The sequence below is a fragment of the Bacteroidota bacterium genome (genome assembly GCA_035506275.1).
Lineage (GTDB): Bacteria > Bacteroidota > Ignavibacteria > UBA10030 > UBA8401 > JAGVPT01.
The window spans coordinates 1-57,671 of record DATJPT010000020.1 but is presented as its reverse complement, the minus strand read 5'-3'; the positions used below and the strand labels follow the sequence as shown (position 1 = coordinate 57,671).

At 52.0% G+C, this 57,671-nt stretch carries 55 protein-coding genes and 1 pseudogene (1 of these 56 running past the window's edge); 29 read left to right on the top strand and 27 right to left on the bottom strand.

Annotated elements, in window-relative coordinates:
- Positions 1 to 1,129, top strand: the 3' portion of a protein-coding gene (locus VMF88_15735) for a glycosyltransferase family 39 protein (GenBank protein ID HTY12514.1). The gene continues 404 nt to the left of window position 1, outside the view; only the last 1,129 of its 1,533 coding nucleotides appear in the window; the start codon falls outside the window, past its left edge; the stop codon is at positions 1,127 to 1,129.
- Positions 1,130 to 1,139: 10 nt separating this feature from the next.
- Here the strand turns inward: VMF88_15735 and VMF88_15730 are convergent, their stop codons facing one another.
- Positions 1,140 to 2,258 (bottom strand): redoxin family protein, encoded by a 1,119-nt coding sequence (locus tag VMF88_15730; GenBank protein ID HTY12513.1) that lies wholly within the window; start codon positions 2,256 to 2,258, stop codon positions 1,140 to 1,142.
- Between the two features lie 322 nt (positions 2,259 to 2,580).
- Between VMF88_15730 and VMF88_15725 the strand changes: the two genes are divergently transcribed.
- Complete coding sequence (locus tag VMF88_15725) at positions 2,581 to 3,852, top strand: alpha-L-fucosidase (GenBank protein HTY12512.1); 1,272 nt, start codon at positions 2,581 to 2,583, stop codon at positions 3,850 to 3,852.
- A 128-nt stretch (positions 3,853 to 3,980) separates the two neighbouring features.
- On the opposite strand, the gene VMF88_15720 is transcribed toward VMF88_15725, so the two are convergent.
- From VMF88_15720 to VMF88_15675, 10 genes and pseudogenes are all read right to left on the bottom strand, one after another.
- Positions 3,981 to 4,412, bottom strand: a complete 432-nt coding sequence (locus tag VMF88_15720; protein ID HTY12511.1) for an SRPBCC domain-containing protein — start codon at positions 4,410 to 4,412, stop codon at positions 3,981 to 3,983.
- Between the two features lie 20 nt (positions 4,413 to 4,432).
- A complete protein-coding gene (locus VMF88_15715) occupies positions 4,433 to 4,924 on the bottom strand; it encodes an SRPBCC family protein (protein ID HTY12510.1) in 492 nt (163 codons plus the stop codon).
- A 27-nt stretch (positions 4,925 to 4,951) separates the two neighbouring features.
- Positions 4,952 to 5,236 (bottom strand): annotated as a pseudogene (locus VMF88_15710) (DUF5655 domain-containing protein).
- A 12-nt stretch (positions 5,237 to 5,248) separates the two neighbouring features.
- Complete coding sequence (locus VMF88_15705; protein HTY12509.1) at positions 5,249 to 5,509, bottom strand: DUF4287 domain-containing protein; 261 nt, start codon at positions 5,507 to 5,509, stop codon at positions 5,249 to 5,251.
- A gap of 19 nt (positions 5,510 to 5,528) precedes the next feature.
- On the bottom strand, positions 5,529 to 6,020 hold the full coding sequence (locus VMF88_15700) for an SRPBCC domain-containing protein (GenBank protein ID HTY12508.1): 492 nt from the start codon (positions 6,018 to 6,020) through the stop codon (positions 5,529 to 5,531).
- Positions 6,017 to 6,454 carry a DoxX family protein gene (locus tag VMF88_15695; protein ID HTY12507.1) on the bottom strand — a complete coding sequence of 146 codons (438 nt, stop codon included), beginning with the start codon at positions 6,452 to 6,454 and terminating at the stop codon, positions 6,017 to 6,019. Before VMF88_15695 ends, VMF88_15700 begins: the two co-directional genes overlap by 4 nt.
- A 32-nt stretch (positions 6,455 to 6,486) precedes the next feature.
- A complete protein-coding gene (locus tag VMF88_15690) occupies positions 6,487 to 7,050 on the bottom strand; it encodes a dihydrofolate reductase family protein (GenBank protein HTY12506.1) in 564 nt (187 codons plus the stop codon).
- A 10-nt stretch (positions 7,051 to 7,060) separates the two neighbouring features.
- Positions 7,061 to 7,585 carry an SRPBCC family protein gene (locus tag VMF88_15685; protein ID HTY12505.1) on the bottom strand — a complete coding sequence of 175 codons (525 nt, stop codon included), beginning with the start codon at positions 7,583 to 7,585 and terminating at the stop codon, positions 7,061 to 7,063.
- Between the two features lie 7 nt (positions 7,586 to 7,592).
- Positions 7,593 to 8,108: an SRPBCC domain-containing protein gene (locus VMF88_15680; protein ID HTY12504.1), complete on the bottom strand. Its 516-nt coding sequence runs from the start codon at positions 8,106 to 8,108 to the stop codon at positions 7,593 to 7,595.
- Positions 8,089 to 8,463 (bottom strand): metalloregulator ArsR/SmtB family transcription factor, encoded by a 375-nt coding sequence (locus tag VMF88_15675; GenBank protein HTY12503.1) that lies wholly within the window; start codon positions 8,461 to 8,463, stop codon positions 8,089 to 8,091. Before VMF88_15675 ends, VMF88_15680 begins: the two co-directional genes overlap by 20 nt.
- Positions 8,464 to 8,936: 473 nt before the next feature.
- On the opposite strand from VMF88_15675, the gene VMF88_15670 reads away from it, so the two are divergent.
- The 6 genes from VMF88_15670 to VMF88_15645 are packed head-to-tail and all read left to right on the top strand — an operon-like array spanning position 8,937 to position 14,653.
- Positions 8,937 to 9,476, top strand: coding sequence for a TetR/AcrR family transcriptional regulator (locus VMF88_15670; protein ID HTY12502.1), 540 nt, complete (start codon positions 8,937 to 8,939; stop codon positions 9,474 to 9,476).
- A 56-nt stretch (positions 9,477 to 9,532) separates the two neighbouring features.
- Complete coding sequence (locus VMF88_15665; protein HTY12501.1) at positions 9,533 to 10,681, top strand: hypothetical protein; 1,149 nt, start codon at positions 9,533 to 9,535, stop codon at positions 10,679 to 10,681.
- Positions 10,682 to 10,739: 58 nt separating this feature from the next.
- Positions 10,740 to 11,450, top strand: coding sequence for an ABC transporter ATP-binding protein (locus VMF88_15660; protein ID HTY12500.1), 711 nt, complete (start codon positions 10,740 to 10,742; stop codon positions 11,448 to 11,450).
- Positions 11,451 to 11,457: 7 nt separating this feature from the next.
- Positions 11,458 to 12,630 carry an FtsX-like permease family protein gene (locus tag VMF88_15655; GenBank protein HTY12499.1) on the top strand — a complete coding sequence of 391 codons (1,173 nt, stop codon included), beginning with the start codon at positions 11,458 to 11,460 and terminating at the stop codon, positions 12,628 to 12,630.
- Positions 12,627 to 13,922: an FtsX-like permease family protein gene (locus VMF88_15650; protein HTY12498.1), complete on the top strand. Its 1,296-nt coding sequence runs from the start codon at positions 12,627 to 12,629 to the stop codon at positions 13,920 to 13,922. The genes VMF88_15655 and VMF88_15650 overlap by 4 nt, the downstream gene beginning before the upstream one ends.
- Complete coding sequence (locus VMF88_15645) at positions 13,919 to 14,653, top strand: outer membrane lipoprotein-sorting protein (protein HTY12497.1); 735 nt, start codon at positions 13,919 to 13,921, stop codon at positions 14,651 to 14,653. Before VMF88_15650 ends, VMF88_15645 begins: the two co-directional genes overlap by 4 nt.
- 123 nt (positions 14,654 to 14,776) lie before the next feature.
- On the opposite strand, the gene VMF88_15640 is transcribed toward VMF88_15645, so the two are convergent.
- The 3 genes from VMF88_15640 to VMF88_15630 form a co-directional block, all read right to left on the bottom strand.
- Complete coding sequence (locus tag VMF88_15640) at positions 14,777 to 17,428, bottom strand: glycoside hydrolase family 2 TIM barrel-domain containing protein (protein HTY12496.1); 2,652 nt, start codon at positions 17,426 to 17,428, stop codon at positions 14,777 to 14,779.
- A gap of 253 nt (positions 17,429 to 17,681) precedes the next feature.
- Positions 17,682 to 18,809, bottom strand: a complete 1,128-nt coding sequence (gene asnA, locus VMF88_15635) for an aspartate--ammonia ligase (GenBank protein ID HTY12495.1) — start codon at positions 18,807 to 18,809, stop codon at positions 17,682 to 17,684.
- Between the two features lie 133 nt (positions 18,810 to 18,942).
- Complete coding sequence (locus VMF88_15630; protein HTY12494.1) at positions 18,943 to 19,194, bottom strand: hypothetical protein; 252 nt, start codon at positions 19,192 to 19,194, stop codon at positions 18,943 to 18,945.
- Between the two features lie 394 nt (positions 19,195 to 19,588).
- Between VMF88_15630 and VMF88_15625 the strand changes: the two genes are divergently transcribed.
- From VMF88_15625 to VMF88_15600, 6 genes are all read left to right on the top strand, one after another.
- A complete protein-coding gene (locus VMF88_15625) occupies positions 19,589 to 20,614 on the top strand; it encodes a cyclopropane-fatty-acyl-phospholipid synthase family protein (protein ID HTY12493.1) in 1,026 nt (341 codons plus the stop codon).
- A gap of 3 nt (positions 20,615 to 20,617) precedes the next feature.
- Positions 20,618 to 21,931 carry an FAD-dependent oxidoreductase gene (locus VMF88_15620; protein ID HTY12492.1) on the top strand — a complete coding sequence of 438 codons (1,314 nt, stop codon included), beginning with the start codon at positions 20,618 to 20,620 and terminating at the stop codon, positions 21,929 to 21,931.
- Positions 21,928 to 22,701, top strand: a complete 774-nt coding sequence (locus VMF88_15615; protein HTY12491.1) for a DUF1365 domain-containing protein — start codon at positions 21,928 to 21,930, stop codon at positions 22,699 to 22,701. The genes VMF88_15620 and VMF88_15615 overlap by 4 nt, the downstream gene beginning before the upstream one ends.
- Positions 22,689 to 23,942 (top strand): cyclopropane-fatty-acyl-phospholipid synthase family protein, encoded by a 1,254-nt coding sequence (locus VMF88_15610; GenBank protein HTY12490.1) that lies wholly within the window; start codon positions 22,689 to 22,691, stop codon positions 23,940 to 23,942. The genes VMF88_15615 and VMF88_15610 overlap by 13 nt, the downstream gene beginning before the upstream one ends.
- A 143-nt stretch (positions 23,943 to 24,085) precedes the next feature.
- Positions 24,086 to 24,484: a DUF2177 family protein gene (locus VMF88_15605; protein ID HTY12489.1), complete on the top strand. Its 399-nt coding sequence runs from the start codon at positions 24,086 to 24,088 to the stop codon at positions 24,482 to 24,484.
- Positions 24,481 to 25,245 (top strand): DUF1295 domain-containing protein, encoded by a 765-nt coding sequence (locus VMF88_15600; GenBank protein ID HTY12488.1) that lies wholly within the window; start codon positions 24,481 to 24,483, stop codon positions 25,243 to 25,245. The genes VMF88_15605 and VMF88_15600 overlap by 4 nt, the downstream gene beginning before the upstream one ends.
- On the opposite strand, the gene VMF88_15595 is transcribed toward VMF88_15600, so the two are convergent.
- The 6 genes from VMF88_15595 to VMF88_15570 form a co-directional block, all read right to left on the bottom strand.
- The gene (locus VMF88_15595) at positions 25,239 to 25,775 is read right to left on the bottom strand and encodes a GNAT family N-acetyltransferase (protein HTY12487.1); all 537 of its coding nucleotides are present in this window, start codon (positions 25,773 to 25,775) and stop codon (positions 25,239 to 25,241) included. The genes VMF88_15600 and VMF88_15595 overlap by 7 nt on opposite strands.
- A 347-nt stretch (positions 25,776 to 26,122) precedes the next feature.
- Positions 26,123 to 27,730, bottom strand: coding sequence for a glycosyltransferase family 39 protein (locus tag VMF88_15590; GenBank protein HTY12486.1), 1,608 nt, complete (start codon positions 27,728 to 27,730; stop codon positions 26,123 to 26,125).
- Between the two features lie 142 nt (positions 27,731 to 27,872).
- The gene (locus VMF88_15585) at positions 27,873 to 28,223 is read right to left on the bottom strand and encodes a hypothetical protein (GenBank protein HTY12485.1); all 351 of its coding nucleotides are present in this window, start codon (positions 28,221 to 28,223) and stop codon (positions 27,873 to 27,875) included.
- A gap of 4 nt (positions 28,224 to 28,227) precedes the next feature.
- Positions 28,228 to 28,407, bottom strand: a complete 180-nt coding sequence (locus VMF88_15580; protein HTY12484.1) for a hypothetical protein — start codon at positions 28,405 to 28,407, stop codon at positions 28,228 to 28,230.
- Positions 28,408 to 28,431: 24 nt separating this feature from the next.
- A complete protein-coding gene (locus tag VMF88_15575) occupies positions 28,432 to 28,806 on the bottom strand; it encodes a gamma-glutamylcyclotransferase family protein (GenBank protein ID HTY12483.1) in 375 nt (124 codons plus the stop codon).
- Positions 28,807 to 28,821: 15 nt separating this feature from the next.
- Positions 28,822 to 29,250 carry a hypothetical protein gene (locus VMF88_15570; protein HTY12482.1) on the bottom strand — a complete coding sequence of 143 codons (429 nt, stop codon included), beginning with the start codon at positions 29,248 to 29,250 and terminating at the stop codon, positions 28,822 to 28,824.
- Between the two features lie 820 nt (positions 29,251 to 30,070).
- Between VMF88_15570 and VMF88_15565 the strand changes: the two genes are divergently transcribed.
- From VMF88_15565 to VMF88_15535, 7 genes are all read left to right on the top strand, one after another.
- Positions 30,071 to 31,072 carry a LacI family DNA-binding transcriptional regulator gene (locus tag VMF88_15565; protein HTY12481.1) on the top strand — a complete coding sequence of 334 codons (1,002 nt, stop codon included), beginning with the start codon at positions 30,071 to 30,073 and terminating at the stop codon, positions 31,070 to 31,072.
- A 96-nt stretch (positions 31,073 to 31,168) separates the two neighbouring features.
- Entirely contained in the window at positions 31,169 to 32,347 is a 1,179-nt protein-coding gene (galK, locus tag VMF88_15560; protein ID HTY12480.1) for a galactokinase, read from the top strand.
- A 61-nt stretch (positions 32,348 to 32,408) separates the two neighbouring features.
- A complete protein-coding gene (locus VMF88_15555; protein ID HTY12479.1) occupies positions 32,409 to 35,432 on the top strand; it encodes a TonB-dependent receptor in 3,024 nt (1,007 codons plus the stop codon).
- A 185-nt stretch (positions 35,433 to 35,617) separates the two neighbouring features.
- A complete protein-coding gene (locus VMF88_15550; protein HTY12478.1) occupies positions 35,618 to 37,339 on the top strand; it encodes a T9SS type A sorting domain-containing protein in 1,722 nt (573 codons plus the stop codon).
- 185 nt (positions 37,340 to 37,524) lie between these two features.
- A complete protein-coding gene (locus tag VMF88_15545; protein HTY12477.1) occupies positions 37,525 to 38,853 on the top strand; it encodes a glycosyl hydrolase 53 family protein in 1,329 nt (442 codons plus the stop codon).
- Between the two features lie 160 nt (positions 38,854 to 39,013).
- Entirely contained in the window at positions 39,014 to 41,488 is a 2,475-nt protein-coding gene (locus tag VMF88_15540) for a glycoside hydrolase family 2 TIM barrel-domain containing protein (GenBank protein ID HTY12476.1), read from the top strand.
- Positions 41,489 to 41,704: 216 nt separating this feature from the next.
- Positions 41,705 to 42,559, top strand: coding sequence for a hypothetical protein (locus VMF88_15535; GenBank protein ID HTY12475.1), 855 nt, complete (start codon positions 41,705 to 41,707; stop codon positions 42,557 to 42,559).
- Positions 42,560 to 42,592: 33 nt separating this feature from the next.
- Here the strand turns inward: VMF88_15535 and VMF88_15530 are convergent, their stop codons facing one another.
- Positions 42,593 to 43,255 (bottom strand): DUF4395 domain-containing protein, encoded by a 663-nt coding sequence (locus tag VMF88_15530; protein HTY12474.1) that lies wholly within the window; start codon positions 43,253 to 43,255, stop codon positions 42,593 to 42,595.
- A 230-nt stretch (positions 43,256 to 43,485) separates the two neighbouring features.
- Positions 43,486 to 44,487: a LamG-like jellyroll fold domain-containing protein gene (locus VMF88_15525; protein ID HTY12473.1), complete on the bottom strand. Its 1,002-nt coding sequence runs from the start codon at positions 44,485 to 44,487 to the stop codon at positions 43,486 to 43,488.
- 393 nt (positions 44,488 to 44,880) lie between these two features.
- On the opposite strand from VMF88_15525, the gene VMF88_15520 reads away from it, so the two are divergent.
- Positions 44,881 to 46,593 carry an ATP-binding protein gene (locus tag VMF88_15520; GenBank protein ID HTY12472.1) on the top strand — a complete coding sequence of 571 codons (1,713 nt, stop codon included), beginning with the start codon at positions 44,881 to 44,883 and terminating at the stop codon, positions 46,591 to 46,593.
- A 36-nt stretch (positions 46,594 to 46,629) separates the two neighbouring features.
- On the opposite strand, the gene VMF88_15515 is transcribed toward VMF88_15520, so the two are convergent.
- Positions 46,630 to 46,917, bottom strand: coding sequence for a hypothetical protein (locus tag VMF88_15515; protein HTY12471.1), 288 nt, complete (start codon positions 46,915 to 46,917; stop codon positions 46,630 to 46,632).
- A gap of 339 nt (positions 46,918 to 47,256) precedes the next feature.
- Here VMF88_15515 and VMF88_15510 point away from each other — a divergent pair, with 339 nt between their 5' ends.
- On the top strand, positions 47,257 to 47,445 hold the full coding sequence (locus tag VMF88_15510; GenBank protein ID HTY12470.1) for a hypothetical protein: 189 nt from the start codon (positions 47,257 to 47,259) through the stop codon (positions 47,443 to 47,445).
- Positions 47,446 to 47,463: 18 nt separating this feature from the next.
- Here VMF88_15510 and VMF88_15505 read toward each other — a convergent pair whose 3' ends face one another.
- From VMF88_15505 to VMF88_15490, 4 genes are all read right to left on the bottom strand, one after another.
- Positions 47,464 to 47,913, bottom strand: coding sequence for an isoprenylcysteine carboxylmethyltransferase family protein (locus tag VMF88_15505; GenBank protein HTY12469.1), 450 nt, complete (start codon positions 47,911 to 47,913; stop codon positions 47,464 to 47,466).
- 225 nt (positions 47,914 to 48,138) lie between these two features.
- Positions 48,139 to 49,308 carry a hypothetical protein gene (locus VMF88_15500; GenBank protein ID HTY12468.1) on the bottom strand — a complete coding sequence of 390 codons (1,170 nt, stop codon included), beginning with the start codon at positions 49,306 to 49,308 and terminating at the stop codon, positions 48,139 to 48,141.
- A gap of 67 nt (positions 49,309 to 49,375) precedes the next feature.
- On the bottom strand, positions 49,376 to 49,750 hold the full coding sequence (locus tag VMF88_15495) for a hypothetical protein (GenBank protein HTY12467.1): 375 nt from the start codon (positions 49,748 to 49,750) through the stop codon (positions 49,376 to 49,378).
- A 178-nt stretch (positions 49,751 to 49,928) separates the two neighbouring features.
- Positions 49,929 to 51,185, bottom strand: a complete 1,257-nt coding sequence (locus tag VMF88_15490) for a DUF6051 family protein (protein ID HTY12466.1) — start codon at positions 51,183 to 51,185, stop codon at positions 49,929 to 49,931.
- 769 nt (positions 51,186 to 51,954) lie between these two features.
- Here VMF88_15490 and VMF88_15485 point away from each other — a divergent pair.
- From VMF88_15485 to VMF88_15460, 6 genes are all read left to right on the top strand, one after another.
- Positions 51,955 to 52,320 (top strand): potassium-transporting ATPase subunit KdpA, encoded by a 366-nt coding sequence (locus tag VMF88_15485; GenBank protein HTY12465.1) that lies wholly within the window; start codon positions 51,955 to 51,957, stop codon positions 52,318 to 52,320.
- A 60-nt stretch (positions 52,321 to 52,380) separates the two neighbouring features.
- Complete coding sequence (gene kdpB, locus VMF88_15480) at positions 52,381 to 54,549, top strand: potassium-transporting ATPase subunit KdpB (protein HTY12464.1); 2,169 nt, start codon at positions 52,381 to 52,383, stop codon at positions 54,547 to 54,549.
- A 27-nt stretch (positions 54,550 to 54,576) separates the two neighbouring features.
- Positions 54,577 to 55,593, top strand: coding sequence for a potassium-transporting ATPase subunit C (locus VMF88_15475; GenBank protein ID HTY12463.1), 1,017 nt, complete (start codon positions 54,577 to 54,579; stop codon positions 55,591 to 55,593).
- Between the two features lie 19 nt (positions 55,594 to 55,612).
- Positions 55,613 to 56,356, top strand: coding sequence for a response regulator transcription factor (locus VMF88_15470; protein HTY12462.1), 744 nt, complete (start codon positions 55,613 to 55,615; stop codon positions 56,354 to 56,356).
- A complete protein-coding gene (locus tag VMF88_15465; protein HTY12461.1) occupies positions 56,353 to 56,946 on the top strand; it encodes a hypothetical protein in 594 nt (197 codons plus the stop codon). The genes VMF88_15470 and VMF88_15465 overlap by 4 nt, the downstream gene beginning before the upstream one ends.
- A 65-nt stretch (positions 56,947 to 57,011) precedes the next feature.
- A partial coding sequence (locus VMF88_15460) for an outer membrane beta-barrel protein (protein HTY12460.1) occupies positions 57,012 to 57,671 on the top strand: 660 nt, incomplete at its 3' end.

The following is a 57,671-nucleotide window of genomic DNA, read 5'->3' as shown; positions in this document are numbered from 1 at the left end:
CATCATGTTCGTGACGCTTTTCATCCACCTCTTCCTGAAAACTCTTGCCAGACCTTCTCCGTTGCGGTGGTGTGCTCTCGGCGCATTGTTAGGCGCAGGGCTCTTAAATAAATACACTTTTCTGGTTCTTGCATTTTCGATTCTGGCATCCCTCATTATTACCAGACGATGGGATGTTTTGAGATCGCCATGGCTGTACACCACCGGTGCAATAGGATCGGTGATGTTTATCCCTCATGTCGTTTGGCAAATGACCCACGGATGGCCGACGCTGGAGTTTATGTACAACGCAGCGGAGTTCAAAAATCTCTCTCTCACTCCGTTGGCATTTTTATCTCAATTGACGATCAGCCTTAACCCCTTCACGCTTCCGTTGTGGCTGTCGGGATTGATCTATCTTATTGTCAGAAAAGAGGCCGAGGAGTTCCGCTTTCTCGGTTGGACAGCGGTGATCTTCATGTCCGTCTATTTAATACAGAACTCGAAAATTTATTATGTCTTCCCGATTTTTCCTCTCCTCTTGAGCGCCGGCGCCGTTGCCGTTGAACGCTTCTCGGTGAACTATCACGTCTCGTGGCCGAAATGGGTGATCGGGTCGTCAATAATTATTTCTGGAACGATCCTCATGCCATTGGCGGTCCCGATGCTGCCGGTTCCGCAATTTGTCTCTTACTCAAAGAGCCTTGGCTTTTGGAATCTGATCAGGATGGAAAAAGGGGAAGAGGATGCCTTGCCGATCCATTTTGTCTACCGGATAGGCTGGGAGGAATTGGTGGACTCAGTGGCAAGAACATACGGGACACTGTCAGAAGATGAAAAGAAACAATGCGCGATCCTCGCTTCTTGGTACGGGCCGGCGGGGGCGATAGACCATTTCGGTCCGCCCCTCGGATTGCCGGATGCTATTTGTCCGAGGAATAATTATTGGCTGTGGGGACCGCGGCATTATTCCGGAACTATCGTGCTTGCCGTCGGATACGATGCGGAGTATTTACGGCAATTTTTTGGAAGTGTTCTGTTTGTTGCTGATATCAAAAACCCTTACGGTTATGACTATGCACTCTGCATATGCCGTCAGCCGAAAATCCCATTCGATCAAATGTGGCTGCGGTTAAAACGGTTCATCTGATCAGCCTTTGTCACCACGGCTTCCGCTCATTCATTCCTTTCTGAATGGCGCGCTTCACCGCCAGAATGTCGACGCTTCCCACTTCGCGGTAAATGACTTTTCCTTCCGGATCGAGAAGCACGGTATAGGGAACCGCCCCTTCCCACTGCGGGTCGAATGCATTCATCAACGAATCCCTTTCTGAGGAAGCAAAAATGAGATTCCGGTTTGAGGCATGTTCCTTCGTTAGGAATTCGAGCACCCGTCCCTCCTCGTCCGGCTGATTGATCGACACCGTCACGAACTCGAAGTCTCGATGGCGGTACATCCGGTTGACCGTTACAAACTCGTCGAACTCGGCCACGCACGGGGCACACCACGTCGCCCAGAAATTTATCAGCCGGAATTTTCCCGATGAATTTTTCCTCAAGTCGCGCAGGGCCGATGTATCTGCTTTTGACAACGAAACAGGTTCCTCGTCAAGTTTTTCCAAATATGCCTTCACCAACTCTTCCTTCCCCGCCCATTTGATCGAGCAGCCGACAGCTTTCGTTTGAGTCACCGCCGGTTCTTTCCCGGCGAGCAAAGCATCGAGTGCGTCACGCAAATAATTTTTTGTTACGTGCTGAATGCGCTCCGAGTTGTCGATGGCGCCAACGTAACGGAGCTTTCTGTCTGCATCAAAAACGAACACATGGGGAGTGGCAACCGGGCCATAGGCCCGTGAGACGCTCTCGGTTTCGCCGTCATAGAGATAGGGGAAATTGAATTCTTTTTCTTTCGCCCTCAGCTTCATTTCCGCGAATGTATCGCTCAGATCGGTCCAGCCGAGCTCATCGAGGCGGACGGATTTCGGGTCGTTCGGCATGATCGCCACCAGCGCAACCCCTTTGCCTTTATAGTCGGTTACGATCTGCTTAATGCGCTCCTGGTAGTATTGCGCCGTCGGACAATGGTTGCACGTAAATGCGACGACGAGGATCTTAGCGTCGGCAGAGTCTTTGAGCGTCCAATTTCGCCCGTCAACACCGGGAAGATTGAACGCCGGAGCGGGAGAGCCAAGCGGCAATGTCGGGAAATCGTCCGGGAAAACGGGCTGACAAATAACTGAAAGGAGGATTAATAAAAACACCATCGGGATATTCTTCATCGTTTGTTCTCCTGTTTGATATTTCTCAAGAGGGAGCAGGGGATTGTCAAAACGGTTATTGCAAAACATTCGCGAATATGCTAAGGCTTTTCGCCGTGAATGTCAAATGTCAAACTGAGACACCACCTGCTGTTACATGAAGGGACGTTTGATCATGTAGGACCGGATTCCATCCGGTCCTCCCAGAGGTTTGCAACGAACAAATTACTTATATTGAAATCCGACGTAAAACATCACAAGGAAACCGACGATGCGGGAAGCAATTTTATTAAGATCTCTGACAAGAATATTTCCGGCCTTTTTCTTTCTATTTCTCTGTTTCTTGCCGTCAGAATTGATTTCGCAATCCGATTCGCTGCTGCAAAGAGCGATCCGTGACAGAGAGGAGCGGTTGGAATGGTGGCGGAAAGCGCGGTTCGGAATGTTCATTCACTGGGGACCGGTGAGCCTTAAAGGAACCGAGATCAGCTGGTCCCGCGGCGGGTTGCGGCGCGGAATCGAGCAGACCGGCACCGGCGAAATACCGGCCGATGTCTATGACAATCTTTACAAGCAGTTTGATCCCGCTGCGTTCGATGCAAAGCAATGGGTCGAGATCGCCCGGTCGGCAGGAATGAAGTACGTGGTGCTGACGGCGAAACACTGCGACGGATTTTGTCTGTGGCATACCAGCGTGGATGATTACAACATTGGCAGCACGCCGTTCAAACGCGATGTCTGCAAGGAACTCGCCGATGCTGCTCATGCCGCCGGAGTAAAAATCGGCTGGTATTATTCGCCCATGGACTGGCGCGACCCCGATTGCAGAACGGCACGAAACGATGCGTATGTTCGACGAATGCAAACTCATCTTTCGGAATTGCTCGGCAATTACGGGACTATCGATCTTCTCTGGTTCGACGCGGAAGGGGGGCCGTCACCGTGGGACCAGGAACATACGTATCGTCTTGTCCGGTCGCTTCAGCCGAAGATCATCATCAATAATCGGCTCGACATCGGAACGGACGGAATTTACGATGCAAGGACGCAGATCGGTCCCAATGCCGACTATGCAACTCCGGAGCAGCAGGTAGGGAATTATAACCCTGCGATTCCTTGGGAGACGTGCATGACCATCGGCACGCAATGGTCGTGGAAACCGAACGACTCGCTGAAGTCATCAGCCGAGTGCATCAGGATCCTTGTGCAGTGCGTGACGGGGGACGGCAATTTGCTGCTCGATGTCGGTCCGATGCCGAACGGTGAGATCGAGCCGCGGCAAGTCGTCGTCTTAAGGCGAATTGGAGCCTGGCTGGAGAAGTATGGCGAGAGCATTTATGAAACGCGCGGGGGACCTTTCACAAGCGGGTTCTGGGGGGGCTCAACGCAAAAAGGGAATAGTATCTATGTGCATATCCTGAACTGGAACGGGGATGAAATGAAACTGCGGCATATCAACGGCAAGGTACTTTCAGCAAAAGCATTGACCGGGGGAGGGTTAAAATTCGAACAGAGTACCGACGGCCTTGCGTTTCATATGCCAGTGAATCAGCAGGATAAAGTCGATACGATCATTAAACTTGACTTGGACAAGCCAGCGGCGGATATCAACTAACAACCTGTCCTCGTCCATACAATGCAAAACAGGATGATGTGATCGATTTTCCCGAGGGTATTTGCTGCGCAGGTTGACATGATTGTGCTGTTAGTCCAGACGCCTTTAGCTGCAATCAAAGGTTTATTCTACTTTTCCACAAACTTCTTCAATAAGTCGCCGATAAGGGCTGTCCATCCTTCGATGAAATTCTTTCTTGCGAGGGGGGGATTCTTGTCGGGAAGGAACGTTTCAATTCCTTCATGGGTCAGCGTCAACGTTGTCTTTCTTCCGACGGCGGTCAACGCGAACGTCACCAGCGAATTCCCCGGGTATCCCCCGAACCTCCACTCATAGCTGATATTCTTTCCGGGCTTGACCTCAGTTACCTTCCAGATGTGCAGATAATCCTTGCCGCCATTATTGACGTTGAATTGGGTTTGAAATCCTACCTCGGGTTTGAACGCTTCAAGCGCGGGGAAATACCACTGCTTCATTTGTTTCACATCGGTGATGGCCTCCCAAACCTTGCTGACAGGGGCATCAAACGTCCGTTCGATGACGATCGGTTTGCTCTTCATATTTCTTCAGTTTGAAAAGTTTATGAAAGAGACTTAGCGTTCAAATTTTTCGTTATATACTCCGCAAGTTTGTCCATATTCTGCTTTAATCCTTCGACAGCGCCGTATTTTTCAACAACGGCTTTTCGCAGTTCGGCGGTCTGGAAGAGCATTTGCATCGTAAGCTTTGTTTTCCCCTTCACCTCTTCAAAGGTGACCGTCACCTGAAAGTGCGACAATTCTCCGGGTTCCCCGTGATCGTACAAGAGCCGCTCGGGTTCTTTCACCTCTCGGTAGAAAACCTTGTTCGGATAGTCGACGCCGTCCGGTCCGTGCATGATGAAGCGCCACTCGCCCCCCGGTCTTACGTCCATCGAATGGATCGTATTAGTAAAGCCTTTCGGTCCCCACCACAAAGCGATATGCTTCGGATCGGTCCATACTTTCCAGACGAGTTCACGCGGCGCATCGAACAAGCGGGTGATCGAAATCTCCCGATCGGCGGTACTTGCCCCCTTCTTCGTTTCCCTCATAGTGTTCCTCAGTTTATTAATAAGTTGTTACGATGCATTGTATGCTTGCCTCAACCATCGGAACACTTCCGCGTCAATCTGTTTTGCATTGCTGATGCGGACGCGATGGGTGACCATGGCGTTCCAGCCGCGGGCAGATCCGAACCTGCCCGGGGGAGATGGTCCCTTCAACTTGATGCCGATATCAATCCGGTTGCTGGTGATCTGAAGGACGGCAAATTTTTTCCCGTTTCTCACAAGGCTAAGGTAGGTATCGGTAGGAGAGATCCGAATGTCGTTCCCGAACGTTCCGACTTTTTTCATGAATGAATCAAATACCGGGCGTCACTCCGATCTGCTGCCGCTGAAATGCCCGGCAATCTTTTCGTCGACGCTCAACGGTGGTGTTGTTTCCTGGCGCAGGACAAGGACGATCGCCATTGCATGCCCGTGTCCGAGCTCGAAATCTTCCTTGAGCCATTTGACAATTTCTCCCGCCTTCACGCCCGGTTTGAGAAATCCTTTCTTCTCCGCGAGTGAAATGAACTCTTTTGGAGTTTTCCCTGTCTTTGCCTTAATGTTGTCTATGTATGCTTGAAAGGACACGTCAATCCTCCACACAATGTTATTTTTTTGCAGCCGTAAGAAGTTCGGCAAGTTTGTCCAGACTCGAGCTCCATCCTTCTTTCATTCCTGCGAGCGGCGCTTCTGCTTCGGGCGTCGCATGAAGCACGGTCACGTGAACGGTCATCTTCGTTCCCCCGCCATGCTCTTCGAAAGTAACCACGTTGAGATTTTCGAGGATCGGTTTGTTCTCATCATCGTAGAAAGCGGTGGTCGTAAAAACAAGCCGTTCGTACGGAACCACTTCGCGGAAAGCGCCCCCCATCGGATGAACATTGCCCCCCGGACCGCGCATATCAACGCGGATCTTCCCGCCGGCGCGCGCATTCCACTCACATCTCGGATTGGTAAATTCCTTTGGACCCCACCATTGTGCGACCTGATGCGGATCGGTCCAAGCTCTGAAGACGATTTCCCGCGGAACATTGAATGTCCGCGTCAGCGTCAGTTCCCGCGGGGATTTCACCGTCGCTCCCTGTGCACTTTGTTTCATAGTTGTTCTCCTGTGGTGACCGTTGCATGATGTTTTTTGAGCAAGGCGTCAAGGCTCCACGGCCCGCCTCCTGCCGCTGACACGTAGAGCCAGATGAAACAATACAGCACTGCCGGCTGCCCGCCGTTAAGAAAAGGCCAGAATCCCTGAGGAAAATGGGCCTGGAAATAGGCGACAGCCATTTCTCCTGAAAGAAGAAATGCCGCGGGTCTAGTGAAGAGGCCAAGCAAAAGAAAGAGACCTCCGAACGCTTCGAGGACACCGGCCAGCCCGATCTCCGAAAACAATTGAACGGTGCCCCCATTGGGGAACAGCGCTTTCGGGAACGCGAAGAGTTTCATCGTGCCGATGAACAAGAACATGACGGCGGCGGCGATACGGAGGAGGCTCAGGAGACGCGGCGCCTGACCCTCCCATAATGATCCGATCTTCATTGAACTGAGGCTTCTATTCTTTTTGAAAAACATCAGTGGACAATTTTCTCGTTATCGGGCTGGTAACAAAGAAGGACATTTCCCGACGTAAACACCCTTGTCTTCAACAATTTTAATTCATATCTCCGTTCCAGGTTTTTGAACAAAGGAATGCCGGCGCCGAGAACGACAGGGCTGATCATGATCCTGTGCTCATCGATCAATCCCGCTTTCAGAAGGAGAGATGCGATCTCTCCGCTCCCTAACAAAGCGATATTTTTGCCAGGTTCTTTTTTTAGTCGCGCCACTTCTGCTGCTACGTTTCCGTTGAAAAGCGTCGTTTTGTTCCATTCCACTTTGCTTAGCGTTCTAGAAAAAACGACCTTCGCAGTGTTGTTCATTTTATCCTTCACTCCCGGATCGTTCTGGGCAGTCGGCCAGTACGAGGCCATAAGCTGATACGTCACTCGCCCGAACAGAAGAAGGTCCGTTTCGCTGAGCTGCAGCTCAGAAAATTCGTGGAATTCGTCGTCGACCATGTGCCAGTCTAATTCATGGTGAGGCCCCTCGAAGAAACCGTCGGCGGAAACCATCTCAAACGTAAAAAGCTTTCTCATTGTGCCTCCCTCAGAATTGACCTTTAGCGTGAAGTTGTTTTGCGAGAAGTTCTTCCAGACGGTCGTATGTTTCGTTGATGCCCTGCTCCATTCCCGATTGGGCCATTCCGTCGCGGTCCGCAACAGACTGGAACACCGAAACGGTAGTCAGCTTTGTCCGGTCGCCGGGCAGGGATTCAAGCCGGAACGTTTCAAGAGAAACATGTCCCTTTTCGGGAAGTCCCTCGAACTCGAACGTATCGATAATTCTTTCAGGAGGAGTGATGTCATGGTATACTCCATGGAAAGCAAATTCTTTGCCGCCGGCGTCGTGCTGCACGAACCGCCACCTTCCTCCAACCCTGGCTTCCATCATGTCGACCTTGGTGGCGAGGTATTTTGGTCCCCACCATTGGTGAATATGATTCGGATCCATGAACATCCTGAAGACGAGGTCGCGCGGCGCATTAAATATGCGCGTGATGACGATCTCTTGTTTTCCCGGTTCCATGGTAACGGTCGCGCGGTTGTTCTTTCCCATATGATGCGTTTTCATTTGGTTGTTAGTGTATACTTTGTGCAAGCTTGTCGAGCGACTCATTCCAGCCGAGAGAGGCTAACGTGATGTGATGAGCATCGGGGAACCCTTCGTGTCGAAGCGTCATCGTGGTCCTTCCTTTAACCGCTTCAAATGTCAGAGTCACCAAGAGTTCTTCAGCCCAATTCTCGTCGGGAAAATCATAGAATGAAGGGGGAACGATCTTCCCATCCTCGTCCGCGAAATTATCGGTGTAGACGATTCGCCGCAAGGGAACAATTTCGCGGTACACGCCGGTGCTCCAATAGTCCTTTCCTTCAGGGGAGCGCATGCAAAATAGGTATTTACCTCCGACGCGGAAATCTACCGAGCAGGAGGGAGAAGTAAAAGTCTTCGGTCCCCACCAGCGCACAAGGTGCTTGGGATCAGTCCAAGCTTTCCACACGAGCTCGGGGGGTGCATCGAAAACGCGAGTGATGAGGATCGGCTTCTGCCCGGGCCGGGCATCTGCCATTTCTCTCCTATGTTTTTTTTCGGGCATGTTTTTTCTCCTTCACTCCTGGATTATTCTTCTCATTTACCTGCAATGTTTTGAGATATTCGTCGAGGCGGTCGAGGCGCTCTTCCCATGCGCGGCGGTATTCATCGATCCAATCGGCGGCCGCATCGAGCGGTTCAGTATTTACCGAAAGATAATGTTCCCGTCCTTGGCGGCGGCGGTTGACAAGCTGCGCCCGTTCCAGAATGAGAATGTGTTTTGAAACGGCATTCAGCGACATGTCGAACGGCCGCGCAATCTCGGTAACGCGCGCCTCTCGCTGCGAGAGGTACTGCAGGATCGCGCGCCGGGTGGGGTCGGCGAGCGCCATCATCGTTTGGTCCAGATTCGTCTGCATTATTATTCAACCAAATGGTTGAATATAATACACAGTCACCCGGATGTCAAGTGGAAAAGATCGACAAATGAAAATCCGCCTGCTGTGCTTGGCTAAAGCGGCAAAAATATTTTTCCCAGCATAAGGAAATGGATCCATTTAATGATCGATCGTGCGAATAATTGACCTGAAGAAACAATGAAGGAGGCTTGGGTAGTGTTACAGTTTGAAAATTTCCGCCATCTCGCTCCCAAGCTCAGTTTGGGAAAACATTCACTCCGTTCCCGATCGGAGATTGGGGACGAGAGAACCTTTGCCAAAAGCTTCAAGTGCGGGGCAGTAATATCCACTTGGGCCTGATTTTACTTGACTTTTCTGTCTTTCGGTATTATCATTAACTAACCGGTCAGTCAAACATAATCGACGGTAAAAATATGTCCCCAAGGTCAAAGGAAATTGCCCGTAAAATGAGGGGGAAAACGCGGGAAGCGATCTTGTCAGCCTCTCTGGAGCTCTTCGCCAAGCATGGCTATTCGGCGACCACCACCGAAGCGATCGCGAAAAAGGCTCGCATTTCGAAAGGGCTCATCTTCACTCACTTTCCCACAAAGCAGGATATCCTCTTCACGATCTTTGATGAGGAGATCGAGAAGATCATGCCCGAGTTCTTTAAGGCGGACGATCCGCGGCCTGCCAGGGAAAGGTTCATCGTATTGCTGAACTCATGGCTCAACGTCATTAAGACCAAACCGCTTTTGGTAAGGCTTTCACTTCAACTCAGCCTCGATGAAGAATACCGGAAGCTGATGAAGAAAAGAGGGAAACAGTATTTCGAGCTTACGTTCGTCAAGCTGAGCAGCCTCGTCAAACAGCTGGGCTCCGACAATCCCGACCTCGATAGTTTTCTTCTGATGTTCGTCTTCGACGGAGTCGTTGCAAATTATACGGTCGCTCCCGAGATGTTTCCGATCGATGCTCTCAAAGATCATTTGATCGAAACATTCCTCTCCCGTTGGGAAAAATCGAAGGATTAAGCTGCGCATTGACAATGCACCGCAGCGTGTTGACTTTTTTTCCGAAAGAATGAATAGTGTTTTCACCCGTTAAAATCGTCGGTTACATCGTGTTTCTTTTCTGGACTTTTCAACCGGCCCGGGCTCAAACAGGGGACCTGCACGGGCAGGCGTCGGGATGGATCAGCGCCAATCATGACAGCGCATACGCTTCACAGGGGGGAATCCGATACATTCCCGACCTCCTTGTCGAAAAGAGGCTCAACGATCAATTCGAGGCGAATCTGGAGTTGTCGTTGAACACGTTCTCAACTTTTCGTTATGTAAAAGGCGGCACACCTTCGTATGACGAAGAACTGAAGCCGTACCGCGGCTGGGTCAGAATTTCGACGGATAAATTTGAGTTCAGAGTCGGCCTGCAGAAAATTAATTTTGGCTCGGCGGCCATTTTCCGGCCCCTCATGTGGTTTGACCGCGTCGACCCGCGCGATCCCCTTCAACTCACAGAAGGGGTCTATGCCGCCCTGGCCCGGTATACCTTCCTCAATAACGCGAATATCTGGCTCTGGGATCTCTACGGGAATGATGCGACAAAGGGATGGGAACTAGTTCCCACGGAAAAACGTACATCAGAGTACGGCGGCAGAGTGCAGCTGCCGCTGTGGACAGGCGAGGTTGCTGCGACGTACGACCATCGCCGCGCTGATCTGAGCCGGCTCATACCGTTGCCCGGAGATACAACCAGCCTTATTGCTCCCGAAGACCGGCTGGGGTTGGACGGGAAATGGGATCTCGGGGTCGGCCTCTGGCTGGAGTCGGCGTTAATTCGCCAGGAGAATGATCTCCTTCAAAATAAATACCAGCGGTTATGGACGGTTGGAGCAGATTACACCTTTGCGGTTGGAAACGGGTTGTATGCCGAGACAGAATATTTTCGGTCGGACACGCCGAGCGAGCCTTTCGCTTCGTCCGAAGGAATCGGCTTTTCGGCATTGTCCCTCAGTTATCCCATCGGCATCGTCGACCAGGCATCGGCGATGATCTATCACGACTGGAAGAATGATCAGTGGTACAGATTGATGACATGGCAGCGGACGTACGATAATTGGAGTTTTTACCTGATCGGTTTCTGGAACCCGGATGTCATCCGTATTTACACTAATCAGACGGGAGAGAATCCGTTCGCAGGAACCGGACTTCAGATCATGGCAGTATTCAATCATTAACCGTGGGTCAGGCATTTTTGTCTGATCGTTGCATCAATGGAACAGCGCCGGAAAAAGTATGGAGAACTCAGCACTGATCACAATAACAAATCTTAATAAGATCTATTCCCTCGGCTCCACATCGTTGAAAGCTCTCGACGAGGTAAATCTCTCCGTGATGAAAGGAGAATTTCTCGGACTCATCGGACCGAGCGGCTCGGGGAAGACGACTCTCCTTAACATCATCGGCTCGCTCGACGCACCGACAATCGGCAGCGCCGAAGTGCTCGGACAAAAAATCGAATCTCTTTCTCACAGGGAAGCCGCAACCTTGCGCAATAATCACATCGGTTTCATCTTTCAGACCTTCAACCTGCTCCCCGTCTATACGGTGTATGAGAACGTCGAATTTCCGCTCCTGCTGCAGGGAATGGAAGCATCCCGCCGCAAGCAGCTGGTGGACGAAGCGCTGGAATGGGTCGGGCTTGCGGACCGCGCCGATTCCCGGCCGTCGCAGCTTTCCGGGGGACAAAGCCAGCGTGTCGCGATCGCACGGGCAATTGTCAAGAAGCCGGAGATCGTGCTGGCGGACGAACCGACGGCCAACCTCGACGCGACAAATTCGCACCACATCATGAAGACAATGGTGAAATTGAATGAAGAACTTGCCGCGACGTTCATTTTCGCCACACACGACGAAAAGGTCATCGGCTATTTGAAGCGAAAGATCACGCTTGTGGACGGAAAAATTTCCAAGGACGAGCGTGTAATCGATACTATCAAGCGATAGGCTGCTTATGCTGATCCTTAAACTTGCACTCAGGAATATTCTTCACGCGGGCCTTCGAACCTGGCTCAACGTGGTAGCGCTGTCTTTTGCCTTCGTGGCGATCGTTTTCCTGCAGGGATTCTATGACGGCCTGAACGATCAGGTCGAACGTTCAACCGTCGACGCCCTGTACGGCGGAGGGCAATACTGGCAAAATGGGTATAATCCCTACGACCCTCTGTCGCTGGAAGATGCTCATGCGGTGATCAACCCCCAGCTGCAAACCTTGATCGATCGGCAAAAAGCAACGCCGATTCTGATCCGAACTGCAACGATCTATCCGCAGGGCCGATTTCGTTCGATTATTCTTAAAGGAATCGACCCCGACCAAACGATCCTGTCGCTGCCGACCTCACTCCTGAAATCCGGTCCGGACGGCATTCCCGGGATCATCGGAAACAGGATGGCGAAAAGCGCAGGCCTGAAAAAGGGAGACCTGGTCACCGTGCAATGGAGAGATGTTCATGGAACATTTGACGCACGCGATGTCCGGATCGTGGAAGTCTTCAGTTCCACCGTCCAGGATATCGACAATGAACAGATCTGGATCCCGTTGCGTCAACTGCAGCAGTTCACACGAATGGAACATCAGGCCACGATCGTCGTGCTGAAACAAAATGCAACGCCGGCCGGCAACGTCGAAGGATGGGATTTTAAGAATCTGAATGTTCTTCTCCAGGATCTTCATTCGATGGTGCGGATGAAAAGAGTTCAGGGGAGCATCATGTATCTTCTTCTCTTGTTCCTCGCGATGCTGGCGATCTTCGACACTCAGGTTCTTTCGATCTGGCGCCGCAGAAAAGAAATGGGAACGTTGATGGCGCTCGGAATGACCCGTACGCGGATCATCGAGCTGTTCACGCTTGAGGGGGCATTCCACAGCCTCCTTGCCGCTGCGGTCGCGGCATTGTACGGCATTCCTTTGCTGGCGGTCATCGCCAACAAAGGATTTGCCCTTCCGTCCGGTACGGATAATTTTGGCTTTGCCATCGGCGAAAAGCTCTTTCCCACTTATTCGCCCGAGCTGATCATCGGAACGACCGTCGTCGTTTGTGTCGTTACGACGATTGTCAGCTATTTGCCGACGCGGAAGATCGCAGATCTCAAACCGACCGACGCTCTGCGGGGGAAGCTCTCATGATCTCATTCCTCTTCAAAGGGCTTCTGCGCGACCGATCGCGCTCGTTGTTCCCCTTCATCACCGTTCTGGCCGGAGTTCTCCTCACGGTTATTCTCCACGCATGGTTGAACGGCACGGTCTCGTCAATGATCCAGTCGACGGCACACTTCAGCACCGGGCATGTCCTTGTCATGACGCGGGCGTATGCGAAAGAGGCGGACCAGGTCCCCAATGATCTGGCGCTTCTGGGAATCGACTCGCTCATGACGGAGTTGAAACGCGACTACCCTGATATTCTCTGGACTCCGCGGATCAAATTCGGCGGTCTACTGGACATCCCCGATGAAAAAGGAGAGACGCGGGCTCAGGCGCCGGTCAGCGGGCTCGCCGTCGATCTTCTTTCGGCCGGGAGTCCGGAGGAAACAATTCTCAACGTTAAACAGGCGATCGTGTCGGGCAGGATGCCGAATCAACCCGGCGAGATCCTTGTTGGGGAAGAGCTCGCCGACAAACTTCGCGTTCAAGCAGGCGGAACGGCGACGTTGATCAGCTCCACGATGTACGGCAGCATGAGCATGACGAATTTCGCCGTGGTAGGCACGGTGCGTTTCGGCATTGTTGCCATGGATAAAGGGACGATGATCGCTGACGTTGCGGACATCCAGCGGGCGCTGGATATTCAAAACGGAGCGGGGGAGATCCTGGGCTTTTTTACCGATGATATCTATCATCAGGAGCGGGCGGCTGCAGTAACGTCGGAGTTCAATTCCAGGCATACACCTTCTCCGGCGGCCGGCCCGAACACCGGCGATCAATTTTCCCCCGTCATGCAAACACTCCGCACCGCAAGCGGTCTCTCAGATTATCTGGATTATGTCGACCTTTTCTCCAACGTCATCATTGGAATTTTCATTTTTGCGATGTCGATCGTTCTTTGGAATGCAGGACTGACCGGCAGTCTCCGCCGGTACGGCGAGATCGGCGTCCGTCTGGCGGTGGGGGAAGACAAGACGCATATTTATTTTTCACTCCTCGCGGAATCGCTGATGATCGGTTTCATCGGATCACTTGCCGGTACGGCCATCGGGTTATCGATCGCGTATTACGGACAGGTGAAGGGGCTGGATATCGGGTCGGTGCTGAAAGACAGTTCGATGATGCTTCCGAACGTCGTGCGGGCACAGATCACACCGTTCACTTTCGTCGTTGGCTTCCTGCCTGGATTGATGGCGACTTTTCTGGGGACAGCGATCTCCGGCATCGGCATCTATAAACGGCAAACATCGGAATTGTTCAAGGAGCTTGAAGCATGAATCGTTCGTTATTGCTGTGTTTGACTTCGCTTATTTCATTTCTTCCACAGCAGCCTTCCGGCGATGAGCTATTGAAGAAGGTTGATGAAAATATGTTTGCGGAGAACAAGATCGTTGTTTCGCGGATGGTCATTCGTGGACGCAGAGAGACGCGAACAGTCCAATCAAAATCGTGGCAGAGAGGTACGAACGAATCGTACACCGAGTTTCTGGCGCCGGCGAGGGAAAAAGGGACTAAAATGCTGAAGCTGAAGGACATGTTGTGGGATTATTCGCCTTCCACCGACCGCACGATCATGATCTCGGGAAGCTTGCTGCGGCAGTCGGTGATGGGCTCCGATCTGTCGTACGAAGATATGATGGAAGACCCGCATCTCCCCAATTTATACTCCGCGAAAGTGATTTCCGAGGATACCCTCAGCGGGCGCGATTGCTGGGTTGTCGATCTGACCGCCAAAAAGGAAGATATTGCTTATCATCACCGCCGCGTATGGGTGGATAAAGACCGCTATGTCCTGCTGCGTGAAAATCTTTACGCCGAGAGCGGAAAATTACTAAAGACGGTCGACGTGCGCGAGGTCATGAGGGTGCAAAACCGATGGGTCTCGAAATCGGTTCTATACAAGGATGTTTTGAAGGATGGGGAGGGGACGGAGTTCCTGATCGACTCCATCGATCTCGATGCTTCAATTCCGGACTATCTCTTTTCCAAAGCGGCGCTGAAGAGATAATATGCCGCGACTGTAGTGCATCATCCATCGTCCCTGTCATTCTGAACTGAGTCCCGCTATTGCAGGAAGGAGCGAATGCCGAAGGAATGCTACGAAGGAGTATTCACGTCGCCTTCTTCCAACCTATTTTATCCTCACAAGAGCTTCTTCCACATTCCATCCGCTGATCGAGACCTCCGAATTCACCACGTTGACCGATGACGGGGAATCAATAAAGATCTTCTTTTCCTCGCCGGGCAGTACGGAAACATAATTGTCGCTGTAGAACACCGGCAGCAATCGTTTCTTCGTCTTCATATCAATCAATGAGACTCTATTGAAGAAGGCCACGGGCGATCCGGCGGGGTTTTCGAGAGATACTTCAATTCTTCCTTCACCCGCCTTCTTGGCTTCAGTCTCTAGTTTTGCTTTCGCTATATTCCGCAGGCCGGAATAATTTCCGGTAGAATCCGGCAGCCAGTAAAAATTGTCACTCAGCGTCTTATGTGACGCGTTGATTAATCGAAGCGACAGGAAACACCCCTGCGCTGAGAAAAGCTTATCCACAGTTTCCTTTATCGAACTGATCTTCTGAGTGGTTGTCGGGCTTATTTGGATGATCCATTGGAACACCAGCGTGTCCTTTCCCCCCATGTCAAACGCCCGGGCCTGCAGCATCACGTCCCGGTACGGCACGAAGGTGTGGTTAGCGACGACCAGCATTCCGTCCGTCGGATCATACATCGCATGCACCGGCTCGTTGGCATGGTGCAGTCCGTACAGGCAGGCGTTCGGGTCGAGGTAATAATCGTACATCTGTCCGCGCAAAGCGGTCCATGGATTTTGCGTCTTCCAGATGATGACTCCGGTGTACCAATCCCACATATGATCGATGTGCCCCTCCATCAACCCGCGGTATTCGTCGTAGTTCACCAGCTGCGCTTTTGCGGCGAAGTCTCTGACCGTCGCCGGCTTTCCGTAGGCATCAATGAACTTTCCATAGCCGCTGAATTTGTGGTACCGCCAGACGGAATCAATTTTATTGGCAGCCAAATCGGGGACGGCCATGTTTTCTTTTGGGATGAATCGCTGGAGTGATTCATCATCTCCCACGCCGACCGAGCCGATCTCGGAATTGAAAGGAAAGAAATGATTGTCCCAGAAAAAATTCACCGGCTCGATCCGGTAAGGGCCGTCTCCGTTTCCGCCGAGGGAGTTGTACGACATGCTGTCGACATTCGAGTATTCGAAAAGATACCGCGCGCTGTCGAGCGCAGGCAGCAGTGAATCCTTCATGGCAAATAGGATGTCTTCGGGAGGGGGAATTTCGTTGCCGCCGCAATAGAATGCGAGCGAGGGATGATTTCGGTTCATCTTCAATTGGTCCGCAAGAGACGTAAGGAACAATCGATGATCGTCGGGATAGTTTCGCCGTGTCCACTGATCATCTTTTTTCGACGCGTCGAACCACTTGCCGTTGCAATCCCCGGAGATCCATAGGTCCTGAAAGACGAGCAATCCATACTTGTCGCACGCCTCGTAAAATTCCGGGCGCTCGGTGATCGCTCCCCCCCAAATGCGGATCAGGTTCAAGTTCATGTCCCGGTGGAAGCGGATTTCCGCGTCGTACCGTTCACGCGAGAACCGAAGCATGGCATCCGAGATGATCCAGTCGCCTCCTTTGATAAAAATTTTCTGCCCATTTACCAGAACCTCCCGACTGTTCGTGTGGCTGTTCCATTGTGTCTGAATTTCCCGAACGCCGGTCACGACGGTTTCTGCATCGAGCACATTGTTATCGCTGTTGATGAATTGGAACTCAAAGGAGTAGAGCGGTTGGCCGCCGTAGCCGTTCGGCCACCATAATCTTGGTTGCTGCAAAAGGAGATCGGGTAAATGTATCTCTGTCGTAGAATCCGGCGGGAGAACGGCTTCCTTTTCGACGGTGTTTCCTTCGAGCACATACCTGAGTGTTCCCCGCACCTCTTTCCCGGTCGGATTTTCGATCTCCGCACTCGCTCTGATGATCGCCGGAGATTGCGGCTCCCCGGGAAATCGCTTCCCCGGAACGATCGTTATGACGTAGGGATTTTTCAGTCGGATGGTGTTCGTTCTCTTGATCGTGACTTTGTCCCAAATTCCGGTGTTCCTGTCCCGAATCGGCTGGATCCAATCCCATCCTGCCACATATTGGTTCGTGATGCTGTGCGCGATCGTTCCGTCGCCCCCCTGTCCGCCGTTGGGATCGCCGGCCGGATCGGGAGGATACACCAGAACGGCGAGGCGGTTCTTTCCGTCCGAAGAAAGAAAAGAGGTAATATTGTAGGATTGACGCAAGAACATCCCGCGGTGAGTCGTCTTGTTCAACTTGCGGCCGTTAAGATATAGTTCGCAGGAATAGTTGACTCCGCGGAAGTCCAGCCAAACCTGTTCGCCGTTATGCGGCGCGTTGGTTTGGAAATCATTCACAAACCAATAGGTGTAGTAATCGGACCCGGTTTGATAAATGTCCGGAATTTTTGCGTTGTTCATTCCGTAAAAAGGGTCGGGGACAAGTTTATTATTGAGCATCATCGTTAATACCGTGCCTGGTACCGTTGCAGGCATCCAGCGCGACAACGGATATGAGCGGGTGGACAATCTTTCTCCCGAAGCCCCTTCCTGTTTGATATTTTTGCAGACCCAGCCGGAATTCAATTCTACTTGTGTGCGGCCGTTGCCATTCGGAGGAAGGCACAGCGATGGTTGTGCCGCAACCAGCGTGGTCAATAAGATAACGACAATCACCTTTTGCATTGTAAGACAGCTCCTTTCAGGCAACATGAATTGCTTCCGGATCGACCATGGCAAGATACTAATCAAGCCATTCAAATTCTACGACGATGAGGGATGAAGGAGGGGCAACGGGAGAAAATATCCGTAACGAAGTTCTGTGAAATCGGTGATGCCATCACGGTTGCCGGACGGGACCCGACCGATCCATTGATCGGCGACTTTCGTCGACACCGTGATGGCATCACAAAGAGAGCTCTTACCGCATGGGCCGCAGTCAGAGGACGTGGATATTTTTCTTGGCACACATCTCTCTAAGAATTTTCGGCCACACGGTGACACTCACTTCTCCCAAATGGGCTTTTTTCAGGAGGAGCATGTAGGTCCGCGATTGACCGATGCCCCCGCCGATGCTCAGCGGAAGTTCGTTTGCAACGATTCCCTGATGATAGCTCTGTTTCAGGAAATCGAGCTGTCCCGCCATCTCCAACTGTGTCTTGAGCGTTTCGGCGTTGACCCGAATTCCCATCGACGTCAGTTCATGGCGCCGTTTCGTCACATGGTTCCAGACAAGGATATCGCCGTTTAAGCCGTGCGTGACTTTTCCGTCTTTCGATTGATTCACCGTCACCCAGTCGTCGTAATCCGCCGCCCGATTCTCGTGCGGGTAACCGTCTTTCAGCGGCCAGCCGATTCCGATGATAAAAACGGCGGGGTATTTTTGAAGTATTTGAGTCTCGCGGGCCTTCCTCGGCAAATCCGGATACATTTCAAGAATATCTTCCGCATGCAAGAACGTCAGCTCGGCCGGCAGGTCGGGATAGTTCTTATTGTGCAATTTTGGATAACGGCGCTGGATATAATGCTCTGCGCCCGTCAGAACTTTCCAGATCTTTTTGACCACCCCCTTGAGGTATGCGAGGTTTCGCTGTTTGGACGTAATGATCTTTTCCCAATCCCATTGGTCAACATAGACGCTATGGTCGTGATCGAGAAAATAGTCTTTGCGAACCGCTCTCATATCTGTGCAAAGGCCTTCGCCGACTTTCATTCCGAATTGTTTGAGGGCGACGCGCTTCCATTTGGTTGCAGCCTGGACGACTTGAGCGTCGACCGGATTCTTGTCGTGGTCGTTGGAGATGTGAAATTGAATGGGCGTACGGGAGCCGTCCCGGTCCAAGAGATCGTTGACGCCGCTCTCGACGTCCACGATGAGCGGAACCTGTACCATCATGAGATTGAGTTCTTTGCAAAGATGATCCTCGATGTATTCTTTAAGGTCGAAGAGCGCTCTTTGCGTTTGCTTTGGGTCCAGCAATGATCTGTAATTGCGGGGCAGGATCGATTCCAACTCTTCATAGTTGCCAATACCGGGTCCTGCAAGATCTGCTTTCTTATCGGCCATAGCGGAAATGCTCCTTTCGTATGGTAGTGATCGCATTCGTGAGGCAACAGCTCGTTTCGTAAGCGGAGATGGTTGACGAGCGTGTTGAAAAGAGTCTGTGTTGTTGCGGAGAAACGTGTATGAAGAACGCGCCTTAAGAAGGCCGTGCCTTCTGCGGCGTCCGTTCCTTCACTGCAATTTCATCGAAAGCAAAGATGTGTTTATGGCCTGACGCAGCATACTCGACGGTAACGCCGTGTTCCCCGACTTCTATAACGGTGATTTCCTCTCCCGGGCGGTCCTTTGTGAAGTCCAGGAGATGAGTGCGCTGGTCAGTTCTTGTACGGAGGGTAACGAGATGTGCTGACTCCCCCAGATGCCGGCGTAACTGCGAAGTGAATTCCACAAATCCTCCTTCTAGGCAACGAATAGGTTGCCGGAAATTCACATCAAAGATCCTGATAAAATGCAAAAGCCTCGCTCATCTTCCGCTGGGGAAGAATCCCGAGGCTTACTTGCAATCACATTCCTGTTCTGCGCTGATCTGCACGTTTCTCTTGCCTACAATGCAACTCAACGCAGAGAGGTCTCCAGACCATTTGCCAGCGCCGCAAAACGGAGGCGCGAACTTGTCAAGCAAAGACAGTGTTCAATGTGGCGTGCTCATATTAGAACTAAACAGGGTAAAAAGCAAGCAAAATAGGGCCTAGAAAAGGCCCTAAAACGGGGCGGACACGTTCCATGACAGTTTGCTGATTTGTTCGCCGTAATATATCTTTAACGATCTGTGCTCGAATTCTATGGTCACTACATTGCTGGAAAACGACGCCCTTCCCGATTGGCTTATTAGAATCGGCATCCGGCGATTGCTGCGCCAACGGCTGAGGGAAGAGAAAAAGGGGAGTTGCGAGCTTCAGCAGCAGCATTGTATGGTCCTTGTCGACGAATTGAGACGCAGCCCTATTGCGGTCAGCATGAAAGAGGCAAACGAGCAGCATTATGAAGTTCCCACCGAGTTTTTCAAACTGATTCTCGGCAGGCAGATGAAATACAGTTCAGGATATTGGAAAGAAGGGGTGACGGCTCTTGATCAAGCGGAGGACGATATGCTTTCTTTGACCTGTCAAAGAGCGCAGCTTGACGACGGCATGGATATTCTCGAGCTTGGCTGCGGGTGGGGATCGCTGTCGCTTTTCATGGCCGAAAAATTTCCGAAAGCCCGTATTACCGGAGTGTCCAACTCGCGGACCCAAAAAATCTATATTGAAGAGGAATGCAAAAAACGGAACATAGGAAATCTCGAGATCATCACCGCCGACATGAACAAATTCACGACAAGGCGGAAATTCGATCGGGTGGTGTCGGTCGAAATGTTCGAGCACATGCGAAATTACGAGAAGCTGATGGCAAAGATCGCAGGCTTCCTGCGCCCGTCGGGAAAGCTTTTCGTCCATATCTTCACACACAAAGAACTCGCTTATCTGTTCGAGGTCCGGGACGATTCCGATTGGATGTCGAAATATTTTTTTACCGGCGGCATCATGCCGAGCGATCACCTGCTCTTCTATTTTCTGGATGACTTTGTTCCTGAAGGCCATTGGAGAGTATCCGGCAGGCATTACCAGAAGACAAGCGAAGCCTGGCTCGATAATATGCGCCGTCACAAAGATGAACTGTCAAGGATACTTTCAGGGACGTACGGTGAAGCAGAAGCCACGCGATGGTGGGTTCGATGGAGAGTGTTCTTTATGGCTTGCGCTGAATTGTGGGGGTTCAACGGTGGGGAAGAGTGGCTTGTAAGTCATTATCTCTTCGCAAAAAAATAACCGATGTCAAAAAGTAAACGATCCAATAAGCTCAGCGTTGGCATTGTCGGGACCGGCATCGCCGGGATGGGGTGCGCGCACTTTCTCCAGAAGTCGCATGAGATCTTTTTGTACGAAAAGAACGATTATATCGGAGGGCATACCAACACGGTCGGCGTTGAAGAGGATGGTAGGGAGATACCGGTCGATACCGGCTTCATGGTATACAATGAGGTCACGTATCCCAACCTGACCCGCCTTTTTAGAGAACTGCGGGTCGAAACGAAAAATACTTCGATGTCGTTCAGCGTTCAGCATGTTCCATCCGGGCTCGAGTACTGCGGTTCAAGTCTGAATCATCTTTTCGCCCAGCGCAGAAATCTTTTCAGTCCGGCATTCATTAAAATGCTGATGGACATTCATCGCTTTAATGCTGAATCGCCGGAAGTGCTTGAAAATGAGAAATTTGCGGAGCATACCATCGGCGACTATATGCGGGAACGCCGATACGGTCTCGATGTTATAGAGAAGTATCTCATCCCTATGAGTTCGGCTGTCTGGTCCACTCCCCCGGATCAAATGCTTCGGTTTCCGGCCGTTACGCTTGTGCGGTTTTTCAAGAATCATGGTTTTCTCGGAATGAACACCCAGCATCAGTGGCGGACGGTCGTGAACGGGACAAGGAAATATCGGGAAGCGCTCGTCGCCCCTTTCATTAAGAAAATTCGCACGGGCAATCCGGTGATGAGAGTGATCCGCAAAAACGGGAAGGTTGAGCTCCGGTTCAAGGATGGGAAACGAGCGATCCACGACCGGGTCATTCTCGCATGCCACGCAGACGAAGCGCTGGAGATGCTCCATAAACCGACCGCTGCCGAGAAAAGATTGTTGAAAGAGTTCACCTACCAGCATAATGCGGCAACACTGCACACCGATCATCGCATGATGCCGAAGACAAAGCTGGCCTGGTCGTCGTGGAATTACCGCCTGGATGCGGATCGGAAAGGGAATTCAACCCCGTCGACGATCTATTTCATGAATAGTCTCCAGGGACTGACGGCGAAGAGAAACTATTTCGTTTCTATCAATGATCCGGGATTGGTGGAACCCGGATCGGTCATAAAGGTGATCGATTACACCCATCCGATCTTCTCGCTGGGGGCGATCAAAGCTCAGAAGGAGCTTCCGCGATTGAACAGTGAGGGACCTGTGTACTTCTGCGGCAGCTATTTCAAGTATGGATTCCACGAAGATGCATTCACCTCGGCTCTCGAGCTGTGCAGGAAATTACAGGAAGAGCCGATCTGGAAGGATGACGAAGCGGGGACCCGGTTATGAATTCTTGTCTTTATGATTGCACGGTCATGCATCACCGCCTTGAGCCGCTCCGCCACCGGTTCGTGTACAAGCTCTTCATGTTCTGCCTCGACCTCGACGAACTTGAGCGTCTCGATAAGCGGCTCCGGTTTTTCAGCCGGAACAGGTTCAATCTCTTTTCCCTGCGCGACCGGGATCATCTGCATCAGTTCCACTCTTCTGTCAAGGAGAATATCAACAGCTATTTACGCTCCCAGGGGATTGATCTCGGGAATGGAAAGGTCTATTTGATAACAAACCTTCGGACGGCGGGATATATTTTTAACCCTGTTTCGTTCTATTTCTGTTTCGATGGAAAGGGGGATCCCCTGTGCGCCGTCTCCGAAGTCGGAAATACGTTCAGGGAGCTGAAACCATATTTGCTCTCGAAGGACAGCTTGAACGACGGGGTATTTCGCCGGCAGATAATGAAGCACTTTTACGTCTCCCCTTTCTTCGACCTCGACACGACATTCGATTTTCAATTAGGAGTGCCGAACGGGAGGCTGCGCATCTATATTGATGACTACCAACATGGAAAGAAAATATTTCTCAGCTCTCTCGTGGGAGAAGAACGTCCGTTGACCGATATTCAGCTCCTCCGTTCGTTTATGCGTATCCCGTTTGTCACGCTCAAGGTGATCGCGCTCATCCATCTTCACGCGGGGCTCTTGTACCTAAAGAAGCTCCCGTACCATAGAAAATCGGAAAATCCGGAACTGCAAAAGGAAGCCGTACAATGGAACAGCTGACCGACCGTCCAACATCGTTTGTCCGAAATCGGACATCTCTTTACCGAAGCATTGTGCTCAATCTGCTTTCGCACATGACGCAGGGCTTCATGAGAATCGAACTCCCCGACGGCGAGATCCGCCTCATCGGCGATGAGCATGCACTGTGCAAAGCCGACATACGCATCGTTCGGGAATCGTTTTTCCGGAGATGCGTACTTTTCGGCGATGTCGGATTCGGCGAAGCGTACGTTGACGGCGACTGGGAAACAGATGATATCACAGCGGTGATCCGGTGGTTTCTGCTCAATATGGAGAACGCGCCGACGTTGTCGGGATCCGGAAAGAGATTTGTTCCGGGCAATTTCTTCAAGGCGGTCAACAGGATGGTCCACCGTTTTCACGTCAACAGCGTCCGCGGAAGCAGGAAGAATATCGCAGAGCATTATGACCTCAGCAACGAGTTCTTCACCCTGTTTCTGGACGAGACGATGACATATTCGAGCGCTATTTTTTCGGGCGCTGAAGAATCGCTGAAATCGGCGCAGGAGGAAAAATACGACCGTCTCTGCAGGAAACTGAAGCTTCAGCCGACGGACCACGTCCTCGAGATCGGCAGCGGATGGGGAGGTTTCGCGCTGCATGCCGCAAAGAAGTACGGTTCAAGGATCACCGCCGTCACCATTTCAAAAGAGCAGTACGACTATGCACAAGAGCGGATACGCAGGGAAAAGATGAGCGACCGCATCGAGGTCAAGCTGGCGGATTACCGGGCGCTGACCGGTTCGTTTGACAAGATCGTCTCGATCGAAATGCTCGAAGCGGTCGGACATGAGTATTTCGAAACGTATTTTGCAAAGTGCCACGAGTTGCTGAAGAGGAACGGGATCCTTGCATTCCAGGTCATCACCTGTGCCGACTCACGCTATGCGTCGCTGCGAAAAGGTGTCGATTGGATCCAAAAGCACATTTTTCCCGGTTCGCTTCTTCCGTCGGTGAGCGTGCTGAACGGGGCAATCAACAGGACGGGGGACATGATGATGCAGCACATGGAGGAGTTCGGGCTGAGCTACGCCAGGACATTGGCTCAGTGGAGAAGAAATTTCAACGATCGGCTGGATCAGGTTCGGAAATTGGGGTTCGATGAACGCTTCATACGCAAATGGAATTACTATCTCTCATATTGCGAAGGAGCGTTCATGATGCGGAATATCAGCGTTGTGCAGATGGTCTATACAAGGCCGAATAATATTTCTTACTAGGATGGTAAAAAGACGGGGCAAGTTCCTGTAAACTTGAGTCGATATCATTGTGGCCGCACGCGGGAGGGGATAGAAGGACGGCACTGAACGTTTACCTTTGTCAACCTCTTCATAACAATCACTCATCATCAGCCGAGAGACCAATGTTCATCAAACTCTATTTCATCACGCTGCCGGTATTCTTTGCCATCGATATGGTATGGCTCGGGTTGGTCGCGAGAAATTTTTACCGCGAGCAGATCGGTTTTCTCATGGCGGCCGATTTCAATTGGCCGGCGGCGATCGTGTTCTATCTCCTCTTCATCGGTGCGCTGATCTTTTTTGTCATTTCACCGGCGGTGGAAAAAAAGATGTGGTTCGATGCGTTGTTCAGAGGAGCTTTATTCGGGCTCGTCACCTATGCCACTTACGACCTGACGAACCAGGCGACGGTAAAGGGGTGGCCCGTGTTGGTGACCATCGTCGATCTTGCGTGGGGAACGACCCTTTCGGCGTCCGTATCGCTTCTCAGCTACTTCATCGCCGAAAAATTGGGTTTATGAATTACTACGCGCTCATCGCGGCCGTTCTTCTCGGCTACATGTCCCTCTGGTTTATCGTTGCCGTAGCGCTCAAAAGAAACGACGTTGCCGACGTTGCGTGGGGACTCGGTTTTGTCGCTACCGCGTGGATTGCTTTTTCATTGTCGGGATTTGCGCTCCGTTCGCTCATCGTCAATATCCTCGTGACTGTTTGGGGAATACGATTGGCATGGCACATCTATGGCCGCAATCATAAGAGGCCGGAGGATTATCGTTACCAGGCATGGCGGAAGGAATGGAAGAACTTTTATCTGCGCAGTTATTTACAAGTTTTTCTGCTTCAAGGAGTTCTGCTTTATCTGACCGCTGTTCCGATGATGTTCATCAACCGCTCGCCGGGGCCGGAGCTGGGGTGGCTGGATTTTCTCGGCTTTGGGGTTTGGATCATAGGATTTTCCTTCGAGAGCATTGCAGACCGGCAGTTAAAGAACTTTGTGAGCGATCCGGCGAACAAAGGCAAAATTATGGAAAGAGGACTATGGCATTACAGCCGTCATCCGAATTACTTTGGCGAGGTCGCGCAATGGTGGGGAATATTCATTGTTGCGCTCTCAGTGCCGTCGGGATGGACGACGGTGATCGGGCCCCTCACGATCACGGTCTTGATATTGTTTGTTTCGGGCGTTCCGCTGCTTGAGAAAAAGTACGAAGGGAGGGCTGATTTTCAGAAATACAAGGAACGAACCAGCATCTTTTTTCCGTGGCCGAGGAAGAGTCAGTGATGAGGGTTCAGCAAGCCATAGTAGACGAGGTCGATCCACTCTCCGTCGGGCGTTTTAAAGTCCTGTCGTAAGATTCCTTCCGCTGCAAAGCCGTTCTTTTCTGCAACCCGCCGGCTTGGAATATTATTTTCAGCGATCCTCAGGAAGATCTTATTCATCTGCAATTCCCGGAAGCAGTGGTCCGCCATCAAACCGACCGCTTTTGTCGTGACCCCCTTCCCCTCATACTTTCTGTCGATAAAGAAACTCAGCTCGCATTTCAAAGCATTCCAGTCGAAATTCTTGATGTACAGAGATCCAATAATATCTCCTGTTCCGTTGTCGCAGATGACGTAGTAGAAGGCTTCTTTGCCACTCCACAGCCCGAGACGATGGGCGATAAATGAGATGGTTGTATCGAGGCTGGTGTTCCCTGCCGCCGTATCGGGAAAGTAGCGAGCTATTCGTTCCCGGTTCTCCGTGATAAAACGGTAATAGCTCTGCGCATCTTCTCTGGTGATCGGCCTGATTGTGAAATTGTCGAATTGCATGGAAGGAGATCGTCGATAGAATCGTTGGTAAAGAAGTGAAAAGGTCACAGCAACCACGAGATAATGATTATTCTCCGGAGTTGCAACCAGATACGATGATCATAAAAGATCGAATAGCGTTCTGATGTGACCAGCGGATCTTTTATGTGTTCTGCTATCGCCTCGTAATGACGGGGACGGATGTTCAGTTCTTGTCATCCTGCAAGCGGCAATGTTTGCCCTGAGAGGCGCTTTCGCTTTTTGTCCGCTGTATGTTCCGTTGAAGTTTTCATCCATGAGGGAAGGGGGCAGGAACCCCCTTCGTAGCTGAGTTCTGCAAGAATGCTTGGCGGAGGGAATGACACAGCCTACTTTTCCACTTCATACATCGCTGAGATGACCGAATTTTGATACTTCACGACCGAAAGCGTTTTCAATCCGGGGTGCGGTACATCGCGTAAAAGGTCTTTGAACTGCGGCCTGTTGCTTCCTTCAAAGTATCCATAGTACACAAATCGCACGCTGTCTCTTCGTAATACTGAAAGGAGAGTATCGTAGTTTTCGACAAGAGGAAAAGGGTACCATTTCATGTTGAGCAGGTACGCCATGTGGGGTTTCCGGGCGGCAACCTGCGCGGTGCTGAACCGATCGTCGAATTTCTTATGGTACCATTCGCTCATATGGATCATGTCCTCGGCGCTTCTGTTTGCCATCATCACCGAATTGTATGACCACGAAGCCATGAGTGTAAGAACTACGACTGCGACGACCGTGAGATTGACGACGGCGACGAGCACTTTGTCCCTCCGCACAGCCGCCAGAATCCGCTTGATCGCATACGACGCAAAAAAAGCATAGAAGGGGAGAAGGAAAAGCGAAAACCGTTCCGTATAGAACATAGTCAGCAAGACGGCAAAGAAGGAGAAGTAGATCGCCGCAAGTCCCACGGCTTTTTTTGACGGCCGGGAAACTGCAAAGAGGGCAATTCCGGCGGCGGAGGGGATTCCGATAAAAAGATTATTGAGCGAGCTGATATCGTTGACGAAATGCTCATAAGTGTTGACCAGCAGCGTCTTCACGACGAGGATCGGGTCGGTGCTGAGCACATCCCAATACGATGTATATTTGTGTGCCGCCTTGAACCAGAATTGATCCCAGTTGGCTAACCCCCCTCCGAAGAGCTCGAACGCCAGGTTTTGATAATCGGTATTGTAGAAGAAGCTCCCTTTGTGGATTTTCAAATAGATCGACCACGGGGCGATCGTCGCGAGGAAAACAATCCCCCAAATTGCACCCGCTTTGATTTTGCTCGTCCCCTTCACCTGCAGCGCACCGAACGCCAGGACCAGCGGAATTGAGACGAGGAAAACAATCCCGTTGTAACGAACAAGATATCCGCACGCAAGTAGTACCGCTGAGCCGCACAGTTCCGGTATTGTCACCTCCGGTCTTCTGAAGAGAAGAAATATTCCCGCCAATGCAAGCATCACGAAGAACATGTCTGTCCCGGCTGAATAGCTATAGACCACAAAGGAGACATTAACGGCGGTGAACGCCGTCGTAAGAAACGCCATGTCGGCCGAGGCGATCGCCTTTGTCATTTCAAAAACGGTGTACAAGACCATGGCCGCGGAGAAGATCGCGATCATGATGCCGGTCCTGAAAAGGTCCCCCGCAACCAGGGACGTCAGGGCGAGGATGATCGGATAGAGAGGGCCGTGGTAGGCGTCGATGACCATCGTCCCCGAAAGAAATGCCTTTGCCTCGGGGGCATAGCCGCCGTAGAAATCGGTCTCCACGTCGAAGCCCCCCAATTTGTGCAGTGTCAGCGCGAAGTACAACACGATCGCCATGAACGACAGCGAGAGCACGTTCGGAAAAAACTTCCATTCGTACAGCCGGGCAAGCGGGCTTAAAATTCTTACGTCGGGTTCCTTCGATGGTCCGTCGGAAATTTTTTTCTTTCCAGCTGCCACGTGGTTAGAGAATTATTTTAAGAAAAGATCCAATTACTAGGAACCGGAGCTATTGAAGCGGCGGCAGTTCACACAGAGGCACGATCCTCGCCGTCGGTATCGCGCGGCTTCCCATGCCGGCGAACCATAGGCCAGGGACAGCCTAAAGGAAATGAATAAAGACAACCGTTGCCACCAGGATCTCGAAATAAATCGGCGTGATGTTGTCTTCAACAGCAATTCGGGTAATGCCGGTGAGCGGAATATTCACGTTCACCGTTCGCGATGAATCTCTCTTTGTTTCGATGCCGCGGCCGCGGAGGCAATCTGCAGAGTCGATGTTCCAATTCGGAGCGAGCGTATACCTGCTGCTATCCGCTGTCGTTACCTCGACATTCTCCTGATAATGTTTGGAATACTCGCTGGGGCTGATCGTTGTCATGCAGCCGGCGAAAACGCACGCGGCAACGAAGAGTAGTTTGATGCCCGGAAACAGTCGCCTCTTCGTCGCCATAATCCTAGCTCGCTTTTTCCTTTTGAGAGCGGCGGTAGAACGCAACGTTAAAGACCAGCGACAGTCCGATAAAGAAGCCGCTGATGAAGTGGACGAGGTCGCTTTCTTTTACAAAAATATTAAGAAGCACGCCGATCGCCAGGGAAAACTGTCCTGCCAGAAAATATGGATTGTTCCTTTTCATTTCTCTCGCTGCAATAGTGATGCGTTATTCAACATCTCTCGCGGGGGGTATGTTCCTCGCGGACCCGGCATCGACGTAAATCCACGCGTGCCGCCCCGATGCCAGCGTTTCGGCGACCCGCACATAGTGTGACGCATTTTCGTAGAGGTCGGCTGCCGCAAGTTCCGCTTCGGTAATCTCGAAAACCGTTCCGTCAACGCGGCTCGCATCATTGCCGTTGAAGACGGCGCTCGCATAATGCGTCGTGCCGAGCTCAGCTTCGATTTTCGGATCGTTGATTCTTACGGACGCCCGCTCGAACCTTGGAAGCTCGTCTGCCTGGCCGGCGAGGAGCCTTCCAAAGATAGTCAATTGCACCTTCTTTTGCTGTAACGTTCCGTATGAAAAGAGGAGGGGCATTGCGGCAATCATCGATCATGATTTCAAAAGCGAGCGCCGCTTTGCCGCCGGGGATGAACGCCGGGCTGACGGATGGACGGTCGGTGATTTATCAGGTTGTTCTAGTGAGCCGATCAGATAGTCCGATAATTGAATGTAGCTCCGCACGGATTCTTGCGATGGATTGAAAGTTGTTTGATGAAGCGCCTGGTTTCTGAGGCTGAATAATTCGCCATAAAGCGCAAATGCGGAAGGGGGTACACGCAACGGCCGGTCGATCCCATGCTTTTCGACAGCCTTCTCTACATCCAGCCAGGCCTCAAGAATTGCGGAGCGAGGGTCTGCCGGCGCCTGGCGAAGCAGGCGTTGCTGCCGTGGCGATGACTGAAAGCTCTTTAATTGAGAAGGATCAGTTTCTATTTGACTCCGCAGCGCTTTGATCGCCGTATCGAAATCGACTTCCATCGGACCTGCCTTGAATTTTTTCAGACGTGGAAGAATCAATATGATCTCCTTTCGAAGAAAGAAGACGAGCATTATTGTGACGAGCGGCCAGGCGGCCGTGTCGAGAACTTTTGTTATAAATGTCAGGGTATCCATGGTCTTTCGGCGGATTGACAGTGAACTGGATTCAACTTCGCTGAAACTCTCTGCACGTGGTTGGTGCAGGGGATCTGTTCCTCAGGAAGACTGAATTGGAAGGAAAACGGGAATAAGCCCCTATGCCCCCTGCGCTGAGGTGCTACTTACCAAATATTCGCGAAAATTGCAAGCCTGACGGTGCTCGAATTTTAAGGACTTAATAGGAATCCCTCATACGAGTATTTCCCACAAAGAATCAATTACCCTCTCTATCAGGACGGATTTGAGCTCAACCACCGTCTTATCATTCTGTCAGAGTCCCCTTATAAAGGGGGAGAGAGAAAGCTAAAGGGATCCTCCAAAGGAGTCTGGCAAAGCTGTGGCTTCAGAATTATTGACCTGGGGGAGGATCAATGTCGATACCGCCGAGTAACCCCGCGGGTTTTTCTGATGTTATACCCTACCGGTGCGTCACGAAGTGTCATGGACTCTCCCGAAATGTTGGCTCAGTCATTTGTTTCGATAAGCATGACACGGAAAAGGCCCCGGTTCAGCCATTCCGATGACCGACAAAGTTATCGAAAATTTAGGCCGGCCAAACAGGGGACTCCCCATATTTTTACCTCAATAAACTCAAAATCCCACTTGACATGAAATCAAATATTTTCTATAATACAAACGTTTGCGGGAACGATTGCAAAAGATGAAGCATTCAACCATTATAGACATTGCGGAAAAGCTAAAGATCTCGCCTTCGACCGTTTCGCGGGCGTTAAGCGACCATCCGGATATTCGAAGAGAGACCAAGGAGCGGGTGAGGGCTGTTGCAAAGGAACTTGGGTACTCTCCCAATCCAATCGCCCAGAGTCTGAAACGAAGCCGCACCACGACCATCGGAGTGATAGTCCCGGAAATCAAACACGACTTCTTCTCATCCGCCATCAGCGGAATAGAAGAGGTGGCCTATCAATCGGGTTACACCATCATTCTCACACAATCGAACGAAAGCTTCGAGCGGGAAGTCGTCAATACGAACCTCCTGATGCACCAACGAGTGGCGGGGGTGATAGTATCGATCTCGCAGAACACGAAGAGCGGCGCTCATTTCAACGACCTGCTGAAGAGACGCATCCCTCTGGTCTTCTTTGACCGGGCGTGCGATGGCATAGTCGCGAGCCGGATCGAGGTGGACGATTATAAAAGCGCGAAGAGCGCGGCGAAGTATCTTGTAGAACAAGGCTACAAGAAAATATTCCATTTAGCCGGACCGAAGGAACTGGGCATCTGCGTAAAAAGAAGGGACGGTTACATCGAGGCGTTGAAAGAAAGCGGTCTGCCGTTCAACAATGATTCGATCCGGTACGGAGGGCTGCACGAAGAGGACGGATACAATTCGATGAAGTATCTGATCGAAAATAAAATGATTCCCGACGCGATCTTTGCCGTGAACGATCCTGTTGCCATCGGCGCATATCAGATGATTAGGGAGGCAGGATTGAAGATTCCCAACGATGTCGCGATACTGGGTTTTTCCAACAATAAAATTGCAACGTTGATCGATCCGCAGCTCACCACAGTGGACCAGCCATCGTTTGAGATGGGAAAAAAGGCGGCGGAGATTCTCATTCGTACAATAGAAGGGGACATCACCGAAGCTCAAACCGTGACTCTCGAGACGAAGCTGATGATCCGTGGTTCGACATAAATTTTTTTTGAGGTTTCTGCAAACGTTTGCAAAGAACCTGTCTTTGCAAAAGCGTTTGCAGGGAGCATTGCAACTTTAAATATCTCTCGAAAGGTTATGATGAGTCTTTCCGCGTCGGTAGAAAAAAAATTCAAGTCACTTTTTAGCGAACAGCCCCTTTTTGTCCGGTCTCCTGGAAGAGTGAATCTTATCGGCGAGCATACGGACTACAATATGGGCTTCGTCCTTCCTGCAGCCATCGACAAAGCGATCTATTTTGCCGTCGCTCCCCGCAGCGACGCCGTCTGCCGGATCGTTTCGATAGACATGAACGACGAGCATTCATTTGCCTTGAACGATCTTCATGCATCTCCCAAGGGGTGGCCGAATTACCTCATGGGGGTCGTCGACCAGTTCCTCAAGGGACGATACAATTTACTCGGCTTCAATTGCGTCTTTGGCGGAGACATACCGATCGGTGCTGGACTCTCTTCTTCCGCCGCGCTCGAAGCCGGCCTGGCGTACGCGCTGAACAGGATTTTTGAGCTGAAGATCGGTGATCTGACGTTGGTACGGATGTCGCAAAAAGCCGAGAACGAATTCGTCGGCGTACAATGCGGCATCATGGATCAATACATCAACATCTTCGGACGGGAAGAAAAAGCTCTTCAGCTCGACTGCCGTTCTCTTCAGCATATCTACTATCCCTTCGACGAACGCATCGCTGTGGTCCTGTTCGATACGCGTGTCTCCCATTCCTTGGCGTCGTCCGAATACAATAAAAGAAGAAAAGAATGCGGCGAAGGAGTGGAGATCGTCAAGAAATCGTATCCTGGCGTCACGCACCTCCGCGATGTCTCGGCCGAAATGCTCGAAGCATGCAAGCCTATGATGAGCCCGCTCATTTATCGACGGTGCAAATATGTCATCGAAGAAAATAATCGGGTTCTGAACGCCTGCCGTGCACTCGAGGCGAAAGAGATCGCAGCCTTCGGCCGGTATATGCAGGAAAGCCACAACGGCTTGAGCCGGGGATTTGAAGTGAGCTGTCCCGAGCTCGATTTTCTGGCGGAGGCGGTAAAGGAAATTCCCTCCGTGTACGGGGCACGGATGATGGGGGGAGGGTTCGGCGGATGCACCATCAACCTGGTCGAGAGAGATTCCGTGGCCGATGTGACGAAGACCGTTACTGAAAGATACGGAAAGCGCTTCGGTGTCGACCTGAAGACGTACGTCACAGCGATCAGCGGCGGGACCTCCGTCGCGACAGAAAAAGGTGATACAAGAGTTTCCTGACGATTAACAACTTATGCAACGAGCACAGATTGCCTGAACGACCATCAAGGACGGAGGTACAATGATATCGAGGATCTCTACTGCCTGTTTTGTAATCGTCTTCACCATGTTCCCGTTCCAGCTATCATGGGGCGCGGAAGGGAAAGTTCAGGGGAAGGTGACGGATAAGACGACCGGCGAGCCGTTGATCGGAGCCAATATTTTTCTCGACGGAACCAGCAGAGGAACGGTGACCGACATCGACGGAAAATATGTCATTCCGAATGTTCCCGAAGGAACGTACACGGTAAAGGCGTCGTATATCGGCTACAAAACGAACTCGAAAAGTATAGAAGTGAAGGGGGGGGAGCCGGTTGATGCGAGCCTCAAATTGGAAGTGGTCGGTGTTACCGCGGCGGAGGTGGTCGTGACGGCTCAGGCGAGCGGACAGAACTCGGCGATCAACCAGCAATTGGCCTCGCAGAACATCGTCAACGTCGTGTCGTCGGCGCGCATCCAGGAGCTGCCCGACGCAAACGCCGCAGAATCGGTCGGCAGGCTGCCGGGTGTCTCGCTCGTCAGGAACGGCGGCGAGGCGACGCAGGTCGTGATCCGCGGACTGCAGCCTCAATACAACGTCATCACAGTGGACGGCGTACCGATCCCGGCAAACGATGCGGGGAGCATTTCATTCAACACCGGCACGGGCGCACCGGTGAATTCACCAGGCGGCCGCGGGGTCGATATGAGCATGATCTCCTCAAACTCGTTGGAAGGGATCGAACTCTATAAAACGGTAACTCCTGACATGGATGCCGGCGTCCTTGGGGGCGTCGTCAATTTCGACATCCGGGAGGCGAAGGGGACGGCCACGGGGGGGACTTCGGTCACGCTCCTTGCACAGGGTGCCTACAACGACCTCATGAGCACCGCGAAGGATTATAAGATCGTCGCAAGCGGAGAGCAGCGATTTTTCGACGACCAGCTCGGCGTTTTTGTACAGGGGATCGCCCAGCGGCAGAACCTCACGTCGAATCAATTCGGAGGTTCGTACTATCAGCCCAACAAACAGGACAAGCCCGACTCGATCGTCCTTGGCAGCATGAACCTGACCTTTTCACCGAACCAACAGCAGCGATACGACGGAACTGTCACGATCGATTACCGGCTGCCGGACGGCAAGATCGCTCTTCTGAATTTGTACAGCCACGGCAAGATGTCGAACGAATCTCATTCTGAGACGTACGACCTTGCCAACTACGGGAACGATATTCAATTGGGCACCTCGTTGTCGACGAACGAGCTCAATGTCGTTTCAAATATTCTGGATTATGAGCAAACGCTGGGCGCGGTAAAAGTGAACGTGAAACTTTCGAATGCGTATTCTGACAATCTCACCCCGAGCGGATGGTCGGTCACCTTCGATCAGCTCTCTGCCGGGACGGGCAGCATCCCGAATTATGACAGCCCGGTTCAAATCGCTCAACAGGCGCATCCGCTCATCAACCTCAATAACATGTCCTGGGCCGGGAATTCGACATGGAGGAGCTACAACAAGCAGGATGACAAGCAGGCCTCTGCCGATCTGCAGACGAGTTTTAATCTGTCCGACCTGATTTCCGTCAATGTCAAAGGGGGAGGCCAGTACCGGTACACCACCCGATACTATAATTATGACGACGGCTTCGGCAGCCTGTTCAGCGGAGCGGCGGCGGGATTCCGTTACAATCTTGTGCAAGCCCTCCCGTGGCTGACTCAGGCGCCGTATAATTTCGATCCGACGGGCAACAGATATTTTCCTGTCAACGGATTCTACAATCCGAACATGAATTTCGGAAAATTTCTGAAGGGGGAATACGGAATGTATTCCGCGATCGATGCGGGGACGATCGATAAGATCATCAGCGAAATAAAATCACTGGGGGCGGCCACGGCGACGCCGCAAACGGTTCCGAGCTATTTGCCGGACCAGTACGGCTCCATTGCCAGCGATTACTCCGGGAATGAATTCAGAAGCGCCGAGTATCTGATGGCAACGATCAATCTGGGACCGCAAATAACGATCATACCCGGGGTCAGGTACCAGGGGCTTAAAACGTCTTACACTGCGCCCCATTTTATCGGCGACGCGGACGCCACCAACCCGTACCCAAACCCGCTCCAGTATTCGCTGGTGACCCAGGATGAGTATCACGGATATTGGCTGCCGGACGTGAGTGCAAAATACGACCCGCTGGTGTGGCTCAGCATTCGGGGATCGTATACCAGTACGCTTTCATACCCGGATTTCAGCACGATCGTGCCGAGGGAAGATGTTTCGAGCAATAGCGGCCACTATGTGGTATGGAACAATTATTCGCTGCGGCCGGCCTATGCGCATAACTACGACCTCCGCGTAGCTGTCTACGATAACAACGTCGGTCTGCTTGCCGTCAGCCCGTTCGTCAAGCGGATCGATGACCTGATTTTCAGCCAAGGGACGTACATCGCCGACCCAACGAAGTATCCCGGAGTTCCCAGTTATACAAAGACTTTTTCGCTCACCACGTACATCAATAATCCGTACCCGGTGACGATCGCGGGAATTGAATACGAATGGCAAACGCATTTCTGGTATTTGCCCGGGCCGCTGAGCGGATTAGTCCTCAACGTCAACTATACGTATATCCCGGCCAAGGCCTTCAACACATACAACGCGCAGTATCCTATCACCCTCACGGAGCATTCGCCGGTGTATCCTTTCCCCACCATCCATGTCGATACCACATACACCGACAAGCTCATCCAGCAGCCGAACGAGATCATGAACGTGTCGGTGGGATATGATTACGGCCAGTTCTCGATCCTGGCTTCAATGATCTATCAATCGCAGGTGTACAACGGCACAAACTTCTACAACTCGCTCCGTTCGGACAAAACGAAGTACTCGCGGTGGGACCTTTCTGTAAAACAGGGGCTGCCGTGGGGCGGCCTCGAGGTCTACTTCGATTTGAATAACCTCAACAGCGAAGAAGACATCTATCTGGTCAGGGGATCGGGCTTTCCGAACTCAGAATCGAATTACGGTTTGACAGCCGATCTTGGACTCCGTTGGAGACTCGACTAATTGACTGAACAGACACCAACAAAGAAAGGAGGGATCAAATGAAGGCGAAATTCCCTTAGGGGATAGCGTTACTTCCGGAAATTTCGATACCAAGTGGCGGGTGCGAGGTTCGTGAGGCGATGAACATCGTTAGCAAGCAGCAAAGCATAAACAAGGCAACAATTTCACTCTAGAGGAGGCAAGTCATGAAAGTAACATCACTGTTGTTACTATTGATTTCTGTGATGGCGCTGTCTTTTGTGCCATCAGCTTCGTTCGCGGCCGCCGACACTGTCGTCGTGACGGCGTTGCCGCCGGGCAATCTGAATAATATCATCAACGCGGATACCACCGCGACGGGGTTCGTCAAGCCGAACACTGTTTTTCTTCTGAAACCCACCGGCACCATCGACACGGTCTATTATATGACGGCGCCGATATCGTCAAAAGGGAGCATCACGATCGTGGGGTATCTCAATCACGCAACCGGTCATCCGCCGGTCGTCGCTCCTTCGATTGCCGAGGACAATTCGTCGATCGGCAACTTCTTCAGCCCGCAGGGCAATGATACGCTTTCACTCAAGGGCATCTATTTTATGGGAACGAGAACCGACAGTATCTCGTTCACCGGCAGATTCGTTGCTCCGGCAGGCGATTCCAACGTTTTTTATTTTGACCACTGCATTCTCGAGAACATCTCCGGAGCCGGCACTCCGAACCTGTTTGATACGTGGAATCACGACCACAACAGCTTTTACATTACCAATTGTGAATTCAGGAATAACCAGGATGACAATCCACAGAACCCCGGTTTCGCGTGGATCGACCCGGGAACGTATCCGTGCGATACGGCAAAGTTCTGGAACAACACGTTCTTCCTGACCGGCGGATATGTTCTTGGATCGTCGGGATACGGCGCGACCTATCTCGATTTCCAGCACAACACCATATTTATTTCAGGACAAGGCGGCGCGTTCGACTTGTATCAGATGCACCATGCGGTGATCAAGAACAATATCTTCTTCAGTGTTTCATCGGCAGCGTACCCGAACTCGTGGTACAACAACGCCGCCGGCTCATGGGGCTCTGCGGTCATTCCGTTGGACTCGCTCCGTTCGTTGACCTCCGCTCCCTACAACATGACAGAAGCAGACAGGCATCTCACGATCTCGAACAACGCCTATTGCTGGCCGAAACAAATAACCGACAACTGGGCGTTGCTTAACAGCGGCGCCATCGCCGGCGCAGCGTCGAATATTCCGTTGCGCGCGCCGGACTTTATCAATTCGCAGCCGGGCATGCTGACGAACAAGACGGCGTGGCCGAACATTACCGCTGCAAGCAACGACAGCGTTGACCCGGGATTCAATAGTACGCTCGTGCAATTGGCGGCTGGAAAAATGGCCGTCTTTATCGATACGGTGTGGGCTAACAGCCAGTCGGGCATGGGGATTCGTCCCTATGTGTATGCGCTCGACGATCCGCCGACATGGACGGGCGTTTCCAACACGTGGGCGGCAACCCAAGGGTATCCCGTGCCTGAAAATCTGCGCTACAGCAATACCTCGCTCCAGTCTGCAGGTTCGGATGGAAAAGCGCTCGGCGACCTGAACTGGTTCCCGGAACAGCTCACGGCGGTCAAAGAAGCGCCGAGCACGGTTCCGATGGCGTTCTCGCTGAGCCAGAATTATCCTAACCCGTTCAACCCGGCATCGAAGATCGAGTTCACGATCCAGTCGTCGGGCTACACGACGTTGAAAGTGTACGACGTACTCGGCAGAGAGGTCGCAACGCTTGTCAATGAAGTGAAAGCTCCGGGAAGCTATACCGCAACGTTTGACGGCAGCAAACTCTCGAGCGGAATCTATTTCTATACGCTCAGAGCCGGCAGTTTTACTGCCACAAAGAAGATGCTGCTGCTGAAGTAAAAGCTCACGCTGAACACAGAGAGCTGAATCCCATTCTCCTCAGGAGTCAGGCGGCATTGAACTTAGATGCCGCCTGATCACCGGGAGAGGGGTGTCGGGCAATGGTGACTGTGAACGGGATCAAGGCTTGTTGAGATGATGTTTTACAGATTGTTGATGTGAACAGGCAAAGGAAGAGGTATGAAATGAAAAATTTTACGATACGCCCGCCGCAAAGTTACGTCGCAATATTTATTATCTTCTTCTTTGCCTTGCTGGATGTTCGCGATGCACGCGCGCAATTCGCATACGGCGCGGACATCGGATGGCTGTCGCAGATGGAGGCATCGCATGTTGTCTTCAAGGACAACGCGGGAGTCCAGAAGAACTGCATGGAAGTCCTGAAAGAGAAGGGGATCAATGCGCTCAGGTTCAGGGTGTGGGTGAATCCGAGCCCGGCATACTGCGGAAAAGAAGATGTTGCGTATATGGCACACCGGGCGGACAGCATGGGTTTCAAAGTAATGCTCGATTTTCATATGAGCGACACGTGGGCCGACCCCGGGCATCAGACCAAACCGGCGGCGTGGGCGCACGATTCCGTAAGCCAGCTGCTCGCCGATATCTACAATCATGTGCGCGACGTCCTTGATACGCTGAAATCACTTGGCGTCACCCCGGCGTGGGTGCAGATCGGAAATGAGACTAACGACGGGATGCTCTGGCCGGACGGACAAGTGTCCAAAGGTCATATCGAAAATTTTGCCGCCATGATCCAGAGCGGCTACAATGCCGTGAAGTCGGTGGACAGCAGCATCCAGGTGATCGTTCATCTCGCCAACGGGCATGACGACGGTTCGTTCCGGCAAATGTTTGACAATCTGAAATTCTTCGGAACCCACTGGGACATCATCGGGATGTCGGTCTATCCGTACTGGGCGAACCTGCCGTGGGCTGAGGACGACAGCCTCGCCCTCATCACGATGAACGACATGATCGCGCGGTACAGCACAAAAGTGATGGTGGTGGAAGCGGGGTATCTCTATAATCAGGCCGTTCCCGCCAACGCATACCTTCTTGACCTTATCGCGAAAACGAAATCGGCGGGAGGGCTTGGAGTGTTTTACTGGGAGCCCGAAAGCTACAACTGGCAGGGATACCAGCTCGGAGCCTGGGATCCTGCGACGAAAGAACCGACAGTTGCAATGAATGCCTTTTTAGGGCTGGGCCCGACGTCGGTCCATGGCACAACGGAACTTCCCCATCTCGATTTCAATATCTATCCGAACCCGTTCAATCCGAGTACGAACATTCAGTACTCGCTGCCGCAGCGCGAAAAAGTCGTCATCAAAATTTATGACACGCTCGGACAGCCGGTGCAAACGATCGTCGATGCGACCGAAGAAGCAGGACTGCACACGGTCGTCTGGTCGGGGAAGACCATAAACGGCCGGCCGGCGGCATCGGGCGATTACTTCGTCAGCTTCAGCCATGATGGAAGTGTCCAGGTTCATAAAATAACCTTGTTGAAATAAAAGGCCGGGGATATTTTCAGGACAGTTTTGTCATGCGGCGGTAATTGAAGCAAGGCCGCCGCAGTGCATTCCATCCACAAGAGACAGACCTCACGATCAAATCTGTTGTGAAAAGATCTTTCATCGCATCGAACCAATAGGTCGAAGTATGAAGCACCGCATGAGATCAATTGCCTTTGCCGTCCTTCCTCTCTTCATGATCGTCTTTGCCGGCACCGCTCCTGGTCAAGAACATTCGAGTGCACGAAGGCATTTATTGATGGATTTTAACTGGAAGTTCACGCTCGGCGATCAGAAGGGAGCCGATGCTGCTTCCTATGACGACGGCGGCTGGCGTGTGCTGGACCTGCCGCACGACTGGAGCATCGAAGGGGAATACAGCAACAACGCGCCGACCGGAGGCAGCGGCGGTTATCTCCCTACCGGGATCGGATGGTACCGCAAACACTTTCGCCTCCCCGATCTGTCCGCTTCAAAGGAAGTGTGGATCGAGTTCGACGGCGTTTACATGAACAGCGATGTATGGCTTAACGGGCATCACCTTGGAAACCATGCGTACGGGTATACAAGTTTCTTTTATGATCTGACGCCGTATCTCACCGCCGGCGAGAATGTCCTTGCCGTCCGCGTCGACAATTCTCTCCAGCCCAATACACGATGGTACTCCGGATCGGGGATCTACCGCCATGTCTGGCTTGATGTCATCGATCGGCTTCACATCGGTCATTGGGGAATCGCTGTCACAACGCCCGATGTCTCCGAAGATACAGCGGTGATGGAAGTGAAATCGGTCATCGAAAACAACGGGACGGGGGCAAAGAATGGAAGGCTGGTAACGACGTTGATTTCAGCCGGCGGACAAAAAGCAGCAAGTGAAGAGAACAGGTTTGCATTAAAACCGGGGGAGCATGTCGAGCTGGATCAACAGTTCCATATCGCCAAACCGGATCTTTGGTCTCTTGATTCGCCGGCAATGTATCAACTTCAATCAGAAGTTTTTGACGGAAATAATAAGGCCGACGAAACGGTCACGCGGACCGGCATCCGAAAGATCGAGTATAATGTCGATGAAGGATTTTTCCTGAACGGCAGGCACGTTAAGATGAACGGCGTCTGTCTCCATCATGACGGCGGCTGTGTCGGTTCCGCCGTTCCCGAAGATGTCTGGCAGCGCCGGCTGGAGATATTGAAGTCGATGGGATGCAACGCGATCCGGACTTCGCACAATCCTCCGGCTCCCGAGTTTTTGGACCTATGCGACCGCATGGGATTCCTCGTTATGGACGAGCCGTTCGACGAATGGAAGTACGGGAAAAGGAAATACGGTTACCACGACTATTTCGACGACTGGTCGCAGCGCGACCTGGTCTCGATGATCCACCGCGACCGGAACCATCCTTCCGTCGTTTTGTGGAGCGCTGGGAATGAAATTCCCGAACAGAAATCGGAGAGCGGAGCCGCGATGCTCGGCGCACTGGTCGAAACATTCCATCGCGAAGATCCGACGAGGCCGGTCACCTCGGCGTGTGACAATATCGCCGCAGACGGCGGTGCGACGACCCTCGCCTTCCTGAACAGCCTCGATATTGTCGGCTACAACTATGTCGACCGATGGCACGAGCGGCGGGAACTGTTCTACAGTATCGACCGTCACGACCATCCCAATTGGAAAATGATAGGCACCGAAAGCTCCTCAAACAGCGGCGGCATTCGCGGGGCATATTCGCTCGGCGGCGATTCAACCGTCGTTCGTCCCGATTACAATTATCAGATGATCGATGCTGAGCAGCTCTGGAAATTCGTCAGCACGCGCCGCTACGTCATCGGCGATTTTATGTGGACCGGCATCGATTACCTCGGCGAATCGCAATGGCCGTACAAGAACGATTCCTTCGGCGTCCTTGACCTCTGTGGCTTTCCGAAGGACGGATATTACTTCTACCAAAGCCGGTGGACCGAACCGCCGATGGTCCATCTGTTTCCGCATTGGAACTGGAGAGGACGCGAGGGGCAGGTGATTCCGGTCCTTTGTTACACGAACTGCGACGCGGTGGAACTGTTTCTGAACGGAAGATCCTTCGGCGAAAAGCGGATCGAATTTCCACGGCAAGGGCATTCCGGCGCGTGGAATTTGTACGATAAGCCGCTTGTGAATGCGACCACGGGGGACTTGCATCTGCAGTGGGACGTTCCGTATACGCCGGGAACGCTCAAGGCGGTCGGCAAGAAAGACGGCAAGATCGTCTGTACACAAGAGATCCGCACGACCGGCGATCCTTCAGGCATTCGGCTCAGCGTTGATCGCGATACACTCAAAGCGGGGGAGCGGGGCGCGGCCAATGTCAAGGTGGAAGTTGTTGATGAAGCCGGGAATATTGTCCCGACGGCGGATAATCTTGTGCATTTTTCTCTGGCAGGGCCCGGAAAGATCATCGGTGTCGACAACGGAGATCCGGCAGAACATTCTTCCTACAAGGCCGACCGGCGGAAAGCCTTCAACGGACTATGCTTGGCTGTCGTCCGGCCGACAAATACGGCGGGAACAATTATGATAACCGCCGCCTCAGAGGGATTAAAAACATCGACACTTCAACTGCAAGTGCAGAAAGGAAATCCGATCCCTGCCGTTCCGTGATGTGCGCTCCATGTCACTCAGAAGAAGGCGAAAAGCAAAAACCCGGCGGGATGGCTGCTGGGTTTTTTTGTTTCGCGCAGTCCAAGCGGGGAAATTGATAATGCCCGTAAACAGTGATATATTTACGGGCGAATCAACCAACAGAATTGGAAGAGGGAATTTTATCCTTGTCCGGCTCCAGCAGCTGGACGGTACACAACACAACATCGACCTCACGTGAAAATTATCCTCAGCAGGAAGGGCCTCGATTCGCGGTCGGGGGGATTCCCGAGCCCGATCTTCTCCAACGGCAAGATGGTGCCGCTCCCCGTTCCCGACAAACAGTCCCGCATTAAATACGGCGACGTGCGTATGAACGGTTATGATTTGGGAGGACTTGTGGCCGCACTCTCAAGGGGAGCGATGACTTCCGACGACCGGGCTCATCTTGATCCCGACCTCGTCTCCGACAGTCTGGACCGAGGGAGCGAATGGAGGTCTTTCTTCGGACAAGCTGGTGTTTCGCAGGATCATCTAAAGAAAGAGGGGGTCGGCGCGAACGACCTCTTCATCTTCTTCGGGCCGTTTCAGAACGTCCTCAATGTAGGGGGGGAGATGGTGTTCAACCACAACGACCGGGAGCGGCATGTGATGTGGGGATGGATGCAGGCCGATGCGGCTATTGAAGTGAACACTGACCATGAAAAAGACTTTCAGTGGGTTCACTACAATCTCCATTATAAGAAGCATAAAGAAAGCAATTATACGTTGTATCTTGCCAAGCAGTTTCTCAACCTTCCGGGGATGAAAACAGAGCATACAGGCGCGGGAATATTCAGATCCTTTGGCGCCGATCTGCAGCTGACGAATCCCGACGGGGATAAAGTCAACGACTGGCGACTTCCGAAGTGGTTCTATCCCCGGGAAGGAGCGAAACCCCTGACATATCACGGGGAAATCAACCGCTGGTCGCGCGGCGGCCAGTACTGTTATCTTGATTCGGTCAGCCGCGGGCAGGAATTCGTGTTGGACTGCGCGGAATACCCGGAGAGCATTGGCTGGGTGCACGACCTCATCAGCCGCTTCGGTTGATCTTCCGGGTTTTCCGCCAGGGCTTCTCCCGTATTATTTCGCTTGTGCAGACGAATAGATGCCGAATAAGTCGTACGGCCTCTTGCTGAAAGTATCGTTCAACAAGGAACTTGTCAGGAAGATAAAACCGACGAATCCGAGAAGAACGAGGAACTGGGCCATCGACGTCTTTTGAATTTCATGCTTCGACTTTACGTCGCATACCTCGCCGGGACAATATTGCGCTTTTTCCTTGTAGAAAAATGAATACACCTTGCATCCCAAGCAGATGCCGAAGGCCGATTCAAAAAATAAGAACGCCAAACAGACGAGACACAGGCTTCCCGTGATCGGGCTGAAGGCGTTGACGATCACCAGAAAGATGAACATAACGGCCGATATCGCGAGACCGATCATCCAGGCAAATTTCTTCTGCTGAGCACCGACGTACTCCGGCACCTGATTCCGGACGATCAGACGTCCGATGATCAGTGTTGGCGAATATTTCGGGTTAATAAAAACGCGGATGAGAAAATCAGTCAGGAAGAACGTCAGCACGTACTTGACGAGGATGAAATTCTGCTTGAAAAGGATCATGATCAACGACATGAACACTGCTACAAACAATAATCCGGCCGACGCGCGAATTTCCCGTTCATTGAGGACAGGAATGGCATAGCCTTCCACATGTTCACCGAAACCGAAAACTGTACTCATGAGACCCTCTGCTTTCTTTTTGTTCTGTGGGTGACGCCCCGGTAGCAACGACTAGATGTTTGCAGGACTGCTGCTGTTTGAACGGGATTTGGGGGGATTTGTTGCGGGGAAATTCGATACACGAGGGGATTGACCGTGCTCAAAGGGCCAGGAATGGTTGGAGCGCCGAACATTAAGCGCTACACGACGATGGCGAAGAGGTCGTTATTTGGCGCGCAGCTGGTCAAAAACTATTTTAGCAGCAGCATTTTCTTCGTATCTGTGTACTTCTTATTCGAATTGGATGCAGGCAGGACAGTGATTTGGTAAAAATAAATGCCGGAGGGAGCGCTGGCATTCCAGGACTTAGTAAATGATCCAGGGCCAGCAATTTCATTCGCTAATTCCGCTACTTCTTGTCCCAGAATATTGAAAATTGTGAGACGAATAGGGCTTTGCTCTGGGATATCGAAGCGGATGGTCGTCGACGGATTAAATGGGTTGGGATATGATTGATACAAAACGAAGTTGTCCGGAACCGTCGACATTGCTGATTTCACAACTGTGGACGAAAGGTGCCAACCCCCTTCGTGAAACAGCGTATCGATTTCTGCGCGAGTCAAAGCGCGGTTATAGATACGAATATCGTCGATAGCGCCTAAGAAAAAGTTCCCGGTCGGGTCGAAGATGCCTCCCCCGCCGATGTTGAAATAATACTTCGTGCTGCCGAACGATGCGGCCGACGTCGGCGTTGACTTTTTCATAATGCCGTCGACATAGAACCAGAGAGAATCCGAATCAGCAACCGCCGTTACCATGTGCCAACCGCTAACCATTCCGGAGGTGGAAACCAATACCCCTTTTCCTATCCGGTCCAGCCACGCGTCCATGTTCGCCGTATCCAAAAATCCAAACTCGAAGAGATCGTTCTGACCGAAGAAACCTATTCTCACTCCAAGAGATTCGGGGTATATCCAGCCTGTCGCCGTTAATCCAGAGAAATTATTCAACAGAGACAAGTTTGTCGTAATCGAGCTGCTGGTCCCATTGAATTCGTATGCCTTGTTCGCATTTCCGAAACGGTCGGCCGTCAGCACAGCATTGTTCACCGATCCGTTGTAGCCGATTCCGCTCTCGTCATTGGCATTGCCGTTGAACGGAAAATATGCAATCAATCCGTTCGTTGGCGCTTGAGCGAATCCGAGGCTGAAGGTAATTGCCGCTGATAAAAGAGAAAGAACTAATTTCTTCATGAGAGCCTCCTTTTTCGATCGATAGTCTGACGCGGGACTACGGTAAGATAATATTTCTTAGAGGAGATTTCCACAACGGGTGCCATCACTTAGAGAATTAATGTAAAGATAATTCTTTGACAAGGAGAACGATGTCTATCAAAATGCATCAAGTAGAAAAGTTCAATCCCGCCGTGTTGTGCGTTGGTTATCTTTAGCCATGCGGAGTATTACACGTTTTCAGGAAAACCGAGCAGTCTTTTTTTTGACGGCTCTATGGAGGACGGTTCGAGAAGAAGTGTGAATGTTTTTTTATTGAAAAGCCAACCGCGTCGTAATACTCTCATAATATGCTGCTGGTATACTGGCATGTTATTCCACTGAACTCTTCCACTTGAAAAAGATTGACCTACTATGAACTCAATTGACGATGAATCTGTGATGGCAAATAATAATACTCCTCTCGATGAAATCATTCATTACATTCCTTCCGTTGAATCCAAGCTTCTCGGGGAGCAACTTCAGCCGCTTTTTGGACAGTATAAGAGCAAGTCGCTTGTGGTGACGGAAGCCGGCGCCCCAATCGGGTTTCTCTCATACCGCCGGGTCAACGACCTCTTGTCCACACAATTCGGTTACGCCGTGTATCAAAAGCGTCCGGTGACCGCATTGATGCTGCGCGATTTTCTTTTTGTCGAATCGCACTGCACAATTGGGGAGATTGTTGAACGTGCGCTGGAACGGGAACAGGATATGCTGTATGAAGACATCGTTGTGATCAAAGATGGATTGTACCTCGGCTTGCTTTCAATTGCTCAGGTTCTTTCGGACCAGCGGCGCAACATCACAGAACAAATCCAGCGGCTCGAAGAAAAAGGGCTTGAGCTTGAAGAAGTGAACTCTCAGCTCAAAGAAGCGTTGGCAAACCTTCGCAAGACCGAGCAGCAGCTTCTTCATTCCGAAAAAATGGCAAGCATAGGGACATTGGCAGCCGGCGTGGCGCATGACTTCAACAACATGCTTGCGGTCATCGAGTCGAGCACCTATCTCCTGAAAACGAAACTTCCATTTGGCTCCCCCCTTGTAAAATATTGCGACATGACCGGAAGCGCGATCGAGCGGTCGGCGGACCTCATCAAACAGCTTCTTCAATTCTCTCAGAAGAATGTGATCGATGTGAAATGCACCTCGCTCAACAAGATCGTCCACGACATGCTGCGGATTCTGGAACGCTCAATCGGAAAAAACATCAACGTTGACGTCAAGCTGGACGAAAACCTTCCGACGATCGAAGGAGACGAAACGCAACTGCAACAGGTAATTATGAATCTTGCTATCAATGCGCGGGATGCAATGCCGGAAGGAGGTACGCTTACGATCTCGACTGAAAGCGCTGTGGTTGATTGGCCGTATTGCAAACAGCACCCGCTTTTTGCCCCTGGATCCTACCTCAGGCTTGTTGTGCAGGATACCGGGTGCGGGATTCCCCAGGAAAACCTGCAGCGCATTTTCGACCCTTTCTTCACGACAAAAAAAGTCGGCAAGGGGACAGGGCTGGGGCTCTCGGTCGTCCACGGAATCGTCGAGCGGCACGGGGGGACAATCCAGGTCTACAGCGAAGTAGGAAAGGGGACGGTTTTTCACCTCTATTTCAAACCGTCCGAACGGGGAACGTATATCGAGACGGCTCCAGCGCAGGGCAGGGTGGTAAAGGGGAGCGGGACGATCCTGATCGTCGACGACGAAGAATTGCTGCTGGAACCCAACGCAGAGATGCTTGTCGGATTGGGATACCGCGTGCTCACTGCTTCGAGCGGGTTTCGCGCGGTGGACATTTACCGTGCCAGGCACGCTCAGATCGACATGGTCTTACTCGATATGGCGATGCCCGGCATGGATGGGAGGCAAACCTTTCGCGAGATGAAAGCGATAGACAATACGGCCAGAGTGCTTTTCGCGAGCGGATTCACCGATAACGAGAAGTTTAAGAATGTCATCGATGAAGGAGCTCTAGGGCTCATTCGCAAACCGTTCAACGCACGAGAACTTTCGGAAAGAATAAACTCCATTCTCCGCGAAAATGGCCCTGTAAAGAAATTGGTCCCGGATTCGCTGACGGTGGATTGATCTCGTACGAAATCTTGGAGGAGAAAATTCTGTCCGTTAACCAGTGTTGTCCACGAGAGATGATCGCAGAACATCGTTTACGATGAGCGCCTTTCTCTCGACAGAGATATTGAGGATGCGATTCTTTGAGATGTTTTTTGCCGTCAGCGATAATTCTTTGTGGATATCGGAGTACGACAGGCGCGGATGCTTTTCGGCTTCCCTCGTAATCGCAAATTCACTGCAGGTTTTGCATTTGATCAACTTCCTTCGCGAGGGATCGATCACCACGGCCTCGGAAGGTTTGCCGCAAAGGGGGCACAACTGGATCAGGATGGAACTCATAATTCCTCTTAATAATCGTTGTCTTTCAGGCGAGTCAGAAACATAGAGGCAACCCGGAAAAAGAACGGGTGTGTCGCTACGGGAAATGATTCCGGGGAAGCTTTTCCCCGATCGAATATAGGAGAAGAATACTCAGGAATCAAGAAAGGCGCGAACCAGGTTCGGCATTCGAAGGTGAGGCGTTTGTGAATGATATCAATTTGAAACTCGTCTCACCTTACATCGATTCCCCCCTGATCCTCTCTCTTTCATCCCGAAAAATGCTGAAATTGAGATACTGCCAGAAAGACATAAAATCAATCTCACCGAACGCTGAAAAATATTTTTCCTCGATAGAAAATGGATCCTGAAGAACGAGCCCCTGGCTGGCAGATACGATGCCTGAAATGCGGGCATCTCGATGATTGGGGAAAATACGGAATCCGGATGGCGGGGGCGGGCAAAACCTACACGATCGGGAAATGTCCGAAGTGCGACCGCTTCCGCTTGCATGTCATAGAGAAGAAAAAGCAGGAGCCGGCTCAGTAAGCTGCAATGCTGCGCCCACTACATCCAGCGGCGCACTCGCTTTTTATACTCTGCGTATTGCTCACCGAACGCTCCGGCCAAGATCTTTTCTTCGTTCGGTATGAATCGTCCCCGAATGATTAGCCAAAAAGAGAGAGGTCCGACGAGAGTGCCCCACGTCCCGCACAGAATTGACGCGCCGGCCAGAATCAGAGTCATGCCAAAATACATCGGTTGGCGAAACCATGTGAATGGACCATCGGTGATAAGCGCCGCGGGCTTTTCATAGGGCTTTACGGTTGTCCGTCGCTGTTTGAGAACCCGGTCCGTCCATACGTTAAGCGTGCATCCCAAAATTACGGGAATGATGCCGAGCAGGGTTAGGGGAAAGATAATGAACGATGTTCCTCCGAGAAGAAAATGCATAAGCAGTGCAACTGCAAGCGAGGCAAAAAAGTACGTGGGGGGAAGAATTGATTTTTCAGTCATGATCTTTGTCCTTTAAAAACATCTTCGTTCAATAAGACGTTTATCGAGGAAGAATATGCTGTGCGGTCGCACAGATGATTGGGGAAAAAACGGAAACCGGCCGGTTGGGAGGGGAATATCCACCACAATCGAAAATGCCTGAAATGCAACCGCCTTCGTTTCCTCGTGATAGAGAAGAATAAAACGGTTGCAGTTCAATAGCCAGTGTGTTTCACCTTCGGTGCGTCAAGCACGGACCTGTATCCTCGAAGGCATCCACATCTCTTTCACTACCAGCAGAATACCCCCTACCCCGAGGATGCATCCGGCAAGAGCGACAAGCACGCCGAGCACCGGAATTGCCGTTGCTATCTGGACAATGATCAAGCCGACAAGAAGGGCGCCAAACAAAACATACCGCTCTTTTCCTTCCAGAGTGAAGATCTGCTGCGCGACAACGATCGCGAGAGCGAATTGCGAACAATAGAGGACCCACGCGAAGATTGTCAGAAGCAGGATCGCTAATGGAATTCCGATAAGCGTCAGGCATAGCATGAATGCCGCGATCGGGACGCAGATCATCGCGAGGATTCCCCACACGGCTGACATTCCCCATTCCTTTACCACCGTCTGGCCAAGTTGTCTCAATTGGTTCGGAACAAGAATCGTGACCGCGGCGCCGAAGAAGACCAGGCCGAAGAACCAAAAAACCTTCAGCCAAAAGCGCCAGACGGAAAGGCCGAGGATCTCCGCACGTTTTTCAGGCTGCTGGAGGGAGATATCGACGCTGCCGGCGACCGCATGGTCGGCTATGGACACGAGCTCTTTGTCTTTCACAACCGCGCTCACATTGCCGAGCACATGCCCGCCGTCGGGAATTGAAAGACGGTTTCCTGCGAATTTAAGATCCCCTCCGATCGACCCGCTGACGGACGCGTCACCGGATGCGATTTTTGCTTCCTTCGATACCTTCCCTTGCACATCCATCGTGCCGCATGCCGCCAAGAGATTTCCGTCGAGAAGAGCTTTGCGTCCGACGCGGATGGTCCCTCCCGCGGCTGAAACATCTTTTCCGGCTTCGCCGTCCAGCCAAATCGTACCGCCGGCCGCGCGAATGTGTTCGGTCACTTTGCCGTTCAGCGTCAGCATGCCGCCGGCGACGATCAGATCTCCGTTGATCGTTCCTTCGACGTCCACCGTTCCTCCGGCGATGTACGCGTCGCCGTTGATCGTTCCGTCGATGACCACGTCGTCGCCTCCGCCGAAGTACCATCCCTCGTGTACCTCGTTCGCGCCGAGCAGGACTCGTTTAGTGTGCCGGCCGTACTCGCCGTTCCAGCCGTTGCATGAAAATCCCATAAAAGCGAAGATCGCGCAGCAGACGATCGTTTTTATAGAAAATTGATATGATTTCATTTCAACCTCCCTTGAATGTATTCCTGCATACGTGTCAAAATTTAATTCGTTTCAGTTCTTTTGTCGATCAGACGATTTTGCACGGGATGACCGCATCTTCGTCGAACGAATAGATCGCGCAGAGGCGGTGGTATCCATCGGCGATAATGACCCTCCCGTGCGCGGAATCGCGGACCAGCAGGAGCGGGGAGAGTTTCTTTCCGGATTTGATCTTTTCGCGGTCTTTTTCGACGTGAAGGTTGCTGATGCCAAGGGAAGATAAGCCGCTCGCCCTGAAGATATCTTTTGCCTTGAACTGCGAGAGCGGAGATTTTCTCAGCTTCTGTACGAGCGCTCCGGCTTCCGACTCCTTATAGATGAGACTCAAGTACGATTTGGCAGCCGGATAATCGTGCTCTTCGGGCTTGTCGAGCCATTCAATATCGGTCCCTCTTTTGGCCATGATTTTCTTTCTAAGTGGAAGTCTTGGAAGTATACACCAGTCATCTCATTTTTCGTGTGCTACTTAGCGAAAAATTCCAAGAATTGCAACTGAAAGGGACGTGCGCAAAAATCCCCGTTGTTCTTAGCAGCAAATTTCAGAGGGAGCAGATGGGAGCTTCATGCGAGGATTACTGCATTCAATCGGAATTCGCTTCACGATCCCGGCGAAAATGCGCGGCAGCTTTCGTAAAAACTTCGTTGAAGCTTTCGTCGACCAGATGCCCCTGCGCCCCGGTCGTCGGAAAGGGGTTGATATGGGTATACGGAAAGGGGAAATCAAGCACCTCCACGTGTGTGCCAATATCCCTGTACTCGCCTTTCAACGTATTGAGCACTTCGGCTGCCGGGATAACGTCGTCCTTCCTTAAGGCGACGGCATAGAGCTGTTTCTGCAGCTGCCGAAATAATCGTTCGCGCTTTTCTTTGTTCTTCTGGTATGTGAGCATGAGCCTGAAGGCGACTCCTGCCGGGTGCCCTTCGCCGAAATAATGAGCGATGCGTTTATCGAGAACGAGCTCGGTCTCCAGACGTTCGCTGAAAAATGAATGCAAAGCGATGGTGGCATCGCTGTCCAGGATGAACTTGGAATTGGGGGACATGCGGTCGAGCGTCGGTCCGCCGCAGAACATGAAAAGCTTCGAGCGTTGGAAATAGCCGTGAGGGTCTGCCATCAGCAGGATCTGGCCGAGGAATGATCCCACGGAGTAGGAAAAAATATCTACACCGGCATTCGGTGCGATCAGCGGATGCGACCCGTCGCGGATCTCAGTGACCAGCCGCACGACATCGTCAAAGGTCTGCAGACCCGACCAAAAGTAGCGCTGGGGGATCTGCTCGATCCGCGCGCTGATCGCCGCGTTCGCAAAGCTGGAATTGTTGATGGCCGGGGAGTGCCTGCGGCGGATGTCCGAAACTGCATTCATGGGACGGGCACTTCCCCATGCTGCAGGGGCCCGATTCATGTGAAACGCAATCGGAAAAAGAAGGACCGCTTTTCCGGTCAACCTCAACAGTTCCGCGGCCCACGGGAGATACTTGTTCCATCGATGCTCATTCAACCCGTGAAAGAACAGGATGACTCCTTCTGCGCGCGCAGGAGCCGCCTTTTTGAAGATGAGGTAAGTGAATTTCTTGTTCTCGGCGATGTCGATATCGCCATGGGTCAGTATATCGGGATAGGCGGGCGACCGGCGCGGGATCTTTGGCTCAAGCTGTTCGTGGAACACGATCCCGTGTTCGCCGCAGACATACGTGAGCGCTCCCGGCAGTGAGGTCCACGAAGCCGACGTGAAATCGCATCGGTGGATGAAAAACTCGTGTGCCGGTACGGGCAGCGTTGTCGCGCGCGGGTCGTAGAGGGTGTCGAGATACTGACAGGTTTCGCGGTAGGTCACTGTCGCGAATCGATGATCCGGAAATGAAGAATTGCATACAAGTAAAAGAAAAAAAAATCCAAGAGCAACAATGGTGAGAAATAAAAAGCATTTCGGATTTAAGGGAGATTGGCGGCGTGTTAATTCGACCAGCGAGTCTCGTTTGATGTTTTTCTGCTGTCATCCTCCTTGCGGATTTCTGGCAAAGCCATTCATTCGGAAGATGCGCGTTTACATGTAGGAATGGTTGTTCCGAAGTCCCGACGGGTTGACCTTGCCGGAATCCCGCGGCGGCTGAAATTCTGACAAATTTCCCGTCAATTCTTTACAAGCTTTTTACACCCAAAATGGCAGCAATGCCAAGATCTCCTTCTGTTGTCGGCAATATTTATGCGGTTTTGGAAAGAACCGCCACCTCCCGAATCTTGATAATTCTCTTACGCTTGCCGTGCTCATCTTTATACCCCTCTGATTGCATACAGGACTGACCTCTCTGATATTTGCACACGTGATTTTTTAAGAGCATCAAGAAAACCATTTTGCCAAAAAGGAGGAATGTAAATGAATCTGCTGTTCTGGCTCCCGGCGATGTTCCTGTTGGGCATCGCATTGATGGCGCTCTGCTACCTGTTCATGGAAGCCTGCGATAAAATTTAACAACCGAAAGAGAGGATACACATGATTTATGTAACCGCAGTCATCGCCTTGTTCCTGTTTGTCTATCTGGTCGTCGCTTTCATTCGACCGGAAAAATTTTAAGCAAAACGATTCTAGAAAAGGAGCTTGTACGATGAATTTCCAAATTTGGTTTCTCCCTGTTCTCTTGCTGGCCACAGCGACCGTTATAGCATTTCCGCTCAGCAAATATATGGGGTGGATCATGGACGGAGCATACCGCCCAATGAGGATCTTTGCATGGTTCGAGAGGCGGTTGGACAGCGGTTTCATCCCGATCATTGCGCCTGTGGCTATGGCCGCGTTTCTCGGAAGAAAAAAAACGAGTCCGTCCAGCATCGGAACGCTCCGCACCGATACGCCGACCTTTGCCTATCTCCTGCTCGGCACCGTTCTCATTGTCGGCGCATTGCTCTTTCTTCCCATCGCTGCACTCGGCCCGCTGGCCGAACATCTGGGGCCGATCCCGTTCGGCGGATGACGGCCGCGCGTTTTTTATTTGTTGAGATAGTTCAGATCACATAGACAGAAGGAGTTAATAATGAGCGAGGTTCGCGTACTAGAACATAAAGTTGAAGGAGCCGTGGAAAGTCTTTCTTCAAAGACTTCCAAGCCCCCCCGACGTTCGAAGAGGAGGGCATTGCTTGAAAAAACCACCGCCCTGCCAGCGTTGAAACAGTCCTTCCTCATGCTGCGGCCGGACGTTCAATGGAAAAACCCAGTGATGTTCGTTGTCGAAGTCGGCGCCGTCCTGACGCTTGCCTATGTCTTCGCGGCGGCATTCGGGAACAACGTAAGCCAGGTGCCGATCACATATTTCATCGCGCTGACTGCATGGCTCTTTCTGACCGTCTGGTTCGCAAATTTTGCAACCGCGTTGGCCGAGGCGCGGGGAAAAGCGCAGGCCGAGACGCTCAGGAAGGCGCGGCGCGATACCATCGCACATCGTTTGACGCCGGACGGTTCGATCGTCCAGGTCCCTTCAACCAATCTCAAAATCGGCGACCGCGTTGTGGTCCAGGCCGGCCAGATGATTCCGGGGGACGGCGAAATCGTTGAAGGTATCGCATCGGTCGACGAATCGGCGATCACCGGCGAATCAGCTCCGGTCATTCGCGCGGCACACAGCGATGCATCCGGCGTTACCGGCGGAACGTTCGTTCTCTCCGACAGGATCATCGTCGAGATCACGAGCGGAGCGGGAGACTCATTCCTTGACAGAATGATCGCTCTTGTCGAAGGAGCGATCAGGCAGCGGAGTCCGAATGAGATCGCATTGACACTGGTTCTGTCCGCTTTCACGTTGATCTTTTTGATCGTTGTCATTCCCTTGTGGCCGATGGCGTGGAACGCGGAACAGTATATGGGCTCGTATCTCGGAATTTCCGAGCCGCTGAAAAGCCTTGGGACGGATGTGCCCACGTTGATCGCACTTCTCGTCTGCCTTATCCCGACCACCATCGGCGCATTGCTTGCGGCGATCGGCATCGCGGGAATGGACCGCGCGCTGCAAGCGAACATCATTGCGAAGAGCGGTAAAGCGGTCGAGCTTGCCGGCGACATCGACGTTGTGCTCCTCGACAAAACCGGCACGATTACTCTCGGCAACCGGCATGCGACGACATTCTATCCGGTCGGACGATACAAAGAAGCCGACCTGGCCCGGCTGGCAGCGTTGGCCTCCTCCGCCGACGAGACTCCGGAAGGGAAGAGCATCGTAAAACTATTTGAGAAGACGAGCAAAGACCCCCTTAATGTTCCGAAGGATTCCGTTTTCGTTCCGTTCACCGCACAGACACGCATGAGCGGGATCGATTTTGCCGGCGGACGCCAGATTCGCAAGGGCGCAGCGGACGCTGTCTTTGAATTCGTTCAGGAGAACCGCGGAAGGGTTCCGGCTGAGGTCAATCCGATTATCAACGACATCGCTAAAAAAGGGGCAACTCCGCTCGTTGTGGCGGACGATTCTCATGTTGTCGGCGTCATTGCGCTTGAAGATATTCTGAAGCCGAACATGAAAGAGCGGTTTGACGAACTCAGGAAAATGGGTTTGCGAACGGTCATGATCACCGGGGACAATCCGATCACGGCGGCCGCTATTGCAGCTCAGGCCGGAGTCGATGATTATCTCGCGAAGGCAACGCCGGAAAAGAAACTTGAATTCATCAGGAAGGAACAAACGGACGGAAAGCTTGTCGCCATGATGGGGGACGGCACGAATGATGCGCCGGCTCTCGCTCAAGCAGACGTTGCACTGGCCATGAACGCCGGAACGCAGGCCGCGAAAGAAGCCGCGAACATGGTCGACCTCGACAGCGACCCGACCAAACTGCTCGAAGTGGTCCATATCGGCAAACAGCTGTTGATCACCCGCGGCGCCCTGACAACGTTCTCGATCGCCAACGACGTCGCAAAGTACTTTGCCATCATTCCCGCGCTTTTTGCCGGGACCCTTCCATGGCTGAAGGCAGTCGACATCATGAACTTGCATTCGCCAACCTCGGCAATACTTTCAGCCGTGATCTTCAACGCGCTGATCATTCCGGCATTGATCCCGGTCGCCCTTAAAGGGGTTAAATACCGCGCGATGGGGGCCGACGACCTTTTGAGGAAAAACTTGTTCAACTGGGGGCTCGGTGGTGTCGTGCTGCCGTTCGTCGGCATTAAGCTCATCGATATGGTGATGGTTGCATTGCATTTTGTGAACTAAAGTCTGCACATAAAGGAGGATACGAAAATGTCTAAAATTATTGGAAAGAGTTTCCTGCTGTTGTTCTTCGCAGTCGTTATCTGCTGCGTCCTTTACCCCGGAGTTTTGTTGGCCATCGGGCAAGCATTCTTCCCTTTTCAGGCCAACGGGAGCATCGTGAACGGGCCGGACGGCAAACCGGTCGGATCGCTTCTTATCGCGCAGCCGTTCACCAAGGACGAATATTTTCAGCCCCGGCCGTCGGCTGCTTCTTTTGACGGCTCCGCTTCTTCGTCATCGGCGCTGGCAGCTTCAAATTACGCGTTGCGCGACCGCGTTGCGCGTGCCCTCGGTCCGATCGTGCGTTACGCGGACGGTCCGAAATCGGGGCAGCTCGTTGCATCGGATATTGAAAGCTGGTTCCAACATGACGTCTATCAGGGAGCGCCTCACATCGTTGCGCAGTGGTCATCGATGCATCCCGCAGACGCAACGGCATGGGTGAATACAGACTCACTTCATATCGGCTATGTCGCCGATTGGGCGAGCAAACATCAGGATGCGGTTGCACAATTCATCAAGAGCAACCCGAGCATTCCGCAGCCGGCACCTTCGGATCTCGCGGCGACATTTTTCCAGAGTTTTTCAAATGACAACCCCGGCAAATTTCCTTCAGCCATGCCGGACACCGGTGCTGACGGCAAAGCGTTCACCGTGATCAAACCCGTCAGCGCCGGTTCTGATATTCAGTCGATCTTCTTCGACATGTGGAGATTGGAGCACCCCGCCGAGAATTTGCAGAATATTCCGGGGGACATGGTCACGACATCGGGTTCCGGCCTCGATCCCCACATCACAATGCAGAACGCCGAATTTCAGCTGGATCGGGTATCATCGAAATGGGCGGCGGACTTAAAAAGGAAACCGGCCGAAGTGCGAAAAGAAATCGAGAACATTCTGGCCAACAACGCCTTCGCGCCGCTCAACGGGTTTGTGGGGGAAAAAATGGTCAACGTGCTTCAAGTGAACCTCGACCTCCGGAATCAATATGGCGCTCCGCAATAAATAGAATTTGGGTGCACACGTGCCGTCGAAATTTCGAAGCAGAAGAATAACAAAGACAGAATCGAAACAATCGGGGAGACTGCTCCTCGTCGAGACAGACGTCGAAATCAAAAGGCTCGTGCTCAAAGTTCTGGCGGCGGCGGGATACAAAGTGAAGCTGGCGGACAATGAAGGCGATCTCCTCCAGCAAATATTTTCCTCACGCTGCCTCCTGGTCATTTTTGGGATGAATGCAGTAGACGTTTCGTATCTCGCCGTCGTCAAAAAACTACGGAGGGTTTCCGCTCTGCCTGTCATTTTCATTATGTATCCGACCGCCGAGAAGGACCGCGCCACGGTCTCGGCGGCCGGAGTGAACGATCAAGTGTTAAAACCCTTCAGCGATGCTGAATTGCTCACCGCTTTACGGTCAGTAATTCGTTCGTATCACAATGGCGGTCAAGGAGCAAGGTTTGAGGCCTCAGCGATTGTCATCAATTTTGAAAATCAGACCGTTGTCAGGAAAGGGAAACCGGTGAATCTGACTCCGACTGAATTTTTGCTCCTCTCGCTCTTTGTTCATAACGCGGGGAAAATCTTGACGCACGATCGCATTTTGCGTCAGATACGGGGGCCGTGGTACGAGCGCCACATCAATTATTCACGGGTCTATACCTGCCGCCTGCGCAGGAAACTGGAGGATGACCCTGAGAATCCTCATTTGATCCGGACGGAATCGGGCAAAGGCTACAAATTTGTCGTCACAGAAGGAGCCACCCAATGAATGCCACATTCGACCTTTCAACCGGTTACTTCCGTGACCTTGTGCGAAAACCGCGGAAGGGGAATCTCAAGGTCCACATGGCCCGTGTTCCCTCTCCCGGACTCTTCGACAGAATGATCGCCGAGGGAAAAAAACTCCTCTCGTTCGATCTCGACGTGGTCGTTGCACTGGATGGCGAGCGGACGGAGGCAGATTTTCCCCGGGCACATGTCGTTAAGGCGAAAGAAATTCCGTTCAAGAACAGTGTATTCCAGGAGATGGATTACGAAGGCATTGTTGCGCGATCTCCGGAAGTGGCGATCATTGACAACCTTTTGCACGTCAACATCTCCGGCGCGGATCACGAGATGAGGTACCAGGAAGTGCGGGATCTTCTCGACCGGGGCATCAGCGTCATCACATCAACATATTCTCCCTTCGGGAACAACCTGAAGGGGGCGTTGGAAAATGTTTCGGGGATTTTCTCGATCCCCTTTCACCGGTGGGCTGGTCTTCCGTTGGATGAGCTGATCACGCTTGTGTTTGCGCCGAAAGAATCGTTTCATCATGCCGAAGTGGGCCTGTCAGAAGAGACCGTCTCGATCGAATGAGCGGATCGGAACTAATCTTATCAAGGAAATATAACTATTCAACCACATTTCAACGGAGCATCTAAATGAAAAGGGCAGTCTTTGTAATCATAGCAATATTGTCGTGCGTGGCAATTTCTTCAGCCGCCGACAGCACATCAGCAGCGCCGGCGCCGGCCCCGATCACCTGGAGCGGGTTCGTCGACGCGTATTACAGCAAGAATTTCAACAGTCCTGCAACAGAGACGAATCAGTTGCGCAACTTCGACATCCAGGAGAACCAGTTCACGCTCTCCCTGGCCGAACTTGTCATCCAGAAGGCCGCCTCGCCGGTCGGCTTCCGCTTCGACCTCGACTTCGGCCCCACGAACGACCTTGTGCAGGGGGGCAACGGGAGCACGCTCAACGTCCTTCAACAGGGCTACCTCACGGCCGTCCTTCCGATCGGCCAGGGGCTGACGGTCGATGTGGGAAAGTTCGTGACCCATATGGGGAATGAGGTGATCGAATCGAAGGATAACTGGAACTACAGCCGGTCGTTCCTCTTTGCTTATGCGATTCCGTATTACCATACGGGGATCCGCTTGACCTATCCGGTCTCGACGGCCTTAAGCGCGACCGTTCATGTGCTCAACGGCTGGAACTCGACCATCGACAACAACCATTCCCAGACGCTCGGATTGACGCTGAACTATACGGCTTCCTCGAGCACGAGCATCGTCTTTAACGGTATCAGCGGGTTTGAA

Bases quoted from the DNA above. Each gene is read 5' to 3' on its own strand.
- VMF88_15720 (HTY12511.1), bottom strand. From the start codon at position 4,412: ATGAAGAGCAAACCGATCGTCATCGAACGGACGTTTGATGCCCCTGTC.
- VMF88_15475 (HTY12463.1), top strand. From the start codon at position 54,577: ATGTCTAAAATTATTGGAAAGAGTTTCCTGCTGTTGTTCTTCGCAGTC.
- VMF88_15510 (HTY12470.1), top strand. From the start codon at position 47,257: ATGGATCCTGAAGAACGAGCCCCTGGCTGGCAGATACGATGCCTGAAA.
- asnA (HTY12495.1), bottom strand. From the start codon at position 18,809: ATGGCCGATAAGAAAGCAGATCTTGCAGGACCCGGTATTGGCAACTAT.
- VMF88_15645 (HTY12497.1), top strand. From the start codon at position 13,919: ATGAATCGTTCGTTATTGCTGTGTTTGACTTCGCTTATTTCATTTCTT.
- VMF88_15465 (HTY12461.1), top strand. From the start codon at position 56,353: ATGAATGCCACATTCGACCTTTCAACCGGTTACTTCCGTGACCTTGTG.
- VMF88_15675 (HTY12503.1), bottom strand. From the start codon at position 8,463: ATGCAGACGAATCTGGACCAAACGATGATGGCGCTCGCCGACCCCACC.
- galK (HTY12480.1), top strand. From the start codon at position 31,169: ATGATGAGTCTTTCCGCGTCGGTAGAAAAAAAATTCAAGTCACTTTTT.
- VMF88_15585 (HTY12485.1), bottom strand. From the start codon at position 28,223: ATGGCGACGAAGAGGCGACTGTTTCCGGGCATCAAACTACTCTTCGTT.
- VMF88_15620 (HTY12492.1), top strand. From the start codon at position 20,618: ATGTCAAAAAGTAAACGATCCAATAAGCTCAGCGTTGGCATTGTCGGG.
- VMF88_15680 (HTY12504.1), bottom strand. From the start codon at position 8,108: ATGCCCGAAAAAAAACATAGGAGAGAAATGGCAGATGCCCGGCCCGGG.
- VMF88_15715 (HTY12510.1), bottom strand. From the start codon at position 4,924: ATGAGGGAAACGAAGAAGGGGGCAAGTACCGCCGATCGGGAGATTTCG.
- VMF88_15525 (HTY12473.1), bottom strand. From the start codon at position 44,487: ATGAAGAAATTAGTTCTTTCTCTTTTATCAGCGGCAATTACCTTCAGC.
- VMF88_15615 (HTY12491.1), top strand. From the start codon at position 21,928: ATGAATTCTTGTCTTTATGATTGCACGGTCATGCATCACCGCCTTGAG.
- VMF88_15545 (HTY12477.1), top strand. From the start codon at position 37,525: ATGAAAAATTTTACGATACGCCCGCCGCAAAGTTACGTCGCAATATTT.
- VMF88_15555 (HTY12479.1), top strand. From the start codon at position 32,409: ATGATATCGAGGATCTCTACTGCCTGTTTTGTAATCGTCTTCACCATG.
- VMF88_15700 (HTY12508.1), bottom strand. From the start codon at position 6,020: ATGAAACAAAGTGCACAGGGAGCGACGGTGAAATCCCCGCGGGAACTG.
- VMF88_15695 (HTY12507.1), bottom strand. From the start codon at position 6,454: ATGAAGATCGGATCATTATGGGAGGGTCAGGCGCCGCGTCTCCTGAGC.
- VMF88_15730 (HTY12513.1), bottom strand. From the start codon at position 2,258: ATGAAGAATATCCCGATGGTGTTTTTATTAATCCTCCTTTCAGTTATT.
- VMF88_15690 (HTY12506.1), bottom strand. From the start codon at position 7,050: ATGAGAAAGCTTTTTACGTTTGAGATGGTTTCCGCCGACGGTTTCTTC.
- VMF88_15505 (HTY12469.1), bottom strand. From the start codon at position 47,913: ATGACTGAAAAATCAATTCTTCCCCCCACGTACTTTTTTGCCTCGCTT.
- VMF88_15540 (HTY12476.1), top strand. From the start codon at position 39,014: ATGAGATCAATTGCCTTTGCCGTCCTTCCTCTCTTCATGATCGTCTTT.
- VMF88_15605 (HTY12489.1), top strand. From the start codon at position 24,086: ATGTTCATCAAACTCTATTTCATCACGCTGCCGGTATTCTTTGCCATC.
- VMF88_15685 (HTY12505.1), bottom strand. From the start codon at position 7,585: ATGAAAACGCATCATATGGGAAAGAACAACCGCGCGACCGTTACCATG.
- VMF88_15495 (HTY12467.1), bottom strand. From the start codon at position 49,750: ATGGCCAAAAGAGGGACCGATATTGAATGGCTCGACAAGCCCGAAGAG.
- kdpB (HTY12464.1), top strand. From the start codon at position 52,381: ATGAGCGAGGTTCGCGTACTAGAACATAAAGTTGAAGGAGCCGTGGAA.
- VMF88_15660 (HTY12500.1), top strand. From the start codon at position 10,740: ATGGAGAACTCAGCACTGATCACAATAACAAATCTTAATAAGATCTAT.
- VMF88_15550 (HTY12478.1), top strand. From the start codon at position 35,618: ATGAAAGTAACATCACTGTTGTTACTATTGATTTCTGTGATGGCGCTG.
- VMF88_15570 (HTY12482.1), bottom strand. From the start codon at position 29,250: ATGGAAGTCGATTTCGATACGGCGATCAAAGCGCTGCGGAGTCAAATA.
- VMF88_15485 (HTY12465.1), top strand. From the start codon at position 51,955: ATGAATTTCCAAATTTGGTTTCTCCCTGTTCTCTTGCTGGCCACAGCG.
- VMF88_15595 (HTY12487.1), bottom strand. From the start codon at position 25,775: ATGCAATTCGACAATTTCACAATCAGGCCGATCACCAGAGAAGATGCG.
- VMF88_15640 (HTY12496.1), bottom strand. From the start codon at position 17,428: ATGCAAAAGGTGATTGTCGTTATCTTATTGACCACGCTGGTTGCGGCA.
- VMF88_15650 (HTY12498.1), top strand. From the start codon at position 12,627: ATGATCTCATTCCTCTTCAAAGGGCTTCTGCGCGACCGATCGCGCTCG.
- VMF88_15500 (HTY12468.1), bottom strand. From the start codon at position 49,308: ATGAAATCATATCAATTTTCTATAAAAACGATCGTCTGCTGCGCGATC.
- VMF88_15515 (HTY12471.1), bottom strand. From the start codon at position 46,917: ATGAGTTCCATCCTGATCCAGTTGTGCCCCCTTTGCGGCAAACCTTCC.
- VMF88_15575 (HTY12483.1), bottom strand. From the start codon at position 28,806: ATGCCCCTCCTCTTTTCATACGGAACGTTACAGCAAAAGAAGGTGCAA.
- VMF88_15565 (HTY12481.1), top strand. From the start codon at position 30,071: ATGAAGCATTCAACCATTATAGACATTGCGGAAAAGCTAAAGATCTCG.
- VMF88_15600 (HTY12488.1), top strand. From the start codon at position 24,481: ATGAATTACTACGCGCTCATCGCGGCCGTTCTTCTCGGCTACATGTCC.
- VMF88_15530 (HTY12474.1), bottom strand. From the start codon at position 43,255: ATGAGTACAGTTTTCGGTTTCGGTGAACATGTGGAAGGCTATGCCATT.
- VMF88_15610 (HTY12490.1), top strand. From the start codon at position 22,689: ATGGAACAGCTGACCGACCGTCCAACATCGTTTGTCCGAAATCGGACA.
- VMF88_15520 (HTY12472.1), top strand. From the start codon at position 44,881: ATGAACTCAATTGACGATGAATCTGTGATGGCAAATAATAATACTCCT.
- VMF88_15580 (HTY12484.1), bottom strand. From the start codon at position 28,407: ATGAAAAGGAACAATCCATATTTTCTGGCAGGACAGTTTTCCCTGGCG.
- VMF88_15655 (HTY12499.1), top strand. From the start codon at position 11,458: ATGCTGATCCTTAAACTTGCACTCAGGAATATTCTTCACGCGGGCCTT.
- VMF88_15625 (HTY12493.1), top strand. From the start codon at position 19,589: ATGGTCACTACATTGCTGGAAAACGACGCCCTTCCCGATTGGCTTATT.